Origin of the sequence: Paenibacillus sp. FSL R5-0713 (assembly GCF_037973325.1) — a bacterium.
Classification (GTDB): domain Bacteria; phylum Bacillota; class Bacilli; order Paenibacillales; family Paenibacillaceae; genus Paenibacillus.
The window spans coordinates 4,844,406-4,902,076 of the sequence record NZ_CP150229.1; the positions used below are offsets into that span (position 1 = coordinate 4,844,406).

45 protein-coding genes (2 of these 45 cut by a window edge) are annotated in these 57,671 nt (G+C 46.4%); 23 read left to right on the forward strand and 22 right to left on the reverse strand.

Annotation, left to right across the window (positions count from 1 at the left end; genetic code table 11):
• Both MKZ12_RS21615 and MKZ12_RS21620 read left to right on the forward strand, forming a co-directional pair.
• Positions 1 to 417, forward strand: the final stretch of a protein-coding gene (locus MKZ12_RS21615) for a hypothetical protein (RefSeq protein ID WP_339256578.1). It extends 2,775 nt beyond the left edge of the window; the window shows 417 of its 3,192 coding nt (coding positions 2,776–3,192); the start codon falls outside the window, past its left edge; its stop codon occupies positions 415 to 417.
• A 21-nt stretch (positions 418 to 438) separates the two neighbouring features.
• Positions 439 to 1,401 carry a TIR domain-containing protein gene (locus MKZ12_RS21620; protein ID WP_339256580.1) on the forward strand — a complete coding sequence of 321 codons (963 nt, stop codon included), beginning with the start codon at positions 439 to 441 and terminating at the stop codon, positions 1,399 to 1,401.
• A gap of 472 nt (positions 1,402 to 1,873) precedes the next feature.
• Here MKZ12_RS21620 and MKZ12_RS21625 read toward each other — a convergent pair whose 3' ends face one another.
• Positions 1,874 to 3,430 (reverse strand): acetamidase/formamidase family protein, encoded by a 1,557-nt coding sequence (locus tag MKZ12_RS21625; protein ID WP_339256582.1) that lies wholly within the window; start codon positions 3,428 to 3,430, stop codon positions 1,874 to 1,876.
• Positions 3,431 to 3,980: 550 nt separating this feature from the next.
• Positions 3,981 to 4,889 (reverse strand): CPBP family intramembrane glutamic endopeptidase, encoded by a 909-nt coding sequence (locus MKZ12_RS21630; RefSeq protein ID WP_339256584.1) that lies wholly within the window; start codon positions 4,887 to 4,889, stop codon positions 3,981 to 3,983.
• Positions 4,890 to 5,023: 134 nt separating this feature from the next.
• Here MKZ12_RS21630 and MKZ12_RS21635 point away from each other — a divergent pair, with 134 nt between their 5' ends.
• On the forward strand, positions 5,024 to 5,602 hold the full coding sequence (locus MKZ12_RS21635) for a TetR/AcrR family transcriptional regulator (protein WP_339256586.1): 579 nt from the start codon (positions 5,024 to 5,026) through the stop codon (positions 5,600 to 5,602).
• A 188-nt stretch (positions 5,603 to 5,790) separates the two neighbouring features.
• Here the strand turns inward: MKZ12_RS21635 and MKZ12_RS21640 are convergent, their stop codons facing one another.
• Both MKZ12_RS21640 and MKZ12_RS21645 read right to left on the reverse strand, forming a co-directional pair.
• A complete protein-coding gene (locus tag MKZ12_RS21640) occupies positions 5,791 to 6,378 on the reverse strand; it encodes a DUF1629 domain-containing protein (protein WP_339256588.1) in 588 nt (195 codons plus the stop codon).
• Between the two features lie 50 nt (positions 6,379 to 6,428).
• Positions 6,429 to 7,256 (reverse strand): helix-turn-helix transcriptional regulator, encoded by an 828-nt coding sequence (locus MKZ12_RS21645; protein ID WP_339256590.1) that lies wholly within the window; start codon positions 7,254 to 7,256, stop codon positions 6,429 to 6,431.
• A gap of 126 nt (positions 7,257 to 7,382) precedes the next feature.
• Between MKZ12_RS21645 and MKZ12_RS21650 the strand changes: the two genes are divergently transcribed.
• The 3 genes from MKZ12_RS21650 to MKZ12_RS21660 all read left to right on the forward strand — a co-directional run bounded on the left by MKZ12_RS21650 (position 7,383) and on the right by MKZ12_RS21660 (position 10,222).
• The gene (locus tag MKZ12_RS21650) at positions 7,383 to 8,156 is read left to right on the forward strand and encodes an SDR family NAD(P)-dependent oxidoreductase (RefSeq protein WP_339256592.1); all 774 of its coding nucleotides are present in this window, start codon (positions 7,383 to 7,385) and stop codon (positions 8,154 to 8,156) included.
• 249 nt (positions 8,157 to 8,405) lie between these two features.
• Positions 8,406 to 9,377 (forward strand): aminoglycoside phosphotransferase family protein, encoded by a 972-nt coding sequence (locus MKZ12_RS21655; RefSeq protein ID WP_339256594.1) that lies wholly within the window; start codon positions 8,406 to 8,408, stop codon positions 9,375 to 9,377.
• A gap of 50 nt (positions 9,378 to 9,427) precedes the next feature.
• Complete coding sequence (locus MKZ12_RS21660) at positions 9,428 to 10,222, forward strand: ankyrin repeat domain-containing protein (protein WP_339236374.1); 795 nt, start codon at positions 9,428 to 9,430, stop codon at positions 10,220 to 10,222.
• Between the two features lie 74 nt (positions 10,223 to 10,296).
• Here the strand turns inward: MKZ12_RS21660 and MKZ12_RS21665 are convergent, their stop codons facing one another.
• The gene (locus tag MKZ12_RS21665) at positions 10,297 to 10,680 is read right to left on the reverse strand and encodes a helix-turn-helix domain-containing protein (RefSeq protein ID WP_339236375.1); all 384 of its coding nucleotides are present in this window, start codon (positions 10,678 to 10,680) and stop codon (positions 10,297 to 10,299) included.
• A 38-nt stretch (positions 10,681 to 10,718) separates the two neighbouring features.
• Here MKZ12_RS21665 and MKZ12_RS21670 point away from each other — a divergent pair, with 38 nt between their 5' ends.
• Positions 10,719 to 11,174 carry a DoxX family protein gene (locus MKZ12_RS21670; protein ID WP_339256596.1) on the forward strand — a complete coding sequence of 152 codons (456 nt, stop codon included), beginning with the start codon at positions 10,719 to 10,721 and terminating at the stop codon, positions 11,172 to 11,174.
• 231 nt (positions 11,175 to 11,405) lie between these two features.
• Here MKZ12_RS21670 and MKZ12_RS21675 read toward each other — a convergent pair whose 3' ends face one another.
• Positions 11,406 to 12,830: an exosporium glycoprotein BclB-related protein gene (locus tag MKZ12_RS21675; protein ID WP_339256598.1), complete on the reverse strand. Its 1,425-nt coding sequence runs from the start codon at positions 12,828 to 12,830 to the stop codon at positions 11,406 to 11,408.
• A 40-nt stretch (positions 12,831 to 12,870) separates the two neighbouring features.
• Complete coding sequence (locus MKZ12_RS21680) at positions 12,871 to 13,230, reverse strand: hypothetical protein (protein WP_339256600.1); 360 nt, start codon at positions 13,228 to 13,230, stop codon at positions 12,871 to 12,873.
• Positions 13,231 to 14,078: 848 nt separating this feature from the next.
• On the opposite strand from MKZ12_RS21680, the gene MKZ12_RS21685 reads away from it, so the two are divergent.
• On the forward strand, positions 14,079 to 16,007 hold the full coding sequence (locus MKZ12_RS21685) for a carbohydrate-binding protein (protein ID WP_339256602.1): 1,929 nt from the start codon (positions 14,079 to 14,081) through the stop codon (positions 16,005 to 16,007).
• A 34-nt stretch (positions 16,008 to 16,041) separates the two neighbouring features.
• Positions 16,042 to 18,105, forward strand: coding sequence for a family 43 glycosylhydrolase (locus MKZ12_RS21690; protein ID WP_339256604.1), 2,064 nt, complete (start codon positions 16,042 to 16,044; stop codon positions 18,103 to 18,105).
• Between the two features lie 101 nt (positions 18,106 to 18,206).
• Here MKZ12_RS21690 and MKZ12_RS21695 read toward each other — a convergent pair whose 3' ends face one another.
• The gene (locus MKZ12_RS21695; protein WP_339261484.1) at positions 18,207 to 18,743 is read right to left on the reverse strand and encodes an NAD(P)H-dependent oxidoreductase; all 537 of its coding nucleotides are present in this window, start codon (positions 18,741 to 18,743) and stop codon (positions 18,207 to 18,209) included.
• 204 nt (positions 18,744 to 18,947) lie between these two features.
• Between MKZ12_RS21695 and MKZ12_RS21700 the strand changes: the two genes are divergently transcribed.
• The 3 genes from MKZ12_RS21700 to MKZ12_RS21710 all read left to right on the forward strand — a co-directional run bounded on the left by MKZ12_RS21700 (position 18,948) and on the right by MKZ12_RS21710 (position 25,436).
• Positions 18,948 to 19,310: a helix-turn-helix domain-containing protein gene (locus tag MKZ12_RS21700; RefSeq protein ID WP_091013671.1), complete on the forward strand. Its 363-nt coding sequence runs from the start codon at positions 18,948 to 18,950 to the stop codon at positions 19,308 to 19,310.
• A gap of 260 nt (positions 19,311 to 19,570) precedes the next feature.
• Positions 19,571 to 24,541 (forward strand): discoidin domain-containing protein, encoded by a 4,971-nt coding sequence (locus tag MKZ12_RS21705; RefSeq protein ID WP_339256606.1) that lies wholly within the window; start codon positions 19,571 to 19,573, stop codon positions 24,539 to 24,541.
• Positions 24,542 to 24,716: 175 nt separating this feature from the next.
• The gene (locus MKZ12_RS21710; RefSeq protein WP_339256608.1) at positions 24,717 to 25,436 is read left to right on the forward strand and encodes an SDR family NAD(P)-dependent oxidoreductase; all 720 of its coding nucleotides are present in this window, start codon (positions 24,717 to 24,719) and stop codon (positions 25,434 to 25,436) included.
• 102 nt (positions 25,437 to 25,538) lie between these two features.
• Here the strand turns inward: MKZ12_RS21710 and MKZ12_RS21715 are convergent, their stop codons facing one another.
• Positions 25,539 to 26,567: a hypothetical protein gene (locus MKZ12_RS21715; protein WP_339256610.1), complete on the reverse strand. Its 1,029-nt coding sequence runs from the start codon at positions 26,565 to 26,567 to the stop codon at positions 25,539 to 25,541.
• 259 nt (positions 26,568 to 26,826) lie between these two features.
• Here MKZ12_RS21715 and MKZ12_RS21720 point away from each other — a divergent pair, with 259 nt between their 5' ends.
• Both MKZ12_RS21720 and MKZ12_RS21725 read left to right on the forward strand, forming a co-directional pair.
• Complete coding sequence (locus MKZ12_RS21720) at positions 26,827 to 28,902, forward strand: methyl-accepting chemotaxis protein (protein WP_339256612.1); 2,076 nt, start codon at positions 26,827 to 26,829, stop codon at positions 28,900 to 28,902.
• 94 nt (positions 28,903 to 28,996) lie between these two features.
• A complete protein-coding gene (locus MKZ12_RS21725; protein WP_339236402.1) occupies positions 28,997 to 30,169 on the forward strand; it encodes an aminotransferase class I/II-fold pyridoxal phosphate-dependent enzyme in 1,173 nt (390 codons plus the stop codon).
• 295 nt (positions 30,170 to 30,464) lie between these two features.
• Here the strand turns inward: MKZ12_RS21725 and MKZ12_RS21730 are convergent, their stop codons facing one another.
• The 4 genes from MKZ12_RS21730 to MKZ12_RS21745 form a co-directional block, all read right to left on the reverse strand.
• A complete protein-coding gene (locus MKZ12_RS21730) occupies positions 30,465 to 32,513 on the reverse strand; it encodes an iron ABC transporter permease (protein WP_339256614.1) in 2,049 nt (682 codons plus the stop codon).
• Positions 32,510 to 33,511: an iron-siderophore ABC transporter substrate-binding protein gene (locus MKZ12_RS21735; protein WP_339236407.1), complete on the reverse strand. Its 1,002-nt coding sequence runs from the start codon at positions 33,509 to 33,511 to the stop codon at positions 32,510 to 32,512. Before MKZ12_RS21735 ends, MKZ12_RS21730 begins: the two co-directional genes overlap by 4 nt.
• Positions 33,512 to 33,696: 185 nt before the next feature.
• On the reverse strand, positions 33,697 to 34,239 hold the full coding sequence (locus MKZ12_RS21740; RefSeq protein ID WP_339236409.1) for a CueP family metal-binding protein: 543 nt from the start codon (positions 34,237 to 34,239) through the stop codon (positions 33,697 to 33,699).
• A 107-nt stretch (positions 34,240 to 34,346) separates the two neighbouring features.
• Positions 34,347 to 36,197 (reverse strand): AraC family transcriptional regulator, encoded by a 1,851-nt coding sequence (locus MKZ12_RS21745; protein ID WP_339256616.1) that lies wholly within the window; start codon positions 36,195 to 36,197, stop codon positions 34,347 to 34,349.
• A gap of 201 nt (positions 36,198 to 36,398) precedes the next feature.
• Here MKZ12_RS21745 and MKZ12_RS21750 point away from each other — a divergent pair, with 201 nt between their 5' ends.
• Positions 36,399 to 37,373, forward strand: coding sequence for an ABC transporter substrate-binding protein (locus MKZ12_RS21750; RefSeq protein WP_339256618.1), 975 nt, complete (start codon positions 36,399 to 36,401; stop codon positions 37,371 to 37,373).
• 763 nt (positions 37,374 to 38,136) lie between these two features.
• Here the strand turns inward: MKZ12_RS21750 and MKZ12_RS21755 are convergent.
• The 6 genes from MKZ12_RS21755 to MKZ12_RS21780 form a co-directional block, all read right to left on the reverse strand.
• On the reverse strand, positions 38,137 to 39,168 hold the full coding sequence (locus tag MKZ12_RS21755) for an NAD(P)/FAD-dependent oxidoreductase (RefSeq protein ID WP_339261485.1): 1,032 nt from the start codon (positions 39,166 to 39,168) through the stop codon (positions 38,137 to 38,139).
• A gap of 3 nt (positions 39,169 to 39,171) precedes the next feature.
• Positions 39,172 to 40,179, reverse strand: a complete 1,008-nt coding sequence (locus tag MKZ12_RS21760) for an ABC transporter substrate-binding protein (RefSeq protein WP_339256620.1) — start codon at positions 40,177 to 40,179, stop codon at positions 39,172 to 39,174.
• 102 nt (positions 40,180 to 40,281) lie between these two features.
• Entirely contained in the window at positions 40,282 to 41,907 is a 1,626-nt protein-coding gene (locus tag MKZ12_RS21765) for a helix-turn-helix domain-containing protein (protein WP_339256622.1), read from the reverse strand.
• Between the two features lie 214 nt (positions 41,908 to 42,121).
• Entirely contained in the window at positions 42,122 to 42,247 is a 126-nt protein-coding gene (locus MKZ12_RS21770; protein WP_339256624.1) for a hypothetical protein, read from the reverse strand.
• A 59-nt stretch (positions 42,248 to 42,306) separates the two neighbouring features.
• Entirely contained in the window at positions 42,307 to 42,807 is a 501-nt protein-coding gene (locus MKZ12_RS21775) for a hypothetical protein (protein ID WP_339256626.1), read from the reverse strand.
• Complete coding sequence (locus tag MKZ12_RS21780; RefSeq protein WP_339256628.1) at positions 42,807 to 43,367, reverse strand: hypothetical protein; 561 nt, start codon at positions 43,365 to 43,367, stop codon at positions 42,807 to 42,809. The genes MKZ12_RS21775 and MKZ12_RS21780 overlap by 1 nt, the downstream gene beginning before the upstream one ends.
• Before the next feature lie 182 nt (positions 43,368 to 43,549).
• Here MKZ12_RS21780 and MKZ12_RS21785 point away from each other — a divergent pair, with 182 nt between their 5' ends.
• Both MKZ12_RS21785 and MKZ12_RS21790 read left to right on the forward strand, forming a co-directional pair.
• A complete protein-coding gene (locus tag MKZ12_RS21785; protein ID WP_339256630.1) occupies positions 43,550 to 45,742 on the forward strand; it encodes an ATP-binding protein in 2,193 nt (730 codons plus the stop codon).
• On the forward strand, positions 45,729 to 46,439 hold the full coding sequence (locus MKZ12_RS21790; protein WP_339256632.1) for a response regulator transcription factor: 711 nt from the start codon (positions 45,729 to 45,731) through the stop codon (positions 46,437 to 46,439). Before MKZ12_RS21785 ends, MKZ12_RS21790 begins: the two co-directional genes overlap by 14 nt.
• A gap of 194 nt (positions 46,440 to 46,633) precedes the next feature.
• Here MKZ12_RS21790 and hcp read toward each other — a convergent pair whose 3' ends face one another.
• The gene (gene hcp, locus MKZ12_RS21795; protein ID WP_339236436.1) at positions 46,634 to 47,926 is read right to left on the reverse strand and encodes a hydroxylamine reductase; all 1,293 of its coding nucleotides are present in this window, start codon (positions 47,924 to 47,926) and stop codon (positions 46,634 to 46,636) included.
• Between the two features lie 312 nt (positions 47,927 to 48,238).
• On the opposite strand from hcp, the gene MKZ12_RS21800 reads away from it, so the two are divergent.
• The gene (locus tag MKZ12_RS21800; protein WP_339256634.1) at positions 48,239 to 50,890 is read left to right on the forward strand and encodes a cation-translocating P-type ATPase; all 2,652 of its coding nucleotides are present in this window, start codon (positions 48,239 to 48,241) and stop codon (positions 50,888 to 50,890) included.
• 68 nt (positions 50,891 to 50,958) lie between these two features.
• Here MKZ12_RS21800 and MKZ12_RS21805 read toward each other — a convergent pair whose 3' ends face one another.
• Complete coding sequence (locus MKZ12_RS21805) at positions 50,959 to 51,342, reverse strand: VOC family protein (RefSeq protein WP_339236440.1); 384 nt, start codon at positions 51,340 to 51,342, stop codon at positions 50,959 to 50,961.
• A 236-nt stretch (positions 51,343 to 51,578) separates the two neighbouring features.
• Here MKZ12_RS21805 and MKZ12_RS21810 point away from each other — a divergent pair, with 236 nt between their 5' ends.
• Positions 51,579 to 52,919 carry an MFS transporter gene (locus tag MKZ12_RS21810; RefSeq protein ID WP_339256636.1) on the forward strand — a complete coding sequence of 447 codons (1,341 nt, stop codon included), beginning with the start codon at positions 51,579 to 51,581 and terminating at the stop codon, positions 52,917 to 52,919.
• Between the two features lie 135 nt (positions 52,920 to 53,054).
• Here the strand turns inward: MKZ12_RS21810 and MKZ12_RS21815 are convergent, their stop codons facing one another.
• Positions 53,055 to 53,711, reverse strand: a complete 657-nt coding sequence (locus MKZ12_RS21815) for a DUF2625 family protein (protein WP_339236445.1) — start codon at positions 53,709 to 53,711, stop codon at positions 53,055 to 53,057.
• Positions 53,712 to 53,815: 104 nt separating this feature from the next.
• Between MKZ12_RS21815 and MKZ12_RS21820 the strand changes: the two genes are divergently transcribed.
• The 4 genes from MKZ12_RS21820 to MKZ12_RS21835 form a co-directional block, all read left to right on the forward strand.
• Positions 53,816 to 55,303: a right-handed parallel beta-helix repeat-containing protein gene (locus MKZ12_RS21820; protein ID WP_339256638.1), complete on the forward strand. Its 1,488-nt coding sequence runs from the start codon at positions 53,816 to 53,818 to the stop codon at positions 55,301 to 55,303.
• 276 nt (positions 55,304 to 55,579) lie between these two features.
• Positions 55,580 to 56,794, forward strand: a complete 1,215-nt coding sequence (locus tag MKZ12_RS21825; RefSeq protein ID WP_339256640.1) for an MFS transporter — start codon at positions 55,580 to 55,582, stop codon at positions 56,792 to 56,794.
• Complete coding sequence (locus tag MKZ12_RS21830) at positions 56,787 to 57,350, forward strand: TetR/AcrR family transcriptional regulator (protein WP_339236452.1); 564 nt, start codon at positions 56,787 to 56,789, stop codon at positions 57,348 to 57,350. Before MKZ12_RS21825 ends, MKZ12_RS21830 begins: the two co-directional genes overlap by 8 nt.
• Before the next feature lie 45 nt (positions 57,351 to 57,395).
• Positions 57,396 to 57,671, forward strand: the start of a protein-coding gene (locus tag MKZ12_RS21835; protein ID WP_339256642.1) for a hypothetical protein. The gene runs 375 nt beyond the window's last position; 276 of the gene's 651 nt are visible here — the first part of the coding sequence; the start codon lies at positions 57,396 to 57,398; the stop codon falls past the right edge of the window.

The following is a 57,671-nucleotide window of genomic DNA, read 5'->3' on the forward strand; positions in this document are numbered from 1 at the left end:
GGTTTGTCCATAGAGGAAGTTTCCAAGAAATTCCTACACAGTTCAAAAAACAATAGGTTTTCACGTGAATATTATGAAAAAATAATGAATCGTGCTATAGAAAAGGTTTTTTACTACTTGAAAGAAACTGGAAGATATATAATTCCTGAAAAACTGGAAGAGTGGAAAGAAACAAGCTATTCAAAAACCGTTTTCTGGGCAAAGAAAAACGGTACTGATATTCGCATTGTTGTAAGGCCGAGCGATGACGATAAAATTATTTTCTTTTATGAGCAAGAAGTTGCCGCAATGGACGATACCAATTATGAACTTTGGAGTGACAATAATGATGGAAACACACGGATAATTACATTAGGAGACATTATAAAAACAACAGGAATATCAGTCATACCACTTAAAAATCTTAATTCAGAATAATATAAAGTGAGGGCTACCGTCTTGACACCAAATGAAGTATTAAGCTTAATAGCAAATAATAATCGTGATAATATTTATTGTGTTTATCCTGTTACACCTGATGAAACTATCGGAAGATTAATCTCTGCACTTTCAAATTGTGGTGGAGGATTAATTGTTTTTGGGGTTCAAGATGATGGAAAAAAACTAAGGGTTAAAGGATACAAATTTAACGTAAATATTGATTCGATACAAGCGAAACTTAGCGTTAACGTTAATTTAACAATTTTTGATTTGCCACACGAAACTGCAGCGCTTAAATGTATTAATGTCGAAAGGTGTGAAAATGTGGTGTTGTTTGATGACGCACCTTACACACTTGACCATAATAGGAACGTTACAGAGCTTGATATAAAAAAAGTGTTTTTATCGTATTCGCACAATGATACTTGTATAGCTGATTTAGTAGAAGAAAGGCTTAACTTTTTTGGAAAAGGTAGATTGACTATTACAAGAGATAAAAGAACGTTAGAATATAAAAGTGATATTCAAAAATTCATGCAGACGGTTTCATCTCACGATTTCATGGTATCTATAATATCAGATAGTTATTTAAAATCTCAAGGATGTATGTATGAAGTTTCAGAATTAATGCGGAATAGAGCGTTTAATGATAAGCTATTGACAATTATTTTATCTGAAACAGATGAAAATTTTTATCCTAAAGACAAGAAACCAAAACAGATAAAAGCAGATGTATATTCACTAAATCGCTTCGAGTATTTAAAATATTGGGAAAATGAAAAAGGAAAAGTAAATAAACTGAATTCAGAAATAAGCGATCTAGCTCTTAAACAAGGATTAGTTGATGAAATTAAACAGATAAACACTATTTCAACAAATATTTCAGAACTAATTGAAATTTTCAAGAAGAGTTTAGGAAAAGATTTTACTGAAATCAATCAAAATGAGTTTTCCGATTTATTATCTATTTTACTTTCATAGAATAAAAACAATATATTTTGGGATTACAAAAAAATGGGTAAGTTGATACATTTGCTCATGATTAGTAATGATATTTGTGTAAATAAATGGAAAAATCTCAATTAAAGTAAGAGCGATTTCGGTAACTTTGAGTAAGAGTATTCTCTATTGATTCTTTGCACATAATGAAGCAACATATTGAAAGCAAGCTCCTTACTCTCGATCATGTATCTGTAATCGCCACAACCAGCCATGCTTGAAACCATTTGCAAGCGATAACCGTAAGCTGGAGCGATTGAATCAGTTATGAGGAGAATCCGGTGGCTACCGGTAATGCGGAAGCTGACAAAGACGTATAGCAGTATATCGATGTTGAATACATCGCCAGGTGGCTTATCTGCACCGGCGATGTATTTTTCTATGTTTGGATTTATGATACTAAAAAAACCGTGATGGACATCTGTCCACCACGGTTGAATCATGAAATCGATTATTACTTTTTACTTAACGATACATTTGCTGTTAACGTCTTGTCGATCGTCGTCCAGTTTACATAAGCACCTAGTATTTCATTAATAACAGCAACCGGAACGACAGTTTCGCCATTTAAAAGCTTTGGTACTTTACTATTGAACACCAGTTTATCGTTGATTGAATACACATCTGAACCAATTTGAGCACTTATATTTTTCGTGCCTAAATTGATTTGCGTGGTACGCGTCTTATGATCCCATTCTACTGTGCCGCCCAATAGCTCCGAAATGGTTCGAATCGGTACATAGAACTCATCGTTATGAACAACCGGTTTGATCGTCGTACCACCTACATTCATGGCAACGTCAACATATTCAAGGAAATCGGTCTTTCGAATGAGTCCATGAACCCCTTTTGTTCGGTCCACGACCTGAGATACTTCGTAATCCGTTGCGGCCGACAGGTACGCATAAGCTACACTTCTATCCATATCAAGCTTATCGGATAAAAATTGAATCGATTCACGTACTGATTCTTTCATCGCTTCATCCAAATCAGGGTCCAGTCCAATTGGAATCCAATAATCCTCTGTCTCAGCAAAGGGTTGCGTGAATTCTCCACTATGCGGTAGTGATGGATCACCTTTCTTCAACACCGTTAACCGAACTGTTCCCCTCAAGGAAGCTTCCAATGCAGTTAACGCTACTTCTCCATCCCCTTGAGCAAAGTGCGGATCTCCAGTGTAAAATAGCCCGCCTTTAACTTGGATCGGATAATAAATAGTTGCACCAACACCCAACTCATTAATATCCATATTCCCTCCTGTTTCAATAGGTGGGATAGAACTCACAACTTCGCTGGTATTTGGCGCAACCCCCATAACACCTAGAAACGGGTTAATTGGGAAACGTACCTTCTTGCCAGCTTTTGTTGGTAACAAACCATACCAATTACCGTTGATTTCTTCAATAGGTGTAAATATAGATACATTATTATATAATTCCGGTTTTGTTGCGCTAGCTCCCTCTTGCGGGCCTGTATTTTCTGGAAATTCGTTAGGAAGGGCACCTTTACCATGGCGGTTAGAAATGACACCATATGGAACTCGAGTTTGCAAGGAAAGCACTTCTACTTTAAGAACGTCACCCGGCTCCGCTCCCTCAACCGCTACTGGCCCAGTGATAATATGAGGTCCGTCTTTTACAAAATCATGCTTAATGCCAGAAGCTGTAATTGCCTTTGCATCATCCAACACTCCATCGGATGAGATACCGAATTTGCCGAAGTACTCCACTGGATTTCTCCCTTGATCCTCCATCAGTCCCTCATGCGATACCGTGTCAAATGTTACAGCACTTCCTGATGGTACAGTAAGAATCGGAGAGCTGTCTCGATTAGGCAGTGATCCCCAGCGAATGTTCTCAATCGCAGACGTTACATAATAATCACCTTCAACCTTATCGATGGTTGTTGGTTGCAGCGGCATACTAAAGCCCACTGAAGGTAAAGCAAATGTAAACATACTTATAATCCCTACTGAAACCCCAAATTTCCTAATCGTTCGGTTAATAAACATCTCGCTCCCCCTCTACGATATGTAACTTTATGTGACATTATATAACACACATAAACGATAACATATAAATGTATTTACAACAATATTTTCTTGTTAACAAAAATAACAAAGGAAGATAGAATACAAGAAAAAAGTTATAAAAACACAAACTGGAGTTAGAATATATAACATAAATACATGTCCTAAAATTGATGAACATTCTTCAGAGACCTGAACACACAAAATGAAGTAAGTTGAAGCAACTAGATCAGTTATGAGGGAATGCGGTGGTTGGATTTATTTTGTTTTCTGTTGAATTCCTTCAAAATCCTGAGCGGCGACTGCTTCGCTTCTGGTTTTATTCCGAAGATGTTCCTGAGGACTGGAGAGAGAGGGGTACAGTGACCGTTTTTTCGATCTTACGGTGACAATTGACGCCGAATCACTGATTATTCAACATAAGGCGGGACCAAGCCGCTAAAACCAAAAGCCTCCGCTGGGGGAGGCTTCGTGTGCTGCTGATCACTAACAATCGTAGTTCACTTTATTTCAGAGGAACCTTTATTTCCCGCTAATGAGACAAGATCTGCAATAGAAAGTAAGGGGATGCATTTAGGAGTCCATGAATCAGGATAATCACCCATACTTTGCGATAGCGGGACCATAGATAACCAAGAAAGAGACCCGTAACCCCATGATTTGTAATCACAGTTGCCATATCCATATCCCACTGACCACTTCCTTGAATGGCGACATGCCAGATGGACCATAGTATTGAAACTAGTAATATGGCGGGCCATCTTCCAAGCAAAGTCTCCAACCTCGTTTGCAGCCACACTCGATAAAAAACTTCCTCCAATACGCTATTGATCATAAAACCGATCAACACCAAGAAAAGTAATTCTGACATATTGGTTGCTTCGATTGCTCCTTCTGGTTGTGCAATCGGGGAATAGAACTTTAGATAACACCAGACCACAATAACGATCAGTGGTGCAATGACGTGTCCGCGAGAGCGAGGCTTTTTCGAGATTACGTCTTGTTGCCCGCCAGTTATTTTGCGATAAATCAGCAATAGAATCAACGGAATGAACAATAGTGTCGTCAACTTGAATGCCAAATAATATAGCTGAAAATGTAATCCTTGCGGGTCTATCGTTATCAGAGAAACCGTAAATAAAACGCCTGACAGCAATAATACAATCGATTGAACGACCAAGTGATTTTTCTCCATTTGTTGATAAGACGAGGGATCTTGACTTTGACTTTCATAAGGAATCATACGGATTAGGAAAATGCCAAAGAATGCCGGCAATATACTATGCCATATTGGAATCACTTCCTCACGGTCGGCTGTGTACCTTATATTCAAGTTTCCGGTCCATACCAACCACAATACAGCAGCAAATATAATTATCATGCACAATAGGCTGATTGCCTTTCCCCATCCTGGAAACATTACTTTGAATTGCTGATTCATTCCAATTACCCTCCTTGAGTGGTGTGTTGCTTTGCCTCTTTTTTTAATTCAGTTGAGTTAAATAAACTCTAGCACATCCCATCTTCTTCGTCTATTTATTTCAGTTGAGTTAAATAATATGATATTCTGTGTGTATGCCAAAAATCGTGGACCATGAGAAAATGAAGAATATTATTGCTGAAGCAACTTGGAAAATCATTAGTGAGCAGGGCATTCATCATGCAACGTCAAGAACAATTGCGAAGGAAGCCGGATTATCACAAGGAGCCTTAAGACATTATTTTTCCAAACAAGAGAGCCTGCTAGCATTTGCAATGGAGTTAGTTAAAGAAAAGGTACTTGCTCGGCTAAAGAATCTGAATGCAAAAGAACTGGCGCCTCAAGAAAGAATTGTTGAATACTTGCTTGAGCTAGTGCCGACTGATGAACAGACATTATTGGAAATGGAGGTTTGGTTTGCATTTGTAAGCTATGGAAAAACGCAAAAAGGGTTCGATGCCAACTATGAGGACCTGCAAAACGCAATAAGGAACTGCATTACGTACTTGAAAAATGAAGGTCTTCTACGCACTACTGATGAAGAGAAGGAACAGGAAAAGCTGTATGCCTTTATGAATGGGATGGCTCTCAATTTGTATCTCGAGCCGGATAAAATCAATCGAACACGAAGCAAAGAAATGATACAAGACTACATCCATTGGATTATCCGTTGAAGGAAAGCATGACACATAGATCGGGGAGTAAAGTTAGCTTGCCAAAGCCCAGCAGAATCCAATCTGCAGCAGGAGCGGCTGAATAAGTTATGAGGAGAATCCGGGGGCTACCGGGGAAAAATAAAGATTAAGAACCCGCGTCTAACGCGGGCTTCTTTGTGCTTTCTATGCATTGATGTCCATGCATTTCAGGAGCTTACCTCTCCGACTTCTGTAACGTTTAGATTCAACTTATGTTTTCGGCATACTTCGTAAAAACCTTTTGAAACAATGGGTTTGAAGATATGGATATAATCCAGCATAAAAAATTCATGCTCACCAATTCGCTCTTCATGAAGGCAGATTTGAGATACAACTTTGACGATCTTACGTGGAGGCTGTTCTACAGATGCAGCAATGACTGCTTTGCGCCCATATTCGGAACGTTCATAATCGAAAACATCCAAACGATCTAGCTGATGTGCAGTCCAATAGGTTTCTTCCACCATACGACCGTTGTGATAACATACCGTTGTCGGAATAAACTGTGCGTTTGTATTGGCTTCCTCCAACAGCTTTTTAAAACGATCTGATACATGTCTCGTTCCTGTAATCGTCTCAAAATAATCTACATTCAGATTGCGCACCGAAGACAATAATTCAACCTCTGCGATTGTCCCCTCTGGCAACGGATTCTCTACCGCCACATAATTCATCTCTAATTGAGGAGTGAAAATCGTTCCACCACTAATAAACCCTCTACGTGGATATTGAGATTCCAGAAAATAATAGTTCAAAGAGTGATGTATCCTTTCCAAATGAAGTGCTTTTAAATCTTTACGGTTGTCTACTCGTGCGTGAAGTAATGCTCTAAACGAGATTTTGTTTCTGGATGAGGCATATAAATCATGATTCGCTGATCTGGTTCATTGGGAAATTGTAGGGTAACATGCTCAAACTCAACAACTCCAAAAGTGGGGTGCACAAGCTTCTTGTAACCGTCAAGGGAGCTTGGCACCTCGTGATACTGCCACATCCTCGTAAAATCAGCACTTGTCCTCTTCAAATCTTCGATTAGCTTGTCGAATGAATCATCGTTAAGATAGCGTGCTCTTGACGTTCTAAACTCGGCAATCATTCTCTGCGAGACACTCTCCCAATCCTCCGATCCCTCTTTCCACACATCATCCGTAAATTGGCGCCATATCAAATTATAATCATGCGGAGGTGATATCCTATTAATCGTAAATACGGCATCTGCCGCTTTATTCCAAGCAAGAAAATCCCACTTTTTCCCGATGACATAGGCCGGATTCGGATTCAATTCATTCAGCATGTCCTGAATGGATGGGCTGATTTTGTCTTCCATAATAGTCGATTGAGGAGGCAGTGATTCTCCAGCAAGCAGAAAGAGATGTCTGCGCTCATTGGGTGTCAGCTTGAGCGCCGAAGCCAAGCTTTCCAGCACACCTACCGATGGACGGATATCACGACCTTGCTCAAGGCGTGTATACCATGATAGTCCTATGTTCGCGATCCCGGCGACTTCCTCTCGCCGCAAACCTCGTGTTCGACGACGATTCCCAGGCAAAAGGCCGACATCAAGGGGAGATAGAGAGGAGCGTAAATCTCTTAAGAAATTACCTAGCGCTAACCGGCGCTCACTGTCGTTCAAGTAAAAGCTCCCCCTTATCCTATCACTCGTAAACCCACCATCAAGCAGGTTCTCGTGACCATTTAATAGTCAAAGTATACTTAAGCCAGTTGATGAGATCAACAATACCAGGCAAGGAGAATGAATATGACAACCGTTACAGGACAAATGTTGGCGAGCAAGATCGTGATGATTACAGGTGCGGGGCGAGGCATTGGAGCTGAGGCAGCAAGGCTGTTTGCACAACAAGGAGCTTCTGTGATGCTCGTCGCAAGAACAGAGACTGAGTTGCGCAAAGTCAGGGATGAAATTGTGACATCGGGCGGCGATGCAGCATATTTTACAGCCGATCTGTCAGATGTAAACAACGTTGAAGAAGCTGTTAAGGCTACAGTGGAACGATATGGCCGTCTGGATGCTGCTTTTAATAATGCAGGCATCGGAGTCACGGTATCATCGCTGGTGGATGAAAGAGAAGAAGATTTCGACCTGATTCAGTCCGTAAATTATAAAGGAGTCTGGCTATGCATGAAAGCCCAGATTAAAGCTATGATGCAGACTTCAGGGTCAGGTTCTATCGTTAACACCAGCAGCGTGGGTAGTCTAAAGGGGAATCCGGGATTGGGAGCTTACGGGGCATCTAAACGAGCGGTAAACAGTCTAACTCAAACGGCTGCGGTCGAATACGGGCCAGCAGGTATCCGTGTTAATGCCATTGCTCCGGGAACCACAATGACGGATATGATTCAGCAATGGGTTTCTATTAACCCTGACATTGTTGAACAAATTAGTGCTAAGACACCTCTCAGGCGTCCGGCTGAACCTGCTGAGATCGCTAATGCAGCTGCTTGGTTGCTTAGTGATTATTCCTCTTTTGTTACCGGGGTCGTTTTGCCTGTAGATGGTGGACTTAGTGTATAGAATCAGTGGTTACATTCGAAGTGTCTAAGTTGATGTCAATACAGTGTTAACTTGCATGCAAAATAGGGGCCGGGTTACTCATGAACATGAGTGCCCTGCCCCTTGCTTTGATATACATATGAAATATGAATATACAGACCTTAAGCAACACTTTAACAGATCGAAAAGAAACAGTCTATATTTTTGGAAAAATGTTCTATATATTTAGATTGCTGGCCGGCAACTACAGATGAAACGGAGTATAAATCAATGATGTCCAACAACCATCTTACTCATGAAGAATTACAGGATTATGTGTACAATGTATTTGGTACCGGTTACCACTTGACGCAGTGTGCAAGAGTTCATGGAGGCGCACAAAAAGTCATTTACAAAATGGACTTCAAGAATGGGTTCACTTGCCTGTTGTACGTTTGGGATATTTCCAGCAACTATTTTCAGGAAGAGATCTTGAATGAACCCACGTTCCATAGTGCCTATGGCAGCGAACTTTTTTCTTTGAACACTCGCTTTCTCGCTCAACATGGAATTCGAACGCCAGCCTTGTATGATCTGAATAACGATAGAGACCGGTACGGTTATGATTTTGCTCTTGTTGAGTATGTGGATGGACAGAAGGCCGAAGCCTATTTCCAGCATAACAATCCCAAAGATCGGGATGCGTTGTTTCAACGGATCAGGGATATGTTGACTCATATGCATAACATTCAAAGAAACGTTTATGGAAACGCCAACGATAACCAAAAAAAGGCTGAGCCTTGCTACAAAGTCAAGCGGTTCGATGCGGAAACAGCCTTATCCTATGCATCCAGGCACATGACCGATATTAGAAAAAATGAAGAAAGGCTGCTTGAGAAACTATCCGAATTGGAAGCAGCAATTCAGCCCAGAGACCTCTATAGTTTCATTCATGGAGAGCTAGGTCCGGATCATATATGGATAGATTCTGCGATGCAACCATGTCTTATTGATATTGAGGGCGCAGGATTCTTCGATCTCGAACATGAGCATAGTTTTCTGGAGTTTCGATTTGGAGACTTTTATCAGCACTTGAAAAATAACGATCTCGACCCGGAGCGGATGACATTTTACCGATTTTGCCATCATTTGTCCCTGATATCAGGAGGACTGAAACTGCTTCATAGACAGTTCCCCGATCAGCAATTCGCTAGAGGTCTCGCGGAGTATCATGCCAGATGCGCAGTTCAGATGCTTATGTGATAAGAACCATACACAGGAATATGGATATAACTCTGGAAGGAGATTTGAGGATGGAATTTATTTACGAAGATGAACGACTTGCCGTGAGCGTTATTCAGGCCATTCATACTGGAGATATCCCATCGTTACAGCAACTGCTGGCAGAGAATCCGGGATTGGAAAATATAAGAATCTTGGAAAGAAAGCCTAACAACATAGACTCGGATTCTAGTATCTCTCGAACGCTGCTGCACGTGGTTACGGATTGGCCGGGGCACTTCCCTCATGGAGCGGATACGGTGCGATTATTGACCAAGTTTGGAGCGAACTTGAATGCTCCTTTTGTCGGTCCACATATCGAGACACCTTTGCATTGGGCTGCAAGCTCCAATGACGTTCAAGTGCTCGATGCCCTTCTGGATGCTGGCGCAGACATTGAAGCGCCTGGCGCGGTGATCGCCGGTGGTACACCGCTGGACGATGCTATTGCATTCGCGCAATGGGATGCAGCACTACGCTTGGTTGAGCGCGGGGCGACCTTTGCCCTTTGGCATGCGGCAGCCCTTGGAAATATTCACGCCATACAAGATCATTTCAAAGGCGTCCAACTCTCGGAACGTTATCCTTGGGGAGCAAGCACCTCCTCTTCCCCACCCGATGTAGTAACCGTTGCCTTCTGGTGTGCTTGCCATGGAGGTCGTAGAGAAACAGCCGAATACTTGCTTAACCGAGGCGCCGAACTGAACTGGATAGCCACCTGGGATGGAATGACTCCACTGGACACAGCCAAACGACATAGATGGGTTGAACTGATCCCTTGGCTTGAGAATCAAGGTGCCAAATCTGCTGGCGAGATTCACAGATAGATGATTGACTGGAAAGAAAAAGCCCGCAATCTTTGCGGGCTTTTTGGCGTGTGATTTGTATGGAACCGAGACGTTTACTGCAAGGAATCGACTTTTTGAAGATCGGATTCGTTTGCCCCTGCCTCGGCTCCTTTACCGTAGAGCTTATCCATATGCTGCATATGTCCTACTCCCCAGTCGCTCATTGTCTGAAGCACAGGTTTCATGAGCTGTCCATACTCCGTAATCGAGTATTCAACCTTTGGAGGAACCTGCGCATACACTTCGCGATGCACAATATCATGATACTCCAGTTCTTTCAACTGCTGGGCTAACATCTTTTTCGAAATATCGGGAATGGCTTTTTGTAATTCGCTGAACCGCATTGTGCTATTGCTTAGCAGGCGTAGAAGAATTAAAGATTTCCATTTGCCCGTAAGAATATCCAGCGCCGTTCCAAATTTGCAATACACCGTCATCTGCATTCCTCACTTTCTAGTCATACGAGGGTATACTTTTGGTTACCTGGTTAGGTTTAAGTGCCTACTTCCTGATTGGACTTTCTCACTTTAGTATAGAGGCAGACATCAAAATTGAACAAGTGAGGGGTAAAGAAACGATGGATATAACGTTATGGATCGTACAAATCATATTAGCGGCAGGTTTCGTATATTCGGGATGGATGAAAACCATTCGTATCGAGTCATCAAGAAAGATGTGGGCCTGGGTCGATGATGTGCCAAAAAGTCTGGTTGTGCTGATCGGAATCGCGGAGCTGCTCGGAGCGCTGGGCCTCGTTTTGCCGTGGGCGCTGAACATAGCTCCGCTGCTTACGCCGATCGCCGCAATGACTCTGGCAGCGGTCGCATTTCTTGGGATGTTGTTTCATATTCGGCGCAGTGAGTATCGGGAGCTTGGCGTGAATATCCTTTTTATGGTTCTGGCATTAATCGTAACCTTTGGAAGACTATGAACACGGCGCTCATCAGACTTATCTGTTCTCCCACCCAACCCAATTTTATATACGTATCCTTGGGGTAGGTTAAGAGTGAAGGACTGTTTTCAACCTGTCCTAAAAAGCGGTCATAATAATCTATGATAGCATTTTATAGCTATCCTGTTACCGATGTGCTCACATATAAACAGGGACCTCTCGCCATACTGGCAAGGGCCCCTGTCTAACAACTTGATATATAATTTTCCGTTAAGTGATGGTCAGACCGCCGCTTGCATATCCGGCCACGGTTGTAGCTACATCAAGACCGGCTGTTACTGATGCCGAGAAGACCATCAGCAGGCGGTCACCTGCGGCCACCGGAATGCTCAGTCCTGTAGTCAATCCGCTGGATATTGTGCCCAGTGCCAGAATTCCGGTGAGTGGGGGAGCCAAAGTGACCAATGCACCAGGTACAGCTGTAAAGGAGTTATTCGGTGTAGTGGAGCGGAATAATTGTGCAGTTATGGTTACTGTAGATCCAACCAAGCTCAGTCCGGCTGTCGTGCTGAAATATGCAGCCAGTGAAGTAATCGTTCCTGTACGTGATGCGGAGAAAGCGAAGTTAAGCAAAGTTCCAGCAGCGCCTGTGAGATCAATAACTCCGCCACTAACACTGATGCCTGTAGTACTGTTGCCAAAACCTACTAAACTGGAGGTATTCAGAAGGCCGCCCAATACCGTAGTCAACGCAACCGGAAGTCCTGATGCATAAGGAATAATTGCTCCAGAACCTGTCGCTCCAGTAGCTCCGGTTACACCTGCGGTACCTGTCGCTCCAGTAGCTCCGGTCGTACCTGCTGTGCCTGTCGCTCCAGTAGCCCCGGTTGCACCTGCTGTGCCCGTTGCTCCTGTTGCTCCAGTTGTACCTGCGGTGCCCGTTGCTCCCGTTACTCCGGTTGTACCTGCGGTGCCTGTCGCTCCAGTAACTCCAGTCGTACCTGCGGTGCCTGTTGCTCCTGTTGCTCCAGTCGTACCTGCGGTGCCTGTCGCTCCAGTAGCTCCGGTTACGCCTGCTGTACCTGTTGCTCCTGTGGCTCCGGTTACACCTACGGTGCCTGTCGCTCCTGTTACTCCGGTTGTACCTGCGGTGCCCGTTGCTCCTGTTGCTCCAGTTGTACCTGCTGTACCTGTCGCTCCAGTAGCTCCGGTTGTACCTGCGGTGCCTGTCGCTCCTGTTGCTCCAGTCGTACCTGCGGTGCCCGTTGCTCCTGTTGCTCCAGTCGTACCTGCGGTGCCCGTTGCTCCTGTTGCTCCTGTGGCCCCAGTTATGCTTGGGATTTCGCCTAGCAATTCGGAAGAAACCAAACGGTGGGCTGTTACCAAAGAGCCTGTGCTGCTCTTACCCCATACGGATACTTGAACAGGATCATTAATCGTCGCTGTTGTTGTAAAAGTAAACTCGAAGGCATCCAGATTGGCAAAGTAGTTGTTAGTTATTACCTGATTGGGTGCAAGGTCAAAAGTCTCACTGATATACAGAACTCTCATTCCACCACTCATGTAATACCCTTGTATTTGTATGGTTGAGGTAGCCACATTACTGCGGTTATCGATCTTGACTGTAACTGTCTGAGTCGGTCTTACACCACTAACCGCATTATTTTCTATCGGCCCTGTTGATAAAAAGCTCATCGCTACATCTCCTCTTCATGGGATTGGGATATCTTTTTTCCTAAGTGTTTTGAACTGTTTCCTCGTGCTCCACCACCCGGTGTGCATCAACCAATTGTCCGGAAGCTTGTTTGCCCCACACGGAAATCCCCACTTCCTCCACACCTGCCACATCCGTTCCAAAAACAAACTCAAACGCATCTAAATCTGCAAAATAATCTCTCGTCACTGCTTCGTTAGGGGCTACACTAATCACTTCACTTACATACAGTGTTCTGATTGTGCTTAGCACATAACCCTGAATGGATACTGTTACAGAATCCACATCAGTCTGACTTACCAATCGAATCGTTACCCGTTGTGTCGGTCTAAGTCCAGAAACCGGGTTGTTTTCTATCGGACCTGTTGATAAAATAGACATTTTTCCCCATCCCACCTTTTTATGAACCTCGTACTCTAGCAGGTTTTGGCATAAGCTCACTTGATAGTAATATTCAAGAACAAAACCAACGGTGTGGACAAAACACAGGGGGCAAGTTCACCATTGTCAATAAACAACACCCCTGTACACCCCGTGATTCTATGCAATGAATGAACAGGCACAACAGCAAACGATTGATACTCGTAAAAGTCGAGCAACGAGTGGGCGAGTCTTTGGTCTGATAACCCAACTCGATTCCAGCAAAAAAACGACCGACTCCCCATTCATTGACAGGGAAACGGCCGCTGCTTAAGACGTGTCTATATATCTGTGTTTATTTCATGAGATTATGAACTCATTTAAAGCTGATCCATCCGTTTTAATTCTAGCGAGAGAGTAATGTTCTTCTTCATCCTCTACTTCAACATAGAAAAAGATTGTAATATCTTAAAATTGTGATATGATATCGTCAAGTTAATAAACATTTAAAAGAAAATATGAAAAATAATTACATTTAGATGTGGTCAAATCTCTTTTTTCGCCAAATTCCAGTTCTAACCCATTTTATTGAAAGCGATTACAAAAAGAAACCTGACAGATTATAGCACTTCTAATCCCACACACAGATGCAGGCTTACTTTGGGTTATAGCCATTCCCTTATCCCCGTGACCACGCACACGGTGTACAGGTCGCTTGGCTTAAACCATATATAACAGCATGACATAACCTAACAACTATTCAAAAAGGGGGTGACATGAGGGACATCTCTTCATTTTTTCAGCATTTCATCATCTCTGCTATTCTAACTTTCGATCACCACTAATCCAATCTCATGGAGGCGAAATGTATGATCCGTAAACCGCTAGTTTTATTGTTGGCGTGTCTGCTAATCTTTGTCACCCTACCCGTTGAATCAAGCCATGCAGCCAATGCAGCTGTAGCCAAAATTCCTGGAAATTCCAATCCTCTCATCGATCACAAACTTGGAGCTGACCCTTATGTGCTCGTCCATAACAATCGCGTCTATGTCTACATGACAGGTGATGCATATCTGTACAACAGTGACGGCTCTGTCAGAGAGAACCAGTACAGCACCATCGGGAAAATTAACGTCATCTCTTCAGCTGACATGGTGAACTGGACAGACCATGGTTCCATCCCTGTAGCGGGTGCGAATAATGCCAATAATGGACAAGGTATTGCCAAATGGGCTACCCAATCCTGGGCTCCTGCCATGGCGAAGAAAACTATTGCTGGCAAAGAGAAATTTTTCCTGTATTTTGCCAACTCGGGCGGAGGTATTGGGGTACTCACAGCGGATTCCCCCATCGGTCCTTGGTCCGACCCAATCGGACGTGCCCTCTTGACGCACGGAACACCAGGTATGTCAGGTGTAACCTGGCTCTTTGATCCGGCTGTACTTGTCGATGATGATGGCTCTGCTTACCTGTATGCTGGAGGGGGTATTCCGAACGATACCAATGCTGCTTCCATTGCCAATCCCAAAACAGCTCGGGTCATTCGTCTCGGTGCCGACATGATCAGCGTGGTGGGCAGTGCCGTTACGATTGATTCTCCTTATATGTTCGAAGATTCCGGTATTCATAAGTATAACGGCAAATATTACTACTCCTACTGCATCAACTTCGCGGGAACACATCCCGCTGCATATCCAAAAGGTGAGATCGGATACATGGTCAGCGACAGCCCAATGGGCCCTTTTACGTATAAAGGCCACTTTCTGAAAAATCCCGGTACGTTCTTCGGTGTAGGCGGCAATAACCACCATGCCGTATTCCAGTTCAACAACGAATGGTATGTGGCATACCATGCACAAACAGTAAGTAAGGCATTCCTCGGGGATGGCAAAGGGTACCGTTCCACCCACATTAACAAGCTGACCCACAACGCGGATGGCACCATCCAGGAAGTGCAGGGTAACATGACTGGTGTATCCCAAACGACCAACCTCAACCCGTATGTCCGGGTGGAAGCGGAAACCATTGGCTGGCAAGCAGGCATTAACACCGAGCCGAGTCAAGCGAGCGGTGGACCTGTAGCCAATCAGAATGTCACTAATATTCATAATGGAGATTGGATCGCGGTCGGCAATGTGGATTTTGGATCAGCTGGAGCCTCCAAATTCAAGGCTAATGTCGCTTCTACCGGAAATGGCAACATCGAGGTACGACTGGACAGTCCGACAGGTCCTCTGGTTGGAACACTTAATGTAAGCTCAACCGGCGGTGCGCAAACGTGGCGCGAGATGGAGACCAATGTAACCAACGCTACGGGCGTACATCGTTTGTATCTGGTGTTTACAGGCTCAGGTAATGGAAACCTGTTCAAACTGGATTACTGGCAGTTTACATCCGGTTCGGGTGGCAACCCCAACCCCAATCCTAACCCGTCCGTTAGTCGCATCGAAACGGAAAGCATGACACTTGGCGGTCAATATGCCGGTGTGATCAGCTCCCCTTTTAATGGAGTAGCACTCTACGCCAACAATGATTATGCAGCGTACAATCAATATTATGCTTTCCCAACCCATCATTTCTCTGTCCGCGGTGCTTCCAACAACAATGAGACGGCACGTGTGGATCTTGTCATCGGGGGTGTAACGGCGGGTTCATTCTACTTTACCGGTACACAACCGACCGTACAGACCCTGTCGAACATCACACATGCTACAGGCAATCAGGAAGTCAAGCTGGTCGTAACAACGGATAATGGCACGTGGGATGCTTATATTGATTATCTTGAACACTCACAATAACACAAAGGTCAAGATAGACTTGGGAGGACAAGTTATGTGGAAAAAAATCTGTACGCTTCTGCTCTCTCTTCCGTTACTTGTGGCATCGCTGTCAACGACAAGTCCTACCGCTTCCGCATCAACGTTCAGCAATCCGGTCATTTATGCGGATGTTCCTGACAGTGATGTCATCCGGGTGGGCAATGCCTTCTATATGACCAGCACAACGATGCATATGAATCCGGGTGTACCTGTGATGAAGTCTTATGATCTGGTCAACTGGAGCATCGTAAACTATGTGTATGATACGCTTGGAAACGGGGATATACAAAATCTGAACAACGGACAAAACGAGTATGGGCGCGGTTCCTGGGCAAGCAGCTTGCGGTACAACAATGGGATATATTATGTGGCTTTTGGCTCACTTTCCACGGGCAAGACATATATTTATCAGACCAGCAATATCGAAACAGGCCCATGGACACCTTACACACTGAACAGTTATTACCATGACCCCTCCCTCTTGTTTGACGGGAATCGAACCTTTCTTGTTCATGGCAGTGATAACATCAGTATCATTGAGCTGACACCTGATGCGAAGGCCGTCAAGGCCGGAGGGCTGAATCAGGTTCTGATTCCAAACGCGAGCAGTATAGCTGGTTCTAACATGATTGTAAAGGCAGAAGGAGCACATATTCAGAAGATCAACGGCATGTACTATGTATTCCTGATTGCCTGGCCTTCGGGTGATGGTCGCATTCAGCTTTCCTATCGTGCAAACACATTGACAGGGCCATACACAGGTAAAGTTGTACTACGAGACTCGGGCATTGCCCAAGGAGGCATCGTGGATACCGCATCCGGTGCATGGTACGGCTTGCTGTTCAGAGATAGCGGGGCTGTTGGACGCATTCCCTATCTGGTGCCGGTGACATGGTCGGATAACTGGCCTGTGTTTGGGGTGAACGGTAAGGTTCCTCTTAACATGAATATGCCCGTTGAAGGTCAGCCTGCTGCCAAAATCTACGGGTCGGATGAGTTCAACGCAACCACATCAGGTACACCCTCAGTAACGCAACTGTTAGTGAACGGCGGCTTTGAGGACAGCACCATTCAGCCGTGGACCAGCAACAATACAGCAACCATCAGCTTAACGAATGCCGAAGCGTTTAGCGGTACCAAAAGCCTGCTCGTCAGCGGCAGACAGCAGACAGCAGGCGGTGCCAAACAGATGGTTACAGGTAAGCTGTTACCAGGGGAAACGTACTCTTTTTCGGCTAAGATCAAATACACCGCTGGTCCCGCAACCAAAACGTTCAATCTTAGCATCCAGAACGGTGCAAGTTATACCGGAATTAGCATTATGGGCAGTGCAACGCTAACCCGCGGACAATGGGGCACCCTTCAGGGTACGTATACTGTTCCATCGAACGCAGACCTGTCCCAAAGCTTTATTTTTGTGGAAACACCGTATAACTCGAATCCGGACCCGACCAATGATCTGATGGCATTTTATGTAGATGACGTCTCACTGACAAGCAATTCATCTACCGGCACATCCAGTCTGGCTCCATACTGGCAATGGAATCATAACCCCGATGCTGCCAATTGGTCCCTGCTCCAGCGACCCGGTTTCATGCGTCTAACCGCAGGCAAAATCAGCAAAAACCTGTTGGAAGCCCGCAACACACTGACACAACGAACCTTTGGTCCAAAAAGCACGGGCATTACCGCTTTGGATACAGCAGGCATGAAGGATGGTGATTATGCTGGACTCGCTGCTTTTCAGGCCAGATACGGCTTTGTCGGCGTAAAGATGACGGGCAGCACCAAATCCATCGTTATGGCCAATGCCAGTTCCGGCAGCATGACCGAAGTAGCAACGGTACCATTGAACCAGAACAGAATCTATCTCCGCGTCATCTGTGATTTTACGAACCAGACAGACAAAGCCTACTTTGCTTATAGTCTGGATGGCAACAACTGGATATCACTTGGCAATACACTTCAAATGTCTTACACACTGCCACACTTTATGGGATACCGGTTTGCACTATTCAATTATGCAACGAAGTCTACCGGAGGATATGCAGATTTCGATTATTTCCGCGTAGAATAAATGTGATTTTATTCAGTTATCGATCAGGACCTGGAGCTCCATCATGTGTGGAGCCAGGTTCTTTTCAATACATTTCTTATGAGAATATTCACCTTTTAAATTCAAAAAGTCCGGTGCTGTTTTATATAACGCATGTATCCTTCAGCACTTCGGTTAATCTCTTCATCGGAAGCCTGGAATGAGGCACCATAGACTGCATATTGTGGCACCGCCTGAGCCCCTACATGATTCATGCTTGCTATGAAAGGTGCAACAAGTTCCTCAACGCTGTAACCGATAGAACCATCTTTCGCATAATTCTCCTGTTTATCCCCTATGGAGATCGCCAGTCCCATTCGCTTTCCCTTCAATCGATTCCCTTTCGATCCGTACGCCCATCCATGGGTGAACACATCATCAAACCATTTTTTCAACAGCGGTGGGTAACTGTACCAATATAACGGGAACTGCAACACAATAAGATCATGCGTCTCCAGCAACTCTTGTTCTCGGGCTACATCAATCTTCCAATCGGGGTAGGTCGTATATAATTCGTGAAGAGCAATATCATCTGTATACTGCAGCAACTCCTCCTTCCAGCGACGATTGACTCTCGAACTTTTCATATCGGGATGTGCCAGAATAACAAGTGTTTTCATCATAAGTTCCTCTCTTCCCTTCCAGGGTGTTGGTTTCTATACTTGAATATGGACCATTATCGGCCACATCCAGTCAAAAGAAAATACACACAATGAAGTAAGGTACTTACCTCAAAGTGTGTATGGACTTCCGTGTCAGAACCGTGAGAAAATAAATAGTTACACCCTATAAAACACGTAAAACTTAAACTGAGGTGAACCAGGATGAAGCAATACAATCTGGGCATTGAAGCAACGCTCGAAATTATAGGCGGCAAGTGGAAAGCCTTGATCATCTGTTTGTTGATGTCCGGGGTAAAGAGAACGGGCGAATTAGAGCGAAGCATCCCCGGCATTTCGCAAAAAGTGTTAATTCAACAATTGCGCGAGCTGGAACGGGACGGCCTTGTCACCAGACATGTCTACCAGCAGATGCCTCCCAAAGTGGAATATGGACTTACAGAGTATGGCGTTACCGCCAATACCATCGTGGATGTCATGTGTACTTGGGGAAGGGACAATATTGCTCTCAGACAGCAGCGGGGCGAAGACGTTGTATTATTGGAAAACAACCAGCCCGAGTCTTGATTTCACAGTTGCACATTCCCCATACATTATGTAGGACATATGTCTCCTTTTCCACGAAAACGATTAAAAAACCTTTATATTCCAGACCAAATGATCGATATACACATTGGGGCACCTGAATATCCCGTGTTGAACATTGGATTCACATCTCACAAATGCAACACGGGAGAACAGAATGATACATACGGTAGCGAGTAAGGGAAAAAGATAAGCTCTATCTGGTGAGATGGAAAGGGCTAACAAAGGAGAAGGAGAGTCATATGAAGGTAAGAACGAGTCAAAAAGGAAACACACGCCACAGCTACATCAACTTGATGTTATCTGTTCTGTTATTGATTAGCAGCATCCCGCTGTGGCCAATCTCAAAAGTGCACGCCGCAGATGAGGAACATCATCTGTTATCCCTGAACCGGCCGGTGTACAGTTCCTCATCTCTGGGCGGCAATACGGCAGACCATGTGGTTGACGGCAACAAAAACACCCGCTGGGAAAGCATATGGCAGCAAGATCCGCAGTGGATCTATGTTGACTTAGGCGCGGTGGCCTCCATCTCGGGCATCTCCATCGAGTGGGAAAATGCGTATGCTTCCAGCTTTGATCTGGAAGTATCCGACGACGAAGTCCATTGGCAGTCTGTTTACTCCACAACAAAGGGGCAAGGCGGCCTGAACGAAATTGAGGTCACAGCAGAGGCACGATATGTGCGCTTGTTCAGCCATCAAAGAGCACAGCAAGCCTATGGCATCTCTGTATACGAATTCAATGTATACGGGACGGGCGGAGCAAATCCACCTCCCAAACCAGCAGCCATGAACCTTGCACTTGGACAACCGGTTACAGCGTCTTCGGAAGAAATTGATGAGCCTAGCCGTTCAGCCGAGGATAAAGCCAAAATGGAAAAAAAGAATTACGAAGCTCGGAATGTAACGGATGGCAATCCGGATACACGCTGGTCTTCCATCTACAAGGATCAGGAATGGATTGTTGTAGACCTTGGACTGATCCGGGAAATCGGGAACGTATCCCTGCAATGGGAAAACGCTTTCGGACGTGCATATGATATTCAAGTATCCAATGACGCACAGCAATGGACTACATTGTACCGGGAATTGCACAGCAACGGTGGACGGGATGAAATTCCGGTATACGCCGAAGCACGGTATGTGAAATTGGCCGGACTTGGCAGAGGAACAACCAACGGATACTCCCTGTACGCATTTGATGTCTACGAGTATATCGAAGGTGATGCCAAACCTGTGCATATCATTCCGAATATCCCTGAACCGTCATCCGTACAGATGGGTTCCGGCAGTTACGCTGTAAATGACATCACGATGCTGCAGCCGAAAAATCCGAAAAATCGTACGGCTGATATTACGGCGCCTCTCCCTTCCAATGACTGGTGGCAGTCTATTCTTGTATCTGATCTGGGGGATGGCAACAGTCTGGTCACACTCCCACTCAAAAGCAGATATACCAAACAAGGACTTCAACTTCTGAACCCCGGAGCTGGTTACGTTTCGGCTGATGGCGGTTCTATGGACGCTGACGGGGAACCGGATCTGATCATGACCACCAGCAATATGAATCCGGCGGAGGTCAATACCAAGGTGGCGGGATATGGAGATTATTCCGCAACGATCATCATGAGTGATGACGAAACGGCCAAAATGAACACCACGTTTGTGAAGGGTTCCCCTTTCCTGTACAACACCTTCGATAACCCAGATACCATTATTGTTCGTTCGCCCAACATCACACGTCTCTTCGATGATCAGAACCGTGAAATTGTTCTGAAGGATGGAGAATCACTGACGGCCGATCATATCGGCGTTGAAATAACCAATCAGGACAGAGCGCCCAAGCCTCAGACCTTTAAAAGAAATTACGGGATCTTTGCACCTGAAGGAACCGTATTTATGAAACTTGGTAATACGATCAAGATCAAGCTGGGCCAGAGCGAAAACTATCTTTCACTGGCTACCCTGCCGTCCGCGGCAGAGCTGCCTTATTATTACCAGCACGCCTACGCCTTTGTTACCGATACCCAAGTGGACTACAATTATAACGAGAGCACTTCACTGGTAACGACTACCTTCAACTCGGTAACCCAGACGAAACGGGCAGGCTTTTCCTCCGAGACACTCATGGCCTTGTTCCCGCACCAATGGAAACTGGCGACTACTCCGTTAACGGAGCTTGCTTACCCTTCCATTCGCGGCATGATGAAAGTAAGTGAAGGCAATACGTTTACGACACAGGATCGATTCTATGGCATTATTCCGCAGTTTGTAGAGCCGGATGATCCGACCTACTCGCGTGCACAATTAATCAGCTATCTGGATCAGCTTGACGCAGATACGGCAGGCAATCTGATGAGCGAGGATCCTTACTGGCAAGGGAAAAAGCTTCATCCGCTTGCGCTGGGTGTACTCATCAGCGACCAGATCGGAGATACGGTAAGGCGAGACCACTATCTGTCCCTGCTTCGAAACATTTTGACAGATTGGTATACTTATTCGCCGGATGAACCTTTGCACTCGTATTATTTTTATTATTCGGATGAGTGGGGAACCATTTTCCCTTACGGTAGTGGATTTGGTGTTAATACCGGATTGACAGATCATCATTTTACCTACGGCTATTACGTTTTTGCATCGGCTGTACTGGCCACATATGACCAAGCATTTTTGCAAGATTACGGCGACATGGTTGACCTTCTGATTCGGGACTATGCCAATCCTTCACGGACAGATGATCAGTTTCCAAGGCTTCGCAATTTTGATGCGTACGCAGGTCACTCCTGGGCGGGTGGTTACGCCGATAATCGCAGCGGGAATAACCAGGAGGCGGCAGGTGAAGCCCTCTTTAGTTGGGTCGGACAATATATGTGGGGTGAGGTGACAGGCAACAAAGCCTACCGCGACACCGGAATCTGGGGTTTCGTAACTGAAGAAAAGGCTGCCGAGCAATACTGGTTTAATTATGACGGGGATAACTGGCTGGAGGATTACCAACATGCTACGGTAGGTCATGTGTACGGCAGTGCCTACCTGTATGGAACGTACTTCTCGAATGAAGCCGAGCACATTTACGGTATTCACTGGCTGCCGCCAGCGGAATGGATGACCTATTATGGACGTGATCCGCAGAATACCAAGGCTCTCTACAATGGTCTCATCAAGGATCTGGGCGGTCAGCAGGAGCGCACATGGCAACATATTATCTGGCCGTTCCAGTCCATTGGAGACCCGCAAGGTGCTCTAGCCAAATGGAATACGAGCGAGATGCAGCAAAATGAAGTCTTTAACGCGTACTGGTTCATGCACAGCATGGCTTCTACAGGAACACGCACGATGGAAATCTGGGCAGATGATCCGGCAGCAACCGTGTACGAAAAAGACGGCGTCTATACAGCGCAAATCTGGAATCCGTCCGACACTGTCAAAACAGTGCATTTCTACAATGCCAATGGCGCTTTGGGTTCGGCTACCGTTTATGCCAAAGCGCAAGTAAAGGTTAACCCGCTGGAACATTCCGTTGTTAAACAGCCGGATGCCTCTCAGGGTGTAGTCTATCTCGATCGGAGCCAATGGACCATTACGGCATCCTCCAGTTCAGAGCCGGTAGAGCGCATGGTCGACGGTGATCTGACTACACGCTGGTCATCCGGACAGATCCAGCAGCCCGGCGATTGGCTGCATATTGATCTGGGAAGCGAACAGTCTATGGATACGGTATTCATGAACTCCGGCAACAACGGCGGTGATTATGCTCACGGGTACGAAATCTACGTATCCAAAGATAACGAGAACTGGGCCCAGCCTATCGCAGAGGGCGCTGGAACATCTCCAAGTCTGTCCGTGGAATTGGGCATGCAAACCGCCCGTTATGTCAAGATCGTATTGACTTCCTCTGCGGACAGCTGGTGGTCTATCTCTGAACTCAAGCTTGCCCGATTTGGTAAACTTGAAGCAACACCGGACCTCCCACAGCCTGTATCGCTTCCAGATCGCTCTTCATGGATCGTAACCGCCTCCTCTACTCAAGGAGCAGATGTGACGGCCAATATGCTGGACGGAAGTTCAAATACCCTATGGACCAATGGGAGGAAACAAATCGAAGGACAATGGATTACCATTGATCTTGGCCAAAAGAGTTCTTTCGATGCCATAGAATTGGACCCGGGTCATGCGAAAGACGACTATCCGAGACAGTATCGGATCTATGTCTCGGATGACGGCGAACACTGGGGCACGTCCATTGCAGGCGGCGAAGGCACGCCTGGACGCATGTCCATCACCTTCCCTGAACAGCAGGCACGTTATGTGAAGGTGGTACAGATCGGGAATTCCGATCAATGGTGGTCTATCTCCGAGTTGTTTATTCATCATAATGGAACGGGCAAACAAAAGCGGTTGCTGCCAGACGGCTGGTCCGTGACCACTTCTTCCGGAGACGATGCAGCGGCTATACTCGACGGCTCGGACCAAACACGCTGGACCTCCGGTCAGACTCAAACAGGCGGCGAATGGATTCAGATTGATCTGGGGGCCTCGCAGCCAGTGAATCGGATTGTGCTGGACAGCGCGCACAGCCGGGAAGACTTTGCTCGCGGTTATGAAGTATTTACTTCCCTGGATGGAGAGCAATGGGGGGAAGCCCTGGCTTCGGGTGAAGGATCATATCCGCTGCTTTCTATCCCCTTTGCATCACATAAAGCACGTTATATTAAGGTCGTACAGACGGGTACTGATTCTCATTGGTGGTCCGTAGCTGAATTAGAGGTCTATACTGCTGATCAGACACCCTGGATATCCGGGGAACTGGATCATCTGCTACCTGCTGAACTGGATCGAACATCATGGACAGCGACTGCCTCCACCTCTGGAGATGTTGTGGCGATGCTCGACGACGATCTGAATTCACGCTGGACCTCTTCATCTGGTCAACATGCCGATCAATGGGTCCAGATTGATCTGGGAAGCAAGCAGAGCTTCAGCCGCTTGACCATGGATTCGGGGAGCAGCAGTAACGATTATGCTCGCAGTTTCCAGTTATTCACTTCTGATGATGGCGAGCACTGGAATGGAGTTACGGAAGTCCTGGGAACAGAACCCGTCATTTCACATACGTTCTCCAAACAAACCGCGCGATACATCAAAATGGTTTTGACCGCGGACACTCCCGAGTGGTGGTGGTCCATTGCCGAGTTAAAACTTTACCATTAATGTCATCACGATCTGTTCAACCACCTCTCTCCCGTTCTTGCGGGACAGGGGTGGTTTTTCCTATGCCAAGGATGAAGCATACCTCATTCAAACTTCATGTTCCATACATCACCTCTATAGTAAGATATAGATTAATGTATATTCACTAAATGCTATTCAACAAGGAGTGTTCCGTATGAAAAATATAATTGTTTTTGGTGCAAGCAAGGGATTGGGTGACGCATTCGTTAGAGGTGTGCCACAGTCCGGTGATAAAGTCTGGGTGGTTTCCCGCAGCAAGCCGGAAAGTCTGAACGTAGAGGATGGCGTCCAGCGAATATGGATTCAGGCCGATCTTTCCGAACTTCAGGCCGCGGAGCATATTGCCAACCAGCTTCAAGGCGAGACGTTGGATGTGCTTATTTATAACGTGGGGATCTGGGAGAAGGAAGGATTTGAAGAGCACTATACGTTTGATCGGGATGAACCCGCAGATATCAGTCAACTTATTCATGTGAATGTGACCTCAACGATTGTATGTATACAGGCTTTACTGCCTCATCTTCGCCAGTCAGAGGCAGGCAAGATCATCCTGATCGGTTCAACAGCCGGTTTGAGCAATGCAGGCAACAGCCAGGTTTCATTTGTCGCCTCCAAATTTGCCATACGGGGTGTTACGGAAGCTCTAAGAGAGCATACGAGAGAGGACCGCATCGCGGTGACATGTATCAATCCGGGAGAACTGGCGGCAGAGATTCCTTATGAAGACGGAATGGAACGTGCACTCGCCGAGTATGACGGGACCCGTATTCCCCTACAGGATATGGTCGCCGTCGTTCGATGTATTATCAGCTTGTCCAAGGCGGCCTGTGTGAAAGAGATCAACATACCCGCATTAACGGATATGAACACTTAGATAGCACGGATACGAATACTTAAATAGTAATGACATCTGCCCGCACAACCGGTTCGTTCAGTGCGGGTTCGCTATGTATACATACGCTGGACTGAAGACCGTCTACATTAATACATGCGACAAGTGTGCAATGCCTATGGAATTCATGCGTTCATGCTCAGGAATATTTTCATATAACAAATTCGACTTTCCTGCCTTGGCCAGGTGATCACGCATAGCGGCAATCCGTCCTTTGTTCACACCAATATAACGAAAATCGATTTGGCGCAAGTGCTCCAGCTCGGTCAGTCCAGCAAAAGAATTCGCCTTGAGCGCCGTATTTATCTCCTTTAGTTCAATAGATTCCAAAGTGCCGGCTGTCCATAGATGCTCGGTATCCCGCAACGATTTCATATAGTCCAGTTCGAGCTGTCTGAGGCAGGGCATCTGGGAAAAGTCGCATAATTGCTCCAGCTTGGGCAAGGACAGATGCAGATACTCCAGCCCATGCATCTGTTCGAGTCCCTGAACACTCGTCAGCTTGCGAACAGAGCTTAGCTTCAACATCGAGATAGTTGACTCTGTCAATACATCCAGTCCACCTTTTAACTCGCCATGATCCAGGGACAGATATTGAAGCATGGGCAGTTCAGCCAACACATCGAGTGATTCAATAGAGCAGTTCAGAATGATGGTGTTGAGACTTAGGCATGTTGCAATGGAAGCAAAATCTTTGAATTTGCCGCGGAGTTCAAGAAAGGTTAGTTGGTTGTAGTGTTCAATAAAATTGAGCCGGGTTGCCTTTGCAGGTGAATTCAACCTTAGAAACTGCAGTTGCTCCATCGCACCCAGAATCGTCAAATCCTGTGCCTGCGAAAGATCAAGCTGCAAGGCAGACACATGCTTTAATTGGGCAAGTCGCCCCAAAAATCCTGATGAATATCCCCCTTTAGGGTCCACATGCGATATGTGTAGAATTAGATCCGGCCGGGCAAAGAACACTTTGGCATCTAGCTCGGCAAGGTCCTCGTATGTATCCGCGTCGACGCGAAAATGAACCGTTGCTCTGCGGCGCAACAGATGCACCGCCTGGTGCATCTTTTCGGCATTCCATGGAGCCCCTTGTATCGAAGCGTGCCATACTTCACTCACAGATAATCCCCCTTTTTACACCCCTATAGTTCCAATTCATTCCATTATAAACAACATTACCTGGATGAACTACTACTGAACCCCGTTTTTCATTCCTATTCTCTTTTCAACCCTTCCTTTCATTTTCCTCATCTTCTAGTCCCTTTCCTTCCTGTTGCTTTCAATATTAATCGACAGAAATCTACATAAAACTATAGGACATGCCGACATATAACTTAGGCGTTTTGAGCTTTTTATTACTCATCTGGGGAGATGGAATATGTCGAACATGTTGAATAAGTGGGGTAAAAAGGGAGCACGGACATCCAGTATGGCAAATACGTTGTCCATTGTGCTGCTCGTCATCATCGTAGTCGTCTTTTCCGTGCTGGGAACTTTTATGTTCACAAGCACACGAAACATTCTGGTAAAGCAGCAGGAATCCATGCTCCAGACCAAGACACAGGCTATTGTTAGTGAATTTGATGCACTATTCAAAGAAAAGGGCGCGCTGGTCAAACAAATGTCCACCAACACATTATTTAAGCAATACATAGAAACAACCGCATCTGCAGCAGATGCGGCAAGTTCAACCTACGCTGCTGAAACACAGGCGACACTGGCTGAAATTGTTAAGGCAGAGCCTTCATTTGCCGATGCTTGGGTCGCGGGTCTGGATGGAAAAGGTTTTTGGATTCAAAATGATGGTGTCGTCTCTGCACCGGACTTTGATATCCAGTCACGTCCATACTACAAGCCTGTTACCGGTGCAGACGGGCTTTATTTCTCCGATCCGTACATTGACGTTGCAGCAGGCGACGTACTTATGGGGATCTTTTACCCCATCAAAGACGACAACAATAACATGATCGGCTTCGCTGCAGCGGATATTGCGTTTAAGGATATTCCAGCCATCATGGAGAGTTATTCGCTTGGTAGCACGGGCTATTCCATGCTGCTGTCCAAGAGCGGGGAAATTCTGTACCATCCTGATCAAGAGAAGGTGCTGAAGGAGAACATCCTGGACAGTACGGGGGACATGGGGGAGATCGGCAAGAAAATGCTTGCCGGCGAACACGGCATACAGCTTATGAATGACAATGGGGAGCGTCGCTATATCGGCTACGCTACCAGCAAGGATACGGGATGGTCCGTTGGTCTGACGATAACAGAGAAAGAAGTACTGGGTGAATTAAAAACGTTCACGTGGATTACGCTTGGCGGTTTTGCTGCAGCCACTCTTCTGCTTGTGATTATCTGTTATATTACCCTTCGCCGTCTGTTACGCTCCATACCACAACTGCTGGCCAAGATCAAACAGATTGAACAAGGTGACCTCACCGTCATACTGGATATCAAATCCAATAATGAAATTGGACAGATCGCCACAGGTTTGAATTCCATGGTACAAAAAATTCAAGGTATGCTGCAAATGGTCGGCAGCTCAGCGCAAATTCTGAACCAGTCGTCGAATGATCTGCAAGCCATCTCCTCACGAACGGCTGTGACCATGAATGACACATCGACAGCGATTAACGAGATTGCCAATGCCACGAATTATCAGTCCATTGAAACGGAAAATATCTTATGCAAAACAGGCTCGTTATCCAGCCAAATCGATGAAATTGCCACCGATACACAGGCTATGGGGACGGTCGTACAGACATCTGCCGATCAAAGCAGCCAAGGACTTGCGGTCGTGGAGCAATTATCGAAATGGTCGGAGGAAAATCATCAGTCCACCCAAGCGGTATCCTCTATTATTCAGGAGATTGATCTGAGCCGGAATGAAATATCCAGTTTTGTAGATACGGTTAAACAGATTGCCTCTCAGACGAACCTACTCGCCTTGAATGCCTCCATTGAAGCCGCACGTGCTGGCGAACATGGAAGAGGATTTGCCGTTGTTGCCGAAGAGGTTCGCAAACTTGCAGAACAGACCGCTCAGGCAACAGAGGAAATTAACAAAAAAGTGAATATGATTGAAGAGAAAACAACCCTGTCGGTTGAACATACCATGCGCGGTATGAAGATTGCGGAGGAAAATGCCAAATCCGTCGAGGATACCAAGCATGTATTCTTCAGCATTAACCAAGACCTGAAAGATCTACAGCAGCGTATGATGCAGATTACCAACAACACCTCTAATGTACACAAACACAAAGATGAGATATTCCAGGCACTGGAGATTATTTCTTCCACCACAGAAGAGAACTCGGCATCGACGGAAGAAGTAAGCGCCAGCACGCAGGAGCAGCTGGATAGTATTGAACAGGTAGCTGATCTGTCGAAACAGTTGAACCAGCTATCTGGCAAACTGCAAGAGGAATTGAGCCAGTTTAAAGTGAAGTCATGATCCACAGGCGTTCCCCTGCTCTTCTCTTTTCGTCGCTGTCCATTTATTATTAATGAATATGTGTACGAAGAGGATTGGAGGCTGAATCATCATCATGAACTTTGCCAGACGAATGGATCATTTCAACGAAGGAATTTTCACACGGCTACTGGAGATCAAACGCCGCAGACTGGAGAACGGACAGCCGGTTATTGATCTCAGTGTGGGCACGCCAAATATCCCACCTGCGCAGCATATTATAACTGCACTATGCGAGGCCGCAGCTGATCCGGCTAATTATATATATGCAGTGAATGATCAGAGTGAGTTGCTGCAAGCTGCTAGCGATTGGTACAAGCAGCGCTATCAGGTAGAGCTGGACCCGGCATCACAGATCTGTTCCTTGCTCGGTTCACAGGAAGGGCTGGCACATATATCCCTCTCCATTGTAGATGAAGGTGATCTGGTGCTGGTTCCTGACCCCTGCTATCCCGTCTTCGCGGATGGACCGCTACTGGCAGGTGCTGAACTGTATTATATGTCGCAAAAAGAAGAAAACGGGTATGTTATTCAACTTCAGGATATACCGGAAGATATCGCCCATCGAGCGAAATTCATGCTGGTCTCCTATCCTAACAACCCAACAACCGCAATGGCACCGGATCAGTTCTATCTGGACCTGATTGCCTTCGCCAAAAAGTATGATATTATCGTGCTTCACGATAATGCTTACAGTGAACTCGTATTTGATGGAAAGTCTTGCGGAAGCTTCCTCGCGTTCCCTGGCGCTATGGACGTTGGTGTGGAATTCAATTCCTTATCCAAGACCTATGGCCTGGCCGGAGCTCGAATCGGCTTCTGTGTGGGCAATACAACCATGGTTTCCATGTTGAAAAAGCTAAAATCCAATATGGATTACGGGATGTTTCTGCCGATCCAAAAAGCAGCAATTGCTGCCATTACCGGCGATCAATCCGAGGTTGAACGGGTCAGAGCGATATACGAACAGCGCCGAGACATCCTCTGTGAAGGCTTCAGCCAACTCGGTTGGCCTATTGCCAAACCGGAAGCAACCATGTTTGTCTGGAGTCGCATTCCGGCTCACTACGACAGCTCAGAGCAATTTGCCATGGATCTGGTCACACATGCGGGTGTCATTGCAACCCCAGGCAGTGCCTTTGGTCCTTCAGGCGAAGGTTACGTTCGATTCGCGCTTGTTCAGGAGGTTGAAGTACTGCAGCAAGCTGTGGAATCCGTCAATCACAGCGGGATTTTGAAATCTAGCTAACAGGAACATCGTTAACATGTGCTCAACCATCAATCCCCTCATGGTCTACAGAGAGTATGAGCTTCACGTTTGATAACGTGATCTCAACTTCTTGAAGACCTGAGGGGATTTTGTCATTTGGTGCGGGACCAGACATTCATTGGATGGATGCTACTTGTGTGTGCCTTCCAGGGACCGACAAACCATTATTGATGAAAATAAGTTGTCAGTTCAACGGGATTCTAAGCTGGCAGCTAAATGTTGCCAAGGGATAGCCAAAAGCCTGCTCGGGGAGCAGGCTTTTGGTTTCAATCATTTATACAGACTTTCGCCAATTAGAACGATACATGAGATACAGGAAGTACGGTGTTCCAATGATCGCAATGAGTATGCCTGATGGAATCTCTGTCGGTGCCATGACGGTTCTGCCGATAGTATCGGCGAGCACCAACATGACTGCACCCGCTAATGCGGATAGGAACATGGATCGTCTTAACTTATTTCCTGTCAGTAACCGAACCATATGGGGTGCAATCAAACCGATGAAACCGACGGTTCCTACACAAGCAACAGCCCCTGCTGCAAGTAAAACACCAACTGCCATGGCCAATAATCGTGTACGACGTACACCCAGACCAAGTCCGGATGCACTATTATCGTCAAATACCAGCAGTTCGAATCTGCGTGCCAGCCACCAAGCCACCGGTACCAGAATCACCAAAAATAATCCGATAACCTTTACCTGATCCCAGGTACGAGCGTAGGTACTGCCTGTCAGCCAGATATATCCACTGCTACCGTATACCGCACCTCGTACAATCAGGATTTGAATACCTGCTCCAGCAATGGCAGACATCGCAATCCCCAGCAACACCACTGCAGATGGGTTTAGCCCTTTCTTCCAGGCAAGTGAGAACACAACCACTGCGGCAATGGCTGCACCGATGATTGCTGCAATCGGCAGCAAGTAACTTGGAAGACCTGGCCATAAAATAATAACCATCATTGCTCCGAGACCTGCACCAGAGGAAACACCCACAATTGAAGCATCCGCCAGCGGGTTCCGAACCGCCATTTGAATCAGCACACCGCTAATGGCCAGTGCTGCACCCGCACCTGCGGCAACAAGGGTACGTGGAATCCGAAGCTGAACCAAGGCGGAGAACAGTCCATCCGACTGGAACAGACTCGGCAACAGATCAGCCAGTGGAATCCGCATCCCGCCAAACATTGTACTGAGTAAGATAAGTCCGACAGTAATGACTGAAAATAAGACGGCCACGGGGCCGAATGCAAAGCGACGCGAAGTTGCTCCCGTGCTCATGGAAGTGGACATGCCTGATCCATTCGCAGCCTTCATTCGTTTGAGCACAAGCCAGATGAGCCACGGTGCACCAATAATCGCCATAACGGCACCTGTTGGCAATTCCATACTGGAGTTATGCACCATCTTGGCAAGGACGTCTGCCCCAACCAGAAGCGCTGCTCCCCATATAAACACACCGGGTAACAGTAATCGGTTGGAACGTACCCCACTCAATCGTACCAGATGGGGTGCAACCAATCCCACGAAGCCAATCGGTCCAATCACACTGACAATAACTGCAGCCAGCAATACGGCGAGAATTAAACCACCCGTACGAGCCAATCCAACCTTTTGTCCCAAAGAAGAAGCCGTTGATTCATCCAGCTCCAGCATATCCCACTGTCTGGACATGATTAACGCTAGAAGGGTTATGCCAATCACCCAAGGCCACGCATAAGACACACCACTCCAGTCATTCTGGACAAGTGTTCCGGAGCCCCAAAGAAATAACCCTTGTGTCTCCATGGAGAAAAATATATGTAATGCACTTGTAAATGAACCAAGCACCATCGATACAATCATACCTGACAATGCCAGTCGAACCGGACTTGATGTTCGTCCGCCGCCCATGAAATAAGCTGCAAAAGCGGCCAGTAAACCACCAAAAGCTGCGAAAAGAAAAGGAGACTGACTTAACAAACCCGGAAAAGCGATAGCTCCTAGCACCACTACAAAGTACGCTCCTGCATTAATGCCCAGCGTATCCGAAGCAGCCAGTGGATTACGTGTAATCGTCTGAAGCAAAGCGCCTGCTACAGCCAGTGCACCGCCTGCAAGAATACCAATCACCGTACGCGGCATCCGCAAATCCCAGACCATATTATGCTCTAATGAATCCTGTCTGCCTGTGAGCGAGTCCCAAACGACATGCAAAGGAATGGATGCCTCTCCATAAATTAGACTTACAAAAAAAAGCACGATGAGAGCGGTTAAACCGCCCCCATATATGCTTATTGTGCGCCAATTCATCGTTGGCTTGGATCTTTGAACCGAACTCATTTAGTAATCGCCTCAACAACACCGTCAACCAATACTTTGGAGGAGATCGGTCCACCAAAAGTCCATGTGGTGCTATCCAGTTGATAAGTGCGTTTGTCCTTCACGAAGTTCAGTCCGTTCCAAACCGAGTTATCTTTCATGGCTGTGCCAAAAACGTCATCGTCTGGTTGAGTGATGTAAATGAAGTTACTGTCCTTAACAGCGGTCAACGACTCAATGCCTACTGTCGAGAAACCGTAGTTCTCCAGTTTTTCCGGCTTCCAATCATTCACCAGACCAATTTTGTCCAATGTACCGATAACAACCGAATTATCCGTAAACATACGCAGGCTGACTGCATTTTGATACGTGAATGCTTGTGTCAGTGCAAAGTTGAAATTCTCTTTACCCGCAGCAGCCAGTTTTTCTTTGGCTTCTACATAGTGCTGATCGAGATCACTAAGAACTTGCTTTGCTTTGTCTTCTTTACCGAGAGCTGTTGCAATGGTATTAAAGATTTCTGTCATTTTGTCATAATTATAGCCATCGCCATCATACGGATCGAATTCAATGGTTGGTGCAATAGCATTAAGCTGATCGTAGACCGCATTATTGTTATCTGCGTTAGCAATGATCAGATCCGGCTTCAATGCAGCGATAGCTTCCAGGTTCGGCTCACCGCGTGTACCGATATCCGTTACACTGTCATCCAGTGCTGCTTCGGATGTTACCCACACTTTATAGTTAGCGTTATCTGCATTACCTACTGGCTGAACCCCCAGGGCAACAACATCTTCCGTATATGTCCATTCAAGTGTAACGACACGTTCTGCTGGCTTGTCCAACTTAAGCTCTCCACGTTTATGCTTCACCGTAACAGGACCTGCTGTCTCTTCAGCGGGAGCACTGCCCGTATTAGTACCTTGACTTGTATCTGTTGTAGTCGTGGTTTTACCACAACCCGCCAATATCAGCACAAATGCCAGCATGATCAACAGTCCGTTTAACCCTTTTTTCATATCTTGATCTCCCCTGTTTATATGTATTTATATGATAACAATTATCATTATCACTATTGGATTATGCCGTAGGAATGAATTTTTGTCAATGAAAAGTACTTTATTCCAACTCTTTTATAAAATAAAAAAAAGGAAAGGGATTGCTCAACGGCCATCCTTCCCCTTCTATTGCTTGTCTATTGGCGTTAACTCAACTGCATCGTAGTGATACAAGTATTATCATTTTCGTATGTAGACAATTGCGCTTCTGCAACCTTTCCATCTTGAACAATACGAATCAGATAGGTTCTGTCTCTTGGCACCCAAAAGTCCATGAATCCGTTCGCACCAGACTTGATCACTTCGTCTTTCATAAACGTGTTGCCTTGGGAATCGTGAATGGTAACACTGAATTCCTTATTGCTCATTTCCCCCTGACAACCAGTTAAGCTATGAATGGCACAGGGATGGGTCTGATCCACATAGGGTGCAATGGAAAGGAAAAATTCATTTTCAGGCAAATTATATGTAGTCGTATGTTTATCTTGATCGGTGACAATTAACTGTTTGGCATTAATGGAGGCTGATTCCGGCGTCTCTTTTCCTGTGCTGATCTCTTCCACCAATTTTCTGATGTTAGGCGCATTGGCTGTACCTGCCTCTTCCTTGCCCGTATTACTTGCGATCAGGTATGTTCCGATCACAATGACAATTGCAACACTTGCAATGATCCACATTTGTTTTTTCATCTGGAGTCCATCTCCTCGTCCGTTTTCATTAAGTATAATGGAGAACATACCATCATGGACCTATACAGCGAGGAATTCACCAGATATTCACATATATGGTTGGTTGATTACCTCATAATCCGCTCTGCCATTTCTTCGGCTTGCAGCACCGCCGACAACGGGTCGGACAGAAAATATCTATTCCAATCAAGGTTAATAATCCGGCAGTGCTCTGTCTCGATCGATTTCTGCCATGGTTTGACTGAAGATGGATCATCAGCCCCATGTCTTGGACCATTATCCAACACCAACAGGTAGTCCTCCAGATACCCACCTACCGCACTCCGCGCAATATCCAGAGATTCCAGACCCGGCTCTAGCAACTCCTGACGAACCTTGCCTGCCGGCTTCAAGTTCAGTAATCCGTAGGCCGCCTTACCTCCACGTGTTCCCGTATCTCCCACAAGGGTAATATGTTCTCCCCAATTCGGATCGATGAGGGTAAATGTCTTCTCAGAAGAAACCTTGCTCGTGATCGTTTGCTGCAAAGTATGTACCCTCCGCATGTATTCCTTAATCCATGCTTCAGCTTCTGTATGTCGGTTCAGAATACGCCCCATCTGACGGATCCCCTCCGGGACAGGGCCGTATCCACCCCCTCCATAGACTACTGTAGGCGCAATCCGGGCATAGGAAGCATAGGCAGCAGGATTCCACGTGATAATGAGATCCGGTTCCAGTTCAAGCACCTTTTCAAGGGAGATAAAATTATGATTGCCGATATCCTGTACTTGGTCGCAGATATAAGGCTCCAGCATTTGGTTGCTTTCAATGAGTGAATGCGGCGCTCCGAGAGGTGTCACTCCCAATGCCAGTACTTCTCCCAAATTCCAGTCCACAACAACACGACTAGGCTTGTTCGGTATCGTAATCTCGCCCATGCTTGTGGCAAACATCCGAGTTCCGGCTCTTGGCATTACCGGCGCCGTGGACTTGCTCACTTGGACTCCGTTCAAAGCTATAATATCCTGTTCTGACATGGTCTGGTCAGCTTCAAGTATGGGTATCTTTCGCTCACTCCATTCCGGATAATGACTCTCCAGAGAGGCGTGTGGTTGGAATGTTTGCAGGGCTAGATCTGGAACATTGCTTTCTCGACGCTTCCTATAATACTCAGGAGAACCCCCATAGTGTTTCTTGAAGTAGCGACTTAGTGTATAGCCGTTCTCATAGCCTACTCTCTCGGCGATTTCCTGCAAGGTCCCTTTCGTGCTTACCAGTAGTTTCATTGCATGTTCCATCCGAATCTGTAACAGCACACGACCGGGACTTGTGTTCAATTGAAGCTGAAACAACTGGTTCAGATACCTTGGACTGCAATCCAGCATATCAGCTACCTGTTCCATCTTGAGTGGTTCCGCGTAGTGACGGTGCAGATATCGCACTGCTTGATCTACCCGGTCCAGCTTCGTACGTTTCTTCCTCTGCTCTTGCAATTGTTTCAGCATCTCGGCAAGCCATTGGTAGAATAATGCCTTGGTTTGAATCCGGCCTGCTGACTGTAGTTCATTCCACTGTCTGTATATCCATTGCATAATCTCAATTAAAGGCATTGGATACCTTGGTTCAAATCCATAACTTACTTGCAGAGAATCTGACCGTGAACTGGTTAGCGAACTTCCCGTATTGGCCCTCTCTGGCTTTGGTGACGAATAAGATAACATATATATTTCAATCTGCTTCTTAGCAAGACAATTCAGATGCGTTCCTTTGGAGGCGTGCAGAACATAAGCTCCTTTAATCTGATGCATCGCTTGCCCAAGCCAGATCTTCCCCTTGCCATTCGTAACCAATAAAAAAGCATTCGAGGGAAGCGTCCACGTATCAGGGTCTTCACTGATGTTAACAGTCATGATTTGAATATCCAGTAATCGGATGGTTATATGCTCCCATAATGCCCCATATTCTTCTATGTTCATCGTCATGGACCTTTCTATTATTTCTCGTTACCACATCCATAGCTTTGCCTCATCATATATGATAATCATTCTCAACTCAACCTGCGACCGAGTTCTGAAATGGGTATGCTTTCACTTCCGAATCGGTTATTGTGCAATCGCAAGTTTCCCTCTAGAGTTGTATTAAATGAAAATCATTATCAATTAGAAAGAGGGTTCTTCATGTTGTTTGCGAAAGCTTGGTATCGTATGCTCCTGCCTGTTTTGCTGATTATGGCCATATTCATGAGTGGTTGTGCCCAGAACGGGAAAGTGGAGCCAACTGCGACAGAAACAGAAAACACCGTACCACAGACAAGAACACTTTCCACGATGATGGGAGACATTACCGTCCCCCTCACCCCGGAGCGGGTTGTTGTCGATTGGAATATAGGACATGTTCTGGCTGTCGGCGTAACACCTGTTGGTGTGCCGAGCAGCCTGCTGGATTATGGCATGTTCCTGCGTGACAAACTTGTGGATAGCGCGGATTTGGGCAACCATAGTGAGGTTTCACTTGAGAAAATGGTAGAGTTGGAACCGGATCTGATTATCACATGGGATCAGGAGAAATTTCAGACCTATTCCAAAATCGCTCCGACTGTCGTATTCGTGCCCGATCAGTATGATTCCATGGAAGACGAAGTAACCGCTATGGGCGAGATTCTGAATCGCGAAGCAGAAGCCATCGCGTGGAACGAATCGTTTAAACAACGGATCACAGCGGCTCAGGCCAAAATCAAAGGCGTGATTCCGGACGATGCCACCTTCACGGTTGTCGATTTCAACTTCTTGAAAAATCCCGCCATTATCGGCAACAGTGCCAATCGTGGTGGAAGAGCAGCCTATGAATTGCTCGGACTGACTCCAGCACCCAAGGTGAAGTCAGATCTTCTGGACCAAGGTAAAGAAAACTTGGAAGCCAGCGCAGAGGTATTTGGAGAGTACGTGGGTGATTACCTGCTGATGATGGTTACAGAAGGCACGAAGGATCACTCCCTGTTGCCTAATGTCTGGGATAACCTGCCTGCGGTGCAGAACAATCATATCTTCAAACTGGATATCCATAAATATTTCACCGCTGATCCCTATACCTCCATTCTACAAGCTGAAGAGATCGCAGATCGACTCGCAAGTGGACAGACGGAGCTGAACTAGAGGAGTCTATAATCCATTGAAAACCAGCGAAGAATGCGAACACTGGAAAGCCTGCGAAACTTAACGTGTCTGTCTGGAGCAGTCAAGCGTACTGAATCCCGAATGTGTGAGAACACACCCTTCAAGTGAGAGTAAGCGATTGAGGCGTCGTAAAAGTAGATTTCCCCCTTCCCAATGAAAAGCTACGCTTCGGGCAAGACTCTAGGCGAGATTCAGGATCGTCCTCCAGGCCAGCCGCCGGTTGGATCAAAACATGAAGCGAGCATAATGAGTTTGGGGCATCAAGTTACTCAGCCGTGCGGCCATGTTTACGTGCTAACGAATCTGAGGCGTCTTATTCAACGATTTGAAGCCACTGCGGAAAACTAAAGAACTTGAGACACGCTATATCCGGGAAAAAAGCTGTTTTCAATCTGTTTATCAGGGAATTTTGGTAGATAACGTGTCTGAGGTTCCTTAGAATTTGAAAAGGGGACCTGAGGGCGAATTAAGATGTCCTGAGTTCCTTAGAAAATCATCTATCCATCCTTAGGTAATCTTCTATCCATTCGCCAAGATTGGCAGTCTGGGATTCAAGACTTTTTATCCAGCTCAAAAAAGGAGTAAACAAACAGCGCCCACCAGAATGATTCAGGTGGCGCTTTTGTTTGCCTTAAATATGTTGCTATTATCAATATGGATATGCAAAAGCCCGACGCAATTTTGAGGCAATTTCGAAATTGTGCCGGGCTCTTCAGATTGAGTTCCATCCGTACTAACCCAACTACGTAGTGGAGAGAGCTTTGTTTTTCTCATAGAATCTGGCATTGTGAGAAGATACACCTGCCATATCCGAGGCACCAGGTTCAAGATACATCTTGGCACTGTTGACCGCAAGCACCGCATCGTTAAAAGCACCTGCAATTAGCCTGACTTTACTTCCATAGGTGATGAAATCACCTGCTCCGAATATGCCTGGAATATTGGTACGCATACGCTGATCAACGGATACGCCGTAGTCTTCCCGCGCCAGTCCCCATTGCACGAGGTTGCCAAAGTCACGATCATACCCATGGCTTACGACGACTTCATCCACCTCAACAGGCATGATCTCACCGGTTTCGACATGGACCAACTCAACACGATCGATTTGATCACCTGTACCGTATAAGCGAGAGATGGTATAGGGTGTCATGACTTTGGATTGAGCTTTCATCTGGGCAACAGGTGACTCATGTCCGCTGAATTCATGGCGCCTGTGTACTACCGTAACTTCACTTGCGATCTTGCCCATTTCATTCGCCCAGTCGACTGCGGAATCGCCACCACCCGAGATCAGAACTCGCTTCCCGGCAAAACGGGACAGATCGGTTATCGTATAATGTAGATTCGTCAGTTCATACCGATTGGCACCCTCGATATCCAGCTTTTGCACCTGAGTCATGCCTCTGCCCGCACATAACAGGATGGTACGTGTGTAATGATGCTCTCCTGTCTTAGAAATGAGTTCAAATACACCATCCTCACGTCGTTCAAGCTCGGCTATTTCCTGTCCAAATACAATCGTTGGATCGAATGTCCTCGCTTGCCTTTCCAGTGAATCAATCAACTTCTCACAGCGAATCGGATCAACCCCACCCACATCCCAGATCAGCTTCTCCGGATAAGTTCGCATGAATCCGCCCAGTTCCTGCTTGGCCTCAATGATCTTGGTACGCATGGCTCTCATGCCACTGTAAAATGAGGCATACATGCCAGCAGGCCCACCACCAATGATCGTAATGTCATAGATATCCATGTGTGTCTCCTTCGTCATCATCTATGGCACCAACTTTTCAACAACGTAGTCCATCAGTTTTACAGAACCGATGGGACCTACACCGGATACGAATTGGCTTGTCTTCAATGGGAAGACATGATCATTCTTCACAGCCTCCAGATTCGACCATACCTGGCTTGCTTTCAGATCTTCCATGGATTTCTTCGTGTCATAACCCACGAGGGTTCTGTCTTCCAGGAAAATATAATCCGGATTCATCTCAGGCAAGAATTCCAGTGAGAACTGGCTAAACCAATCTGTAGAATCTTTGATAGCCTCTGGGCTATTCAGATCCAAGATATCATAGAAGAAAACACTGCTGCTTCCTCCTTTGGGTCCCATGAACCGGTATCGATTGTGCTCTACCCGGAGAACCAATACGGTCTTGTCTCCCAAGGCTGCCGCAATCTTCTCTTTCGCTTGTGCGGCTTTCTCGTCGAATTCAGCCAGTATTTTGGCAGATTCTTCAGTCTTATCGAATAGGACAGCCAACTTCGGCATGGCACGCTTCATTTCACTGTTGGCATCCAGCGCCACCGTTGGAGCAATTTTGGATAACTCGTCATATACACCCTGTTCCATGCCTTCGCCCGCTGTAAGGATCATATCCGGTGACAACGCCAGCAACTGCTCATAGTTATATTGGTATTGCTCCACTTCGATGACCTGAACACCATGTTCTTTAAAATAAGCAGGGCGGTATTCCGCTTCAACTTCGGGAGTTAACAAAACCATTTGGGGTGTAACCCCCATCTCAATCAGATACTCGGCATAGATTGAGTCAAACACAATTAAATTTTGAGGATGGGCAGGAATAGTTACTTCCCCAAACTGATCCTGCACCACTTTAGTTCCAATAGCATCCTCTGTTGGACTCGCTGCTCCTTCAGTTGTAGCTCCAGCTGTTCCAGCTGCAGCGTTCTCTTCAGTAGTTCCACCGGAACATGCGGCCAGCATCATACAGACCACCAACATCAAGATGGCCAATCCTTTGAATCTTCGTGACATGATATACTTCGCCCCTTATCTATAATGATAATGATAATTATTATCAAATGGTATCAAATAAGAAGTGCCGCTTCCATAGCATATCGTGCGTATTCAGTTGGATTATTGTGCTCTCTCATGATGAGATTCCGTAAGATGGCGAACGATCTGATTAAGTATCAATGCATGTCCCGTAATTCCGTGACCGTCCACCCACAGGTTGGTATCCACATAAAATACACGATTATTTTTTACAGCCTGCAGGTCATTCCATTGCGGACTCTCCCATAGTTTGCTCATATTCTCTTCAGCACTAAAGTGCTGCATCATCCGTTTCTCCACAAAAAGGTAGTCAGGATTGGCTTGCGTGAGCAGTTCAAGTGAACAAGGATTAAACCAGGCTGCACCTGAATCCAATGCTTGCGGCAGTGCTAATCCAAGCTGTTTATATAACAAATTCGATACACCGTGGGAATGCCCACCCAGATATCGATAACCAAATGCTTCAACCCTTAGAAGCATGACTGTCGATGCGGATTGAATGATGGGGTGCAACTGTCGCTTGGCTGCATTGACCTCGTGTTTCATCAGCAGAAGCAGTCTATGGACCTCTTCTTCTTTGAGAAACCAGCCTGCCAATTGATTGAGCATTGGTTCCACATCTTGATGAAGTCCGGTTAGAATCGGTGCAATTGTGCGCAGCTCCCTTTTGACCTCCTCTGTTAATATGTTTCCAATCAACATCTCCGGCTGGACTTGGCGAACAAGTTCGATCTCCACCTCATACTGTGTAACCTCCAGCATCTTTACTCCATGTGCTATAAATTGTTCCCGATGATGTACGGACAACAGGAGCGGAGTGACCACTACGGCATGGGGGATGACACCCAGATGAATCATGATTTCACCACAGATGGGAGACAGTGACACGATCTTTCGCTTCGTCATCGTCTGCCTATATTTTTTAGGAGATATGCCCGTTAATTGTTTGAAGCGCCGGCTGAAATAATGGGCATCTTCAAATCCAGACTTCTTGGCAATATCCTGAGAGGTTGCTCTAGTTAATAACAATTCTTCCTGCGCGCGATAGATCCGGTAATGTGCCAGATAATCCAGAGGTGGCTTACCATATCGCTCACTAAATTTGCGGGAATAATGCCACGGGCTCATACCTGAAATCTGGGCTAATTGCTTGCGTGTGATCACCTGATCATGATGCTGCTGCATGTAATGAACGGATCGACGCAGGCTCTCTTCTGTCGTATGCATCTCGTCCGGCTGAGCTTGGTACAGATGGTCCAACAACTCATGAATCAGATGTTGTCTGCGAACCCATACTGCATGTGGATTTTGAGACACATCCCCGCTTACCCGCTGGCTAAGTCTGCCTAAGCTCCCACCCGTCAGTTGTACCTTCTGGTATCCAGTGTCGTGAGGAACATGCCAATAATGCTTCACGATCTCTCGTTGGTTCTGAGGCATTGTGTACGTATGGAATTGAATATGCCACCCTGCCAGATCCTGAAGCCCTCCCTCCATCACTTCAATCACGACATTTTCTTCTACCGCAATAAGTTGTCCATAAGAAACTTCGACTGGATGCCCATTTATTTTCCAAATGGCTTTTCCATCCATAAGGAGGATAAAGGAGGGACTCGAAAAATAATGCACCCTGCCCGCAGTCATCCAGACTGGGGTTAAAGGTTCGGATGATAGCCACTGCGCCACCCATGCTACATTGTTCGTCATAAGATTAATCCTTTCCACGCGCTATCTAACGTTGTACGTTCTTTCATTCATTTGACTTTCTATCATTGTACCATTTTGCATTCCTAGCATAAGATAGGGACTATCAAAACCCAAAAAAGAAGCAAGCGCATCACACATGTGTGGTCGGCTTGCTTCTTCTCATGGTCTGTTTTTGTTCCTCAGCAGGAAACAGAATGATTGCGGAAAAGGGGGATTACTTCGCGGCGGTGGTGGTGTTCACTCGCAATTGTTCATTCAATTTCAGCACATTTTCAAATTTCGAAATGCGGTTGCCATTCTTGGATCCGTATATGCCTGGGTACACAGGTATCATAGACATGCTCACCTCCTTTCCTGATCATCCGTTGAAAGATTGCGAAATCGATTGCACAATTTCAATTACACCAATGTTTTTATTTTCAGATAAGCCAGAAGGGTATCCAGTTCCGCCGTATAGACATGCTCTGTTCTTCCATTTCGTACCTGACTATCCGTCCGTTTGGCGAACTTGCTGTAAAGCCTGTTAATATAATGGTTATCTGCAATGGCATGGAACTGTAGCGCTTGAATATATGGGTTCTCCTCACAGATCCATAACACCACATCCCGAAGTCCTGCAAAAAACACTCTGCTGCTGCGATATTTTTCAGCCAAGATGGCTGAATCAATGAATGCCGTGTGCCTGTCTTCCGTATATCGATACTGAATGAATGCACTCAACTGCCCCTGCTCATCGTCGAATAAAAGCAAATGTGCTTGCTGTACCGTACTTATCAGATGGAGCAAAGCATCATGCAGCATATATTGCTCATCGAACTCATCACTGTTTGTCAGATAAAACCGGGCAAAAAGGGCATAATCCTCGTCTTTTAATGTATCGTGGGCCTTGAGTTGCAGCATCAAGACGACTCCACCTTTCCATGTTTCTCCTTCATCCTTGAGTCTCGCTCAAAAGAAGCGAGGTATGAACGAAGCTCTGCAAGCTGCACAACGTAAGCATTTAGCTCACCTTCTTCACCGATCATGCTTGTAACTTGCTTCGCAATTTTGGAGAATAACCTGTGGTTGGCTTCTTCACTGAGAGCCCAGAACCTAATTTCCTGCACAGGTTCCTCATCCGCATATTCATCCAATTGTTCCACCAAGAACTGAAGACCCTCGATAAAAATCCTGCTTCGGCGTTGCTCATGTACAATGAAAGCCACCTGAAGCTGAATCACATGTCGATCCTCATAATCATGCTCTCCCGTGCCATGAATATATCCAAACGCACCTGCCACCTCATCCTCATCATCAAAGCATAACATCGCCCCCCCAGCCATAAGCAGTGGGCTAGAAATATAGCTGAGTGTCGTCGGAAAGGAATAGGGCAGCTTCAATTCAAGATAATGAGCCAGTAGAAAGTCCATATATCTATGCTGGTACATATAGGTTGAACATTTAGCAAAGTAGTGACTCATACGTATGTTCCCTTTCTATTACCGGGTCTTTATCCCTACAAGTTATGTGGTCTATTGTACTCACGTTAGTTTAAGTTTTGTTTAAGTCCGGGAAATTTCGTCAAAAATCTTCTTTCTGCAAACCCGGGAACCATCTATAATAAAAAAATATACGATCTTACCCTGGCCGGAGGTCACCCTAGATGAAGCTTATCCCATCGGCTCGCAGTCTCATCCGCAAACGAACTTTTCTTCTGAGAAGCCTGTTCCTGCTTGTGATTGCTACCGGAATTCTGATGATATATATATCAAAAACAGCCCCATTAACAGCAGTTAAAGACCACGCGCTAATCTCCGCAGAACACGGAGTCCTGGATATGTCTGATCGTTCTGACTCCATCTTGCCCAATGTGACTTTGGATGGCGAATGGGAGTTTTACTGGCGTCAACTGTTGGAACCGATTGATTTTCAAGCTGCTGCCCCACCTGTCCCTGCCTTTGAACAAGTACCCGAGCCCTGGATATCGTACCAACAGGACAATGATTCATTTCTACCCAATGAAGGCTATGCAACCTACAGACTGCGAATTCTCCTTCCGGATGAGCGATCAAGCAGTTCAACACTTGCCCTTTATTCCAAGAGCATCGCCTCGGCTTACCGAATCTGGATTAATGGTCAACTGCAAGGTGGCAATGGTACTGTTGGCAAGGATCATTTCTCCGAGAGTCCAAAAAGTTATCCCAAAGTCATCTATTTCGAATCGCATCCTGGATGGAACGAAATTGTCATTCAAGTGTCCAACTTCTCGCAGCGAAATTCAGGCATCTGGCAGAGCATGGAGCTTGGAACAGCAGAGAATATCTCCTGGCTACGGATTCTTCATATCGCCGCACAGTCAGGTATTGTCGGGATTTTTGGTGTGATGGCATTATATTACGGACTGGTCTACCTAAACCGCAGAAAAGAATTTTCCGCTCTGCTGTACAGTCTGCTCTGTCTGTCTGTGGGTGTACGTACGGTGGTACTTGGTGAATCGACAGCGTTATATCTTCTGCCTGATCTCCCATGGGAGTGGGCGGTCAAAGCCGAATACATATCCGTCGCCCTGACGGCATTATTGCTCATTTTGTTTATTAACAGGGAATATCCCAAGGAATCTGTATCCTGGGTGTCTAAAGTCGGCGGACTTGTTCTGCCGGTTTTTATCCTGTTATTCCTGCTCACACCGGCTCGTGTATATACCTATGTTCTGACACCTTTTACATGGGGAGTTCTGTTTCCTTCACTGATCTATACACTCTATATGTATGTCCGATCTGCCTTCAGACGGAGAAAGGGTGCTGGCACCAGTATGATCGGTTTTGTGTTTTTCATGGCCTTTGCCCTGAATGATATGCTCTTCTACACGGTCCATTTACCCACGGAGGACATGCTCTCCATCGGGTTGCTTATTTTTCTGTTAACCCAGGCGTATAATCTGTCTTCCCGCTTCTCGCGAGCATTACGGCAAAAGGAACAACTGTCCCTACAGCTTCAACGAACGAACCAAAGGCTGGAACGAACCGTGGAGGAGCGAACCCGTTCATTGCGGCAAAGCAATGCAGAGCTTCAGGAAGCTAACCAGAAGATGGCTGAATTCGAGTTGTTCCGTGTTCGGCTCCTGTCTAACATCTCTCATGAGCTGAGCACACCGATCACATCCATTAAGGGTTTCGCCAAAGCGTTGCGAGATGGCATTATTACGACTGAAGCACCCAAGTATGTGAACCGGATTTACACACGTTCCCTGCTACTCGAACGAATGATCCATGATCTGATTGAGCTTACGAAGCTGGAGACCAACCAGGTGCAGTTTCAGATGCAGGACCTTCATTTGCTCTCATTCGTGCAGGACTTGTTCCAAAAATATGAAGCAGACGTAGAGACGCAAGGTATCCATTACCGTCTGAATCTGCCTGTGGAATCAAACTTCGGGGACATGGACTCCGGTGGTTGGATCGTGAAACTGGATCCCATTCGAATCGAACAGGTGCTGTCCAATCTGATCTCGAATGCACTGCGATTCACGCCTCAGTCCGGCACGATCTGTGTGCGTCTTCATCTTGAGGAAACACCCCTAACAGAAACAGGATGGACCGCCTGCATCTGTGTTGAGGATACGGGCACGGGCATTCCGCCGGAGTGGCAGGAACGAATCTTTGAACGTTTTGAACAAGCCAGTCAGCAGATTGGAGTTGAACACAGGGGTTCAGGGCTGGGGCTCGCCATCTGCAAAGAAATTATGTATTATCACAATGGAGAGATTGGGGTAACCAGTGAGCCAGGTTCAGGCAGTCAGTTCTGTTTTCGGTTACCCGCCTGGAGAGGAAGGTTGCCGGAAGATGACATACACTGAAGAGCGCCGACGCATTCTAATTGTGGAGGATGATATTGATATCGCAGATCTGGTCACGATCTATCTGCATAATCAGAACTACATAACTCATGTAGCGCATACGCTTGAAGAAGCTACGAAGCTGCTGGAACAGCGACGCCCTGATCTCATTTTGTGTGATATCATGCTGCCTGACGGAACAGGCACCGACTGGATACGAGGGCTTCGGAAGAGTGCTGATCTGCCTGTCATTTTTCTCAGCAGCCGGCAGGAAACCGAGGATATCGTTCAAGGGCTGGAACTGGGGGATGATTATATAACCAAACCGTTCGATCCGGATATTATGGTCGCCAGGGTCAAAAAAAGACTACGACCTGCACCCTCCACATCTGAAAACATGGTTGCCTCTGGTGAGAACGTATGGCGTGACGGCTGGCTCGATCTGCATTTTGGCCGCTTTGAAGTCCGGGTCAACGGCAAAGAGATTAGCTTACCTGCTAAAGAACTGCAACTTCTGTTCCTCATGGCAAGTCGTCCAGGGCACGTTTTTAGTACAGACTACCTTTTTGAACGCATATGGGGGCTGGATAACTGGAGTGATGTTCGCACGGTCATGGTGCACCTTCATCACCTGAGACGCAAAATTGAGGATACCTCCAGTACCCATCGCTACATTATCACCGTTCGCGGGATCGGCTACAAATTCCACGCACGGTGAGATGGAGCGTAGCAGCCCTATATATTTCACTTAATAGACCTGCTACATCCGTTAAACCAGAACAGAGGGCTACCCTATATAGTCATGTTATGACTTTGTAGGATAGCCCTCTTCACCTTTCCAAGTTTCACATGGCAAATAATCCATTACCAGGCCCACTAAGACCCCTCGCCCCAAATTCCAATGAACTCACCTTATGACAGTGCCAACATCGCGTTCATATCTTCTTCTGCCGTTGTAATTAACTTCAGACCAAACATATCCACGAGTACATCCAAGACCCCTTCGGATATGAATTCAGGCGGTTTCGGTCCAATTCGAATATCCTGAATGCCTAGGCTGAACAGGCCGAGCAGGATCGCAACTGCTTTTTGCTCAAACCAGGACAGCACGATGCTGACCGGTAATTCGTTGACGGTACAGCCAAAAGCATCCGCCAAAGCCAATGCAATTTTCACCGTAGAACCGGAATTATTGCATTGACCCAGATCGATATAACGCGGGATACCCGTGTCTCCGACCGTACCGTAATCCACATCGTTGAAGCGGAACTTGCCACAAGACGTGGTCAGAATCACAGTATCATTCGGTAATGATGTCGCGAGTTCACGATAGTAGTTGCCCCCTTTACCGGGTGCATCACAGCCTGCAATGACAAAGAATCGACGGATATGGCCGTCTTTCACCGCTTGAATGATCTCAGGCGCAAGCCCGATCACGGTTTCATGGTGGTATCCTGTCGTTAAGACTTGCTCCGACTGTACATCAGCCGCAGGCAGTGACAATGCACGCTCAATCAGAGGTGAGAAGTCATCATCCATAATCTTGGCCACACCCTCCAGACCCGCCACTTCATACGAGAAAAAGCGGTCTGCATATGTTCCTTTGATCGGCATGACACAGTTGGTCGTTGCGAGAATAGCACCCGGAAATTGTTCAAAGAGTCTTCTTTGATCGTACCAGGCTTTACCGATATTGCCCTTCAGATGTGCATACTTCTTCAGTGCCGGATAACCGTGCGCAGGTAACATTTCCGAGTGGGTATAGATGTTGATTCCTTTCCCTTCGGTTTGACGAAGCAGCTCCTCCAATGCATACAGATTATGTCCCGTCACCACAATACACTGTCCTTCGATCTGGTTCTGGCTAACCGTAATCGGTTGCGGTACACCAAAGCGGTCCGTATGCGCACGATCCAGCACGTCCATAATGCGGATAGCTGCATTACCTACCTTCATCGCCATATCCAGATGTTCCTGCACATTAAAATTCGAGTTCGTTAATGTCATATATAATGCCTCATGTGTAATTCGATCCACTTCAGGATCAGAATATCCCAACTGGCGTGCGTGTGTCGCATAAGCAGCGATTCCTTTTAACGCAAAGATCATCGTATCCTGCAAACTCGCGATTGTTTCGTTTTTGCCGCAAACCCCTACCACGGTACACCCGCCACTCGGCGTCTGTTCGCATTGATAACAAAACATATGGATTCCCCTCCAAACTTAGATTAAAACGCCCTTCGTTATGTAATAGCGTAACAGACCCGAATATGCGCTAGTGTGATGGTGCACACAGTTTTTGCTCTAAATCTATATTGGTTTTCAAGACCATCATGCACACTGGAAATAATAATATTCGAAAAAAGGCATATCTCGGATCATTATGAAAAATACTGTGTACAGCTAAAAATCGTATATCATCCATGATCTTAAAAAAATACGGAAACGAAACGATTCTAGATTTTGTCCGTAAGGGTAATACACAGAGAGAAATCTACTTTTCAAGGAGCTGGTCAATTGCAACATTATAGACACAGTGCGGAGGAAACCCTTCAGGATGTACAGAGTTCCTCCAAGGGACTCACAACCTCCGAAGCTGCAAAGAGACTTGAAACCGAAGGATATAACGAATTAAAAGGGAAAGATGCAACACCTGTCTGGAAATTGTTCCTCGAAAATTTCAAAGATCCGATGGTCATCGTGCTGCTGATTGCAGCCGCCGTACAGGTTGTACTTGGACACCTGATTGAATCGTTGATCATATTCCTGGTTATTTTGCTTAACGCAGTAATCAGTGTCGTGCAGACCAAAAAAGCCGAGAGTTCGCTTGACGCGCTGAAACAAATGTCTGCACCCGAAGCCAAAGTCATTCGTGATGGGCAGAAAAAAACCATTCCGGCGAGAGAACTCGTTCCCGGTGATATCGTTATGCTGGACGCAGGTGATTATGTCCCGGCAGACGGGCGAATCCTGGAATCAGGAAGTTTGAGGATCAACGAAGGCATGCTGACCGGAGAATCCGAAGCTGCGGAAAAACACGCCGATACCATCCCGGATGAAGCTCCAATCGGAGATCGTCGCAATATGGCCTTCAGCGGCTCACTGGTCGTATATGGACGGGGCATGCTCGTTATTACAGGTACGGCTCTCAAAACTGAAATTGGCAAAATTGCCGAACTGATTGAAAATGCCGAAGCCAAGAACACGCCATTACAGCGCAAGTTGGAATCATTCAGCAAAAAACTGGGCTTTTTCATCCTGGGCTTGTCGATTCTCATCTTTGGCATTGAAGCCGGTCGTGTATGGTTGACCGAGGGTACGGAGAATATCGGACCATCCATCGTGAATGCACTCATGTTTGCTGTAGCTGTTGCAGTTGCTGCCATTCCTGAGGCACTATCCTCCATTGTGACGATCGTGTTGTCACTCGGAACCAATAAGATGGCCAAACAACATGCGATCATTCGCAGACTGCCTGCCGTGGAAGCACTCGGTTCTGCCAGCATCATCTGTACGGACAAAACAGGAACGCTAACTCAGAACAAGATGACTGTCGTGGATTATTACATTCCCCATGGCACCAAGGACGAATTCCCCGATGATCCCGATCAGTGGTCGGAAGAGGAACGACGTTTATTACATATTGCAGTGCTCTGCAATGATTCGAATATTAACCAGGAAGGCAAGGAGCTGGGTGACCCTACCGAAGTGGCTCTCATCGCCTTCAGCAACCGGGTGAACAAGGATTACAATGAAATCCGTGACCAGTTTCCACGTGAAGCCGAGCTTCCTTTTGACTCGGATCGGAAACTCATGAGTACGGTTCATACGTTTGAAGGACAGACGGCTTTGCTGACCAAAGGTGGACCAGATGTACTGTTCAGTCGCTGTAGCCATGTGTTTATCAATGGTGAAGTTCAGCCCCTCACACCCGAGATTCGCACACAATTTGAAGAGAAAAATGAGGCCTTCTCCAAACGTGCCTTCCGCGTACTGGCCTATGCGTACAAAAAATTTGATGACAAAAACCAGGTCACTATTGATGACGAGCATGATCTGACGCTGGTTGGTCTGACTGCGATGATTGACCCACCGCGTGAAGCGGTATACGGCTCTATTGAAGAGTCCAAAAAAGCGGGCATTCGCACCATCATGATCACCGGAGACCACAAAACGACGGCTCAGGCCATCGGTGTGGATATCGGCCTTGCCGAACCGGATGATCTCGCCATTACCGGCGCCGAACTGGACAAAATGTCCGATGAAGAGCTGGATCAAAAACTCGAACATATCTCGGTCTACGCCAGAGTATCACCTGAGAACAAAATCCGAATCGTGCGTGCATGGCAACGCAAAGGTAAAGTAGCAGCCATGACCGGAGATGGGGTCAATGATGCACCTGCACTGAAACAGGCCGACATCGGCGTAGCAATGGGTAGCGGCACGGATGTCGCCAAGGATGCGGCTGCCATGATTCTGACGGATGATAACTTTGTCTCCATCGTGAATGCGGTCAGTGTAGGGCGGATGGTATTTGATAATATCAAAAAAGCCATCGCATATCTGTTCGCTGGTAACCTCGGCGCGATTATCGCCATTTTGTTTGCCTTGATCGTCGGCTGGGTTAATCCATTTACGGCCCTTCAGCTGCTGTTCATCAATCTGGTGAACGACTCCCTGCCTGCCATCGCTTTGGGCACAGAAAAGCCCGAGCCAGATGTCATGCGGCGTAAACCACGCGATATTAACGAAGGCATCTTCGCAGGCGGAACCCTGCAAGCGGTCATTACGCGTGGTGTCCTGATTGGTGCGGCTGTAATCGTATCTCAATATATCGGGCTTGGCATCTCGGAGGAAATCAGCGTAGCTATGGCCTTCACCACCTTGATTCTGGCACGCAGTCTGCAAACTTTTGCAGCACGTTCCAATACACAAACCATCTTCCAGGTGGGCTTCATGACCAATAAATTTGTGCTTGGTTCCATTCTGGTATGTCTCTGTCTCTATGCAATCACACTGATTCCAGGTGTTCGCGGCGTCTTCGCTATCCCGGATACATTCGGTTGGAATGAGTTCCTGATTGCAGGCGAACTCGCTCTTGTTGCCGTCATTCTGATGGATGTCATCAAGTGGGTTCGCAATCGCGGCAAACAAGTTACTGCGGCATAAGCTCTTCAGATATCGTACGTATGCACAAACAGGCGCCCGTGATCGGAGCGCCTGTTTCTGTATCAAATTCACCCCTGTTTGATGCCAAAAGCGATCCATCGTCCATCAATATCCTCGATCACAAACTCTTTGTTATTATAGTCTGTATGATTGAGGGCACGTACGATCTTCACATCTGCGTTGATCAATTCCTGTTGAAGCTCTTCCTGATTCTTGGTAATAAAATAGGCATCATATCCGTAACCATATAATTCTCTGTTGGGTATTACCTTTTGTCCATTGCTTTGGGTTAAAATAATCTCGGTAAGATCACGATAAAGACAGATATGAGGTTCGGCTGCATTGAGATATTCGACCACACGAAAGCCCATCTTTTTTTCATAAAATTGTGCTGTTCGCTTCATATCCAACGTCGGAAATACGCTGTGGGACATTAATAGTAAGTGATCCATACTGTAAACTCCTTATAAAATAATCAATCTAGTTATGTATTCCAACCATCATTTTACCCAATTTAAGGGAACTAGTCTATAAATTAAAACTCTGCATTACATAAATTCAACTGATATTCAGTATGACATTATTGCCATATAATAAAATGAAGTGTAAAATGATATATTGCTTTTCATCACATTTTCATCCATGCTCAATCCGAATTCACATTCATAGATAAGACAGGAATGGTCACGTGAAAGATAAAATTGTCATGCCACTCTGGACGTGCTGCTTGTTCATCGTTGTGATGAACACCACCATGTTCAATGTTTCATTGCCCGTCATTATTCATGATCTACAGATTACCTCAGACCTGGGTTCCTGGGTCATCTCAAGTTATTCCATTGGTTACGCCCTGTCAACGGTGATATACAGTCGATTATCAGACCGAATTCCGGTACGCAAACTGCTCACGGTCGGGCTTCTGATCCTGGGGTTATCTTCATTGCTGGGGTTGTTCGCACATAACTTCGCAATCCTGTTGCTCACACGCATTCTGCAATCTGCAGGTGCAGGGGTGATGGCTGGTCTGGGTCTCGTCATCGCGAGTCGTTACATCCCGGTGGAACGGCGTGGAGCTGCCATCGCACTCATCTCATCAGGCAGCGCCATGGCTTTTGGACTTGGCCCCATTGTCGGCGGACTTATTAGTGAGTACTGGGGCTGGAACGGACTTTTTGCCATAACCGTGCTTGTCCTGCTAGCCCTGCCTGTCCTGCTCTATTTTCTACCACCTGAATCCGTCAAAACGGATCAGCCGTTTGATGTTATTGGTGCCATACTAACCGTCATTAATGCAACTACACTTCTCGTCGCGATCACCCAGCAGTCCTGGTTATGGTTAGCTATTGGCGTTATTTCACTTGTAGCACACCTCCTGTATATTCGGAAAGCGAGTCTTCCGTTTGTGAATCCACAAGTGTTTCGAACACCAGGATACACCCGCTTAATTCTTATAGGATTCTGCGTGCTGGTCGTGAATCTGGGCAATCTGTTCTTGATGCCGCTTGTGCTCGCAGATCTCTATGGACGCTCATCGCTCGCCATCGGTATGCTGATTGCTCCAGGAGCCATTGTTGCAGCATTCTGCACCCGTTTCGTCGGCCGCTGGATCGACCGTTATGGCAATATGCGGTTTATGATCATCGGACACATCCTGCTCGCAGCGGTACTTGCCTTATTCATGCTCGGACTGGATCAATCCGCCCTGATCATTACCAGTGGTTATCTCTTTTTCTCACCGGCACTCTCGGCATCTATGGCTTCATTGAATAATGAAGCTTCACGTGTGCTGCCCAAATCACAGATTGGTTCAGGAATGGGCATGTTACAATTGATTCAGTTCTTCGGTGGATCGGTATCTGTAGCGGTATGCGGGTTGCTGTTGCACAGCATTCCGGGAGTATCAGTAGAGGAAGCTTATCATGTGGTATACGCTTGTCTGTTGCTCGTCTGCGTTGTTTCACTGGGTCTGACCGTCTGGCATAGCAGAGCTTCACGCTCTGGCATGGAACCTCTTGCATCCGGTAGTTAAATTGTTCAACAGAGAAAGGCTCGCGCCTTAGCGCGAGCCTTTTTACGAATTCGGACAGGAGGTTTCAGTTTCAAAAATGAGTATGCATTCCATGAAATAGCCACCACTCCTTATCCTTCTCAAGCAGCATGCCGACTATTTCCCATCCAGGGCTGACTTCCAGGCCTCCATGATGCTAATTGGGGATTTGCTACTGCTCTCGCCGCCACCTTCCTTGGTCCAAAGTGGTGGATAATATGCAAATACTTGTCCCGTCTGGAGCTGTGCCATATCCTCCTGCCAACCTTTCCAGCGAAACGTCTGATAGAACTGCCCCAGATCGCCATCCGCCAGCCAGTTAATGAACTCTGAATATGTCAGTTCTGTCGATTCCCATTCAAGTGTATCCGGTGCAAAATAATAGATATGTCCCGTACGGCCATACTTGCCTGTATCCAGTCCGAAGAAACCACCTGCCGCATCATATGCGACGATCATCATACCTTCCAGAACATCTACCCAAGGTTGCTCACTCACACCATTCCAACTGGTGAGGCTTCCATATGTACTGTCACCACCCGCACCAAGCAGCGTGATCCAGCCATGGTCAAGTACGATACCTTCTGTCTCATAAGCAACAACTCCCAAATAGGATTTCGTACTTATTTGCAGACGATAGAGGGTATCCTCTCCCGCCTCCTGCTTTGCTGGAACATACACATATGTATTTTGCCCGCTATCCAGAAGTTCCTTGAGTTCTTCCCATGCGTGATTCTCCCGATCTACTAATTCAGCTACAGTTAATGTATTCATGAGCAGTCTCCTCCCTGATTTGATAAAAAGCATATCATGGCTTATTAACCCGTTCAAATCTGCTATAATCTAGCTTCGCAGGTAAATACAAAGGAGGAACAACTTTGATTCGTACAGTTTTGCTGATTATGCCGATTCTACTGTTATTCGCATCTGGTTGTCAGGACCGCACCCAGTCCATGAAGACACCCGTTTCTGTTCAAAAGTTGGATCCTCAGGTCATCCATTACATATCCCCCCATGGAAACGACGCGAATAAAGGAACCCTTCAATCTCCGTGGAAAACGTTACAGCACGCAGCCGACCATGCTTCGCCAGGAAGTACGATCTATTTGCGTGAAGGTGTCTATCATCAGAAAGTCAAAATCACCCGGAGCGGCCATTCCTCCGGTAATCCGACCCTATTTGCCAGCTATCCGCAAGAGAATGTCGTCATTGATGGAGAAGGCCTCGCTGTTCGAGGCATCGAAGGACTGATTGAAATTGATAATGCCAGTTATATCACCATTCAAAACCTCGAAATTCGTAACTTCACGACCACTCTGGGGGGCCAGGTTCCAACCGGGATCTATGTCCACGGGGCAGGTGAGCATATTCAGTTGTTGGGTAACACCATACACGCGATCGCTAGTTACGCACCTCCTGAGGGTCCCAATTTGAGGGGCAGGGATGCCCACGGTATTGCCCTATATGGTACAGAGCACCCTCAAGCATTACGCGATATCATCATTAAGGATAATGAATTGTATGATCTTACCCTTGGTTCCAGTGAGTCACTTGCAGTCAACGGCAATGTCGATACCTTTGCCATACAGAACAATATCATCCATGATTCCGACAACATTGGTATTGATCTGATCGGGTATGAGGGTACGTCCGAAGACGACACGTACGATCAGGCTCGGAACGGCATTGTACGAGGCAACGAAGTATACGATATTACGTCCAATAACAATCCCTCCTATGGAACTGACCTGCCCAATGATAGCAACTCGGCTGGTGGCATCTATGTCGATGGCGGGAAAGATCATATCATCGACCAGAACCGGGTATACAGGAACGACATCGGAATTGAGATAGCCTCAGAGCATGCCGGGCGTTCAACCAGCAACATTACCGTGCGGGATAACCTGATCTATTCCAACCGATTGACGGGCATTGCCATGGGAGGTTATGACGATGAACGTGGAGCTACCGAGGATAGCAAGATTATGTACAATACGCTTGTAGGGAATGACACCCTGAATGCAGGCAATGGACAGTTATTCATGCAGTCACGGACGAAGAACAATACGTTCATGCGCAATATTCTCGTATCGGGCAGCTCGGAAGTCCTGATATACAATGAATATACAACCAATACCGGCAATATGTTTGACTATAATGTCTATTACTCACCAGGAGAGCAGGAAGATGCCCTGTGGGTTTGGAAAAATAAGGCCTACTCCGGCATCGCCGCCTACCTAAAGGGATCTGGTAACGATGCACACTCCATATATGTGGATCCGGCATTTATGAATGAACCGAGCGAAGATTTCCGCCTTCATGCGAATTCTCCAGCGAAGTCGTATGGCTACCTTGCTCCGCGGTAACGTTAATCTGATGCTATTCCAGTGGAATTAGCCCCTCCTATTTTCACACCAATTAAAGAAGCCTGTGTTATGTGGGATCACTTCGCCATATGCACAGGCTTCTTTTCGTTTCTTTTGATACAATCCAGCTCTTAACTTCTTACCATATAGGCTGAATCTCACCTGCACCAAAAAAATCATGTTTGCATATCGAAACGCACTTTACAATCTGACCATCGTCAGGTAAAATCATTTCAACATGTCGGCCGACAGAGATCAGTATACATGGAGGATCCTATGAGCACTTCGACTACTAGCCCTACACCTCAGCAACTCTGGGGAAGATCATTTATTTTCATCATGTTAGCCAACGCACTATTGTTTATGGCCTTTGAGATGTTACTCCCCACATTGCCATTGTTCGTTTCCAGTTTGGGTGGAGAAGCTTCACAGATCGGTCTTGTTACCGGCATATTTATGTTTTCTGCCATTTTGATTCGACCCTTCACGTCCGTTTTAGCGACCCGAATAGATAAAAAGGTTCTGTTAATTATCGGCATAACCATCTGTGCATTCATGACAGGTGCATACTACCTATCGTCAGGTATTGGGATGATTCTTCTATTTCGAGTGATCCATGGATTCGGATTTGGTTTGGCAACGACCTATTTTGCGACGATTGCTACAGAAAACATTCCAAGAGATCGCCGGGGAGAAGGCATGGGGTATTTTGGGGTAGGCGAGACCGTCGCCATATCCATCGGTCCCTTGATTGGTACCAGTCTGTTGTTTAAGTATGACTATCAGAGCCTGTTTATGGGAGGCATGTGCATTTTGCTGCTAGCTCTCCTGATGGCCGTGTTTGTTTCCAGAAAGCCCAAGGGGTTACCTAATCACAAAAACGTCGAACTTCCAGCTGCAACCGTCAAGTTGATCGAAAAGAAAGTACTGTTCCCTTCGCTGCTGATCATGCTGGTTGGCATTGCAGCCGGCTCCATCATGTCCTTTGTGGCTTTATTCGCCGCCGAGAGAGGATTCAACAATGTCGCCTGGTTTTTCTTTATCGTTGCTATCGCCAGTTTCACTGTTCGGTTGTTCTCTGGGAAAATGTTTGATCGACACGATCCAGGCTCCGTGTTGTTGCCTTCTGCGGTGTTTGCAATCGCAGGACTGTTGGTTCTAATTATCGCCCAACATGATGTGCAATTCCTGATCGCTGGCGCGTTATACGGCTTTGGCTTCGGTGCCATATTCCCGGCGATTCAGACCTGGTGTGTGAACCTTGTGGAGGAACATGAGCATGAAAATGCGATGGCTTCCTTCTTTAATTTTTTTGACCTCGGGATTGGCGGTGGTTCGTTGATCCTTGGCGTGGTGGCTTCTGTATTTTCCTATACAGTGGTGTACGCTATCGCTATAGGCATTTTTGTGGTATATATCTTGTTATATTTGGTATACTCCCAAAAACAGCAGAGGTATACCGCTCGCCAACTGGAGGTAGACATTGAGTAAAAAACGAATCAAGGAAATTGCCATTCAACATTTTAATCGTCTGGGCTACGAGGGGACCAAGATGGCGCAGATTGCCGAAGAGGCAGGCATTCGCAAGCAATCTCTGGCCTATCACTATTCTTCCAAAAAAGCGTTATTGCTGGAGTTATACGAGGAAGTTGTGCAGGAGGAACAGCAGTTTGTACGCCAATTTTTCAGTGAGTCTGTTACCCAAACTCTGGATCAGCAGCTGTACGCCTTTTTGCATGAACACAAAAATCGTTTCCTGACCCATCCAAACGTGGCTTTTATGTATATCCTGTCGTTCATCACACCACTGGAGGTACATGATTTTGTGTTGGCCCAATATCGAACGTATCTCGGGACACTGAAGGAAGAGTTAGCAGCCGTCTTTACCAAACATCCGGATATACGCCTCAGTTCGGAAGAAGCCACCGTGGCCTTTGTGACCATGATGGATGGATTGGACGTACAGCTCGTATATGAGACACGGCAATCTTATGAACAAGCGCTGGCGATTACCTGGAATGTCTTCTGGTCAGGCATCCAGCGCTAACCAATGGATACGATGAAACTACACAAGTAGGAGGAATCAGACAACATGCAACAACTGGATGCGGCCTTAAGCCGTTTTGTGGAACAGCAGGATTTATATAATGAAGCTTACGGGCTTTTCAAAAATCATGATCTTCGTCCGCGCAAACACCATCACCAGCCGGAAGTAGATACACGAATACCGCTTTCACCGGAACTTCAATACCTGTACAGTCATTATGAAATGATGGATGCAGACGCTGAAGGTACACTCAAAATGAAAAATGCCGCCGTCGAGATCGGTGATGCCGCATTGATCTTCTTTGTTGCACCTGAACATCTG

Bases quoted from the DNA above. Each gene is read 5' to 3' on its own strand.
- MKZ12_RS21705 (WP_339256606.1), top strand. From the start codon at position 19,571: ATGAAGGTAAGAACGAGTCAAAAAGGAAACACACGCCACAGCTACATC.
- MKZ12_RS21775 (WP_339256626.1), bottom strand. From the start codon at position 42,807: ATGCTGCAACTCAAGGCCCACGATACATTAAAAGACGAGGATTATGCC.
- MKZ12_RS21725 (WP_339236402.1), top strand. From the start codon at position 28,997: ATGAACTTTGCCAGACGAATGGATCATTTCAACGAAGGAATTTTCACA.
- MKZ12_RS21755 (WP_339261485.1), bottom strand. From the start codon at position 39,168: ATGACGAAGGAGACACACATGGATATCTATGACATTACGATCATTGGT.
- MKZ12_RS21825 (WP_339256640.1), top strand. From the start codon at position 55,580: ATGAGCACTTCGACTACTAGCCCTACACCTCAGCAACTCTGGGGAAGA.
- MKZ12_RS21735 (WP_339236407.1), bottom strand. From the start codon at position 33,511: ATGAAAAAAGGGTTAAACGGACTGTTGATCATGCTGGCATTTGTGCTG.
- MKZ12_RS21635 (WP_339256586.1), top strand. From the start codon at position 5,024: ATGCCAAAAATCGTGGACCATGAGAAAATGAAGAATATTATTGCTGAA.
- MKZ12_RS21660 (WP_339236374.1), top strand. From the start codon at position 9,428: ATGGAATTTATTTACGAAGATGAACGACTTGCCGTGAGCGTTATTCAG.
- MKZ12_RS21805 (WP_339236440.1), bottom strand. From the start codon at position 51,342: ATGGATCACTTACTATTAATGTCCCACAGCGTATTTCCGACGTTGGAT.
- MKZ12_RS21770 (WP_339256624.1), bottom strand. From the start codon at position 42,247: ATGTCTATGATACCTGTGTACCCAGGCATATACGGATCCAAGAATGGC.
- MKZ12_RS21685 (WP_339256602.1), top strand. From the start codon at position 14,079: ATGATCCGTAAACCGCTAGTTTTATTGTTGGCGTGTCTGCTAATCTTT.
- MKZ12_RS21785 (WP_339256630.1), top strand. From the start codon at position 43,550: ATGAAGCTTATCCCATCGGCTCGCAGTCTCATCCGCAAACGAACTTTT.
- MKZ12_RS21730 (WP_339256614.1), bottom strand. From the start codon at position 32,513: ATGAGTTCGGTTCAAAGATCCAAGCCAACGATGAATTGGCGCACAATA.
- MKZ12_RS21655 (WP_339256594.1), top strand. From the start codon at position 8,406: ATGATGTCCAACAACCATCTTACTCATGAAGAATTACAGGATTATGTG.
- MKZ12_RS21680 (WP_339256600.1), bottom strand. From the start codon at position 13,230: ATGTCTATTTTATCAACAGGTCCGATAGAAAACAACCCGGTTTCTGGA.
- MKZ12_RS21740 (WP_339236409.1), bottom strand. From the start codon at position 34,239: ATGAAAAAACAAATGTGGATCATTGCAAGTGTTGCAATTGTCATTGTG.
- MKZ12_RS21700 (WP_091013671.1), top strand. From the start codon at position 18,948: ATGAAGCAATACAATCTGGGCATTGAAGCAACGCTCGAAATTATAGGC.
- MKZ12_RS21780 (WP_339256628.1), bottom strand. From the start codon at position 43,367: ATGAGTCACTACTTTGCTAAATGTTCAACCTATATGTACCAGCATAGA.
- MKZ12_RS21815 (WP_339236445.1), bottom strand. From the start codon at position 53,711: ATGAATACATTAACTGTAGCTGAATTAGTAGATCGGGAGAATCACGCA.
- MKZ12_RS21650 (WP_339256592.1), top strand. From the start codon at position 7,383: ATGACAACCGTTACAGGACAAATGTTGGCGAGCAAGATCGTGATGATT.
- MKZ12_RS21690 (WP_339256604.1), top strand. From the start codon at position 16,042: ATGTGGAAAAAAATCTGTACGCTTCTGCTCTCTCTTCCGTTACTTGTG.
- MKZ12_RS21675 (WP_339256598.1), bottom strand. From the start codon at position 12,830: ATGAGCTTTTTATCAACAGGGCCGATAGAAAATAATGCGGTTAGTGGT.
- MKZ12_RS21710 (WP_339256608.1), top strand. From the start codon at position 24,717: ATGAAAAATATAATTGTTTTTGGTGCAAGCAAGGGATTGGGTGACGCA.
- MKZ12_RS21665 (WP_339236375.1), bottom strand. From the start codon at position 10,680: ATGACGGTGTATTGCAAATTTGGAACGGCGCTGGATATTCTTACGGGC.
- MKZ12_RS21760 (WP_339256620.1), bottom strand. From the start codon at position 40,179: ATGTCACGAAGATTCAAAGGATTGGCCATCTTGATGTTGGTGGTCTGT.
- MKZ12_RS21625 (WP_339256582.1), bottom strand. From the start codon at position 3,430: ATGTTTATTAACCGAACGATTAGGAAATTTGGGGTTTCAGTAGGGATT.
- hcp (WP_339236436.1), bottom strand. From the start codon at position 47,926: ATGTTTTGTTATCAATGCGAACAGACGCCGAGTGGCGGGTGTACCGTG.
- MKZ12_RS21745 (WP_339256616.1), bottom strand. From the start codon at position 36,197: ATGAACATAGAAGAATATGGGGCATTATGGGAGCATATAACCATCCGA.
- MKZ12_RS21695 (WP_339261484.1), bottom strand. From the start codon at position 18,743: ATGAAAACACTTGTTATTCTGGCACATCCCGATATGAAAAGTTCGAGA.
- MKZ12_RS21720 (WP_339256612.1), top strand. From the start codon at position 26,827: ATGTCGAACATGTTGAATAAGTGGGGTAAAAAGGGAGCACGGACATCC.
- MKZ12_RS21750 (WP_339256618.1), top strand. From the start codon at position 36,399: ATGTTGTTTGCGAAAGCTTGGTATCGTATGCTCCTGCCTGTTTTGCTG.
- MKZ12_RS21790 (WP_339256632.1), top strand. From the start codon at position 45,729: ATGACATACACTGAAGAGCGCCGACGCATTCTAATTGTGGAGGATGAT.
- MKZ12_RS21630 (WP_339256584.1), bottom strand. From the start codon at position 4,889: ATGAATCAGCAATTCAAAGTAATGTTTCCAGGATGGGGAAAGGCAATC.
- MKZ12_RS21765 (WP_339256622.1), bottom strand. From the start codon at position 41,907: ATGACGAACAATGTAGCATGGGTGGCGCAGTGGCTATCATCCGAACCT.